General features: G+C 40.2%; 46 protein-coding genes and 1 riboswitch (1 of these 47 running past the window's edge). Of the genes, 10 read left to right on the forward strand and 36 right to left on the reverse strand.

The features are described 5' to 3' along the window. Positions 1-351 precede the first annotated feature (351 nt). The 6 genes from CVD27_RS09265 to CVD27_RS09290 form a co-directional block, all read right to left on the reverse strand. A complete protein-coding gene (locus CVD27_RS09265) occupies positions 352-1,728 on the reverse strand; it encodes a sensor histidine kinase (RefSeq protein ID WP_257984308.1) in 1,377 nt (458 codons plus the stop codon). Then, positions 1,718-2,392, reverse strand: a complete 675-nt coding sequence (locus CVD27_RS09270) for a response regulator transcription factor (RefSeq protein ID WP_101647621.1) — start codon at positions 2,390-2,392, stop codon at positions 1,718-1,720. The genes CVD27_RS09265 and CVD27_RS09270 overlap by 11 nt, the downstream gene beginning before the upstream one ends. Before the next feature lie 152 nt (positions 2,393-2,544). Beyond that, positions 2,545-3,123, reverse strand: coding sequence for a PepSY-associated TM helix domain-containing protein (locus tag CVD27_RS09275; protein WP_101647622.1), 579 nt, complete (start codon positions 3,121-3,123; stop codon positions 2,545-2,547). Between the two features lie 39 nt (positions 3,124-3,162). Beyond that, the gene (locus tag CVD27_RS09280) at positions 3,163-4,143 is read right to left on the reverse strand and encodes an efflux RND transporter periplasmic adaptor subunit (protein WP_101647623.1); all 981 of its coding nucleotides are present in this window, start codon (positions 4,141-4,143) and stop codon (positions 3,163-3,165) included. A 218-nt stretch (positions 4,144-4,361) separates the two neighbouring features. After that, positions 4,362-4,862, reverse strand: a complete 501-nt coding sequence (queF, locus tag CVD27_RS09285; RefSeq protein ID WP_101647624.1) for a preQ(1) synthase — start codon at positions 4,860-4,862, stop codon at positions 4,362-4,364. A 129-nt stretch (positions 4,863-4,991) separates the two neighbouring features. Beyond that, positions 4,992-5,038, reverse strand: a riboswitch (PreQ1 riboswitch). 91 nt (positions 5,039-5,129) lie between these two features. Continuing rightward, on the reverse strand, positions 5,130-5,498 hold the full coding sequence (locus CVD27_RS09290; protein ID WP_101647625.1) for a winged helix-turn-helix transcriptional regulator: 369 nt from the start codon (positions 5,496-5,498) through the stop codon (positions 5,130-5,132). A gap of 208 nt (positions 5,499-5,706) precedes the next feature. Here CVD27_RS09290 and CVD27_RS09295 point away from each other — a divergent pair, with 208 nt between their 5' ends. Together CVD27_RS09295 and CVD27_RS09300 are read left to right on the forward strand one after the other, a co-directional pair. Then, a complete protein-coding gene (locus tag CVD27_RS09295) occupies positions 5,707-6,921 on the forward strand; it encodes an MFS transporter (protein WP_101647626.1) in 1,215 nt (404 codons plus the stop codon). A gap of 98 nt (positions 6,922-7,019) precedes the next feature. Next, positions 7,020-7,862, forward strand: a complete 843-nt coding sequence (locus CVD27_RS09300) for an aldo/keto reductase (protein ID WP_101647627.1) — start codon at positions 7,020-7,022, stop codon at positions 7,860-7,862. 95 nt (positions 7,863-7,957) lie between these two features. On the opposite strand, the gene CVD27_RS09305 is transcribed toward CVD27_RS09300, so the two are convergent. Continuing rightward, positions 7,958-9,319, reverse strand: a complete 1,362-nt coding sequence (locus CVD27_RS09305; protein WP_101647628.1) for an FAD-binding oxidoreductase — start codon at positions 9,317-9,319, stop codon at positions 7,958-7,960. A 116-nt stretch (positions 9,320-9,435) separates the two neighbouring features. Next, positions 9,436-11,622, reverse strand: a complete 2,187-nt coding sequence (locus tag CVD27_RS09310; protein WP_101647629.1) for an alpha-galactosidase — start codon at positions 11,620-11,622, stop codon at positions 9,436-9,438. Between the two features lie 139 nt (positions 11,623-11,761). Between CVD27_RS09310 and CVD27_RS09315 the strand changes: the two genes are divergently transcribed. Beyond that, positions 11,762-12,370 (forward strand): DedA family protein, encoded by a 609-nt coding sequence (locus CVD27_RS09315; protein WP_180960210.1) that lies wholly within the window; start codon positions 11,762-11,764, stop codon positions 12,368-12,370. Positions 12,371-12,408: 38 nt separating this feature from the next. On the opposite strand, the gene CVD27_RS09320 is transcribed toward CVD27_RS09315, so the two are convergent. Continuing rightward, positions 12,409-13,146 carry a TPM domain-containing protein gene (locus CVD27_RS09320; RefSeq protein ID WP_101647631.1) on the reverse strand — a complete coding sequence of 246 codons (738 nt, stop codon included), beginning with the start codon at positions 13,144-13,146 and terminating at the stop codon, positions 12,409-12,411. Beyond that, positions 13,146-13,661: a LemA family protein gene (locus tag CVD27_RS09325; protein ID WP_374703060.1), complete on the reverse strand. Its 516-nt coding sequence runs from the start codon at positions 13,659-13,661 to the stop codon at positions 13,146-13,148. Before CVD27_RS09325 ends, CVD27_RS09320 begins: the two co-directional genes overlap by 1 nt. 450 nt (positions 13,662-14,111) lie before the next feature. Between CVD27_RS09325 and CVD27_RS09330 the strand changes: the two genes are divergently transcribed. After that, on the forward strand, positions 14,112-14,393 hold the full coding sequence (locus tag CVD27_RS09330) for a YggT family protein (RefSeq protein WP_101647633.1): 282 nt from the start codon (positions 14,112-14,114) through the stop codon (positions 14,391-14,393). Positions 14,394-14,527: 134 nt separating this feature from the next. On the opposite strand, the gene CVD27_RS09335 is transcribed toward CVD27_RS09330, so the two are convergent. Beyond that, positions 14,528-15,283, reverse strand: coding sequence for an NRDE family protein (locus tag CVD27_RS09335; protein ID WP_101647740.1), 756 nt, complete (start codon positions 15,281-15,283; stop codon positions 14,528-14,530). 232 nt (positions 15,284-15,515) lie between these two features. On the opposite strand from CVD27_RS09335, the gene CVD27_RS09340 reads away from it, so the two are divergent. Beyond that, positions 15,516-15,758, forward strand: coding sequence for a hypothetical protein (locus CVD27_RS09340; RefSeq protein WP_101647634.1), 243 nt, complete (start codon positions 15,516-15,518; stop codon positions 15,756-15,758). Positions 15,759-15,814: 56 nt separating this feature from the next. Here CVD27_RS09340 and CVD27_RS09345 read toward each other — a convergent pair whose 3' ends face one another. Beyond that, entirely contained in the window at positions 15,815-16,660 is an 846-nt protein-coding gene (locus CVD27_RS09345) for a VOC family protein (protein WP_257984309.1), read from the reverse strand. 268 nt (positions 16,661-16,928) lie between these two features. Here CVD27_RS09345 and CVD27_RS09350 point away from each other — a divergent pair, with 268 nt between their 5' ends. From CVD27_RS09350 to CVD27_RS09360, 3 genes are read left to right on the forward strand one after another with little or no spacing between them, the layout of a single operon-like run. Beyond that, positions 16,929-17,774: a UDP-glucose dehydrogenase family protein gene (locus CVD27_RS09350; RefSeq protein ID WP_308301793.1), complete on the forward strand. Its 846-nt coding sequence runs from the start codon at positions 16,929-16,931 to the stop codon at positions 17,772-17,774. Then, the gene (locus CVD27_RS09355) at positions 17,758-18,288 is read left to right on the forward strand and encodes a phosphatase PAP2 family protein (protein ID WP_142384083.1); all 531 of its coding nucleotides are present in this window, start codon (positions 17,758-17,760) and stop codon (positions 18,286-18,288) included. The genes CVD27_RS09350 and CVD27_RS09355 overlap by 17 nt, the downstream gene beginning before the upstream one ends. A gap of 24 nt (positions 18,289-18,312) precedes the next feature. Then, positions 18,313-19,455: a glycosyltransferase family 4 protein gene (locus CVD27_RS09360; RefSeq protein ID WP_101647636.1), complete on the forward strand. Its 1,143-nt coding sequence runs from the start codon at positions 18,313-18,315 to the stop codon at positions 19,453-19,455. Positions 19,456-19,518: 63 nt separating this feature from the next. Here the strand turns inward: CVD27_RS09360 and CVD27_RS09365 are convergent, their stop codons facing one another. The 16 genes from CVD27_RS09365 to CVD27_RS09440 form a co-directional block, all read right to left on the reverse strand. Beyond that, positions 19,519-20,901, reverse strand: coding sequence for an L-cystine transporter (locus CVD27_RS09365; protein ID WP_101647637.1), 1,383 nt, complete (start codon positions 20,899-20,901; stop codon positions 19,519-19,521). A 258-nt stretch (positions 20,902-21,159) separates the two neighbouring features. Next, entirely contained in the window at positions 21,160-22,785 is a 1,626-nt protein-coding gene (locus tag CVD27_RS09370) for an ATP-binding protein (RefSeq protein ID WP_101647638.1), read from the reverse strand. Positions 22,786-22,919: 134 nt separating this feature from the next. Then, positions 22,920-24,335, reverse strand: coding sequence for a sigma-54 interaction domain-containing protein (locus tag CVD27_RS09375; protein WP_101647639.1), 1,416 nt, complete (start codon positions 24,333-24,335; stop codon positions 22,920-22,922). A 128-nt stretch (positions 24,336-24,463) separates the two neighbouring features. Continuing rightward, positions 24,464-25,249 carry a 3-hydroxybutyrate dehydrogenase gene (locus tag CVD27_RS09380; protein ID WP_101647640.1) on the reverse strand — a complete coding sequence of 262 codons (786 nt, stop codon included), beginning with the start codon at positions 25,247-25,249 and terminating at the stop codon, positions 24,464-24,466. 36 nt (positions 25,250-25,285) lie between these two features. Then, the gene (locus CVD27_RS09385; protein ID WP_101647641.1) at positions 25,286-26,719 is read right to left on the reverse strand and encodes a GntP family permease; all 1,434 of its coding nucleotides are present in this window, start codon (positions 26,717-26,719) and stop codon (positions 25,286-25,288) included. A gap of 219 nt (positions 26,720-26,938) precedes the next feature. Next, entirely contained in the window at positions 26,939-28,123 is a 1,185-nt protein-coding gene (locus tag CVD27_RS09390; protein ID WP_101647642.1) for an acetyl-CoA C-acetyltransferase, read from the reverse strand. A gap of 172 nt (positions 28,124-28,295) precedes the next feature. After that, a complete protein-coding gene (locus CVD27_RS09395; RefSeq protein ID WP_101647643.1) occupies positions 28,296-28,946 on the reverse strand; it encodes a 3-oxoacid CoA-transferase subunit B in 651 nt (216 codons plus the stop codon). 2 nt (positions 28,947-28,948) lie between these two features. Next, complete coding sequence (gene atoD / locus CVD27_RS09400; protein WP_101647644.1) at positions 28,949-29,605, reverse strand: acetate CoA-transferase subunit alpha; 657 nt, start codon at positions 29,603-29,605, stop codon at positions 28,949-28,951. A gap of 174 nt (positions 29,606-29,779) precedes the next feature. After that, positions 29,780-30,961, reverse strand: a complete 1,182-nt coding sequence (locus CVD27_RS09405; RefSeq protein ID WP_101647645.1) for an ABC transporter substrate-binding protein — start codon at positions 30,959-30,961, stop codon at positions 29,780-29,782. Positions 30,962-31,333: 372 nt separating this feature from the next. Next, the gene (gene mglC, locus CVD27_RS09410) at positions 31,334-32,386 is read right to left on the reverse strand and encodes a galactose/methyl galactoside ABC transporter permease MglC (protein WP_101647646.1); all 1,053 of its coding nucleotides are present in this window, start codon (positions 32,384-32,386) and stop codon (positions 31,334-31,336) included. Positions 32,387-32,399: 13 nt separating this feature from the next. Then, positions 32,400-33,905 carry a galactose/methyl galactoside ABC transporter ATP-binding protein MglA gene (gene mglA / locus CVD27_RS09415; RefSeq protein ID WP_101647647.1) on the reverse strand — a complete coding sequence of 502 codons (1,506 nt, stop codon included), beginning with the start codon at positions 33,903-33,905 and terminating at the stop codon, positions 32,400-32,402. Between the two features lie 224 nt (positions 33,906-34,129). Continuing rightward, the gene (gene mglB, locus CVD27_RS09420) at positions 34,130-35,194 is read right to left on the reverse strand and encodes a galactose/glucose ABC transporter substrate-binding protein MglB (protein WP_180960211.1); all 1,065 of its coding nucleotides are present in this window, start codon (positions 35,192-35,194) and stop codon (positions 34,130-34,132) included. A gap of 247 nt (positions 35,195-35,441) precedes the next feature. Beyond that, positions 35,442-37,028, reverse strand: coding sequence for a response regulator (locus tag CVD27_RS09425; protein WP_101647649.1), 1,587 nt, complete (start codon positions 37,026-37,028; stop codon positions 35,442-35,444). After that, positions 37,003-38,487 (reverse strand): sensor histidine kinase, encoded by a 1,485-nt coding sequence (locus CVD27_RS09430; protein ID WP_257984310.1) that lies wholly within the window; start codon positions 38,485-38,487, stop codon positions 37,003-37,005. The genes CVD27_RS09425 and CVD27_RS09430 overlap by 26 nt, the downstream gene beginning before the upstream one ends. Beyond that, the gene (locus tag CVD27_RS09435; RefSeq protein WP_101647650.1) at positions 38,484-39,485 is read right to left on the reverse strand and encodes a sugar-binding protein; all 1,002 of its coding nucleotides are present in this window, start codon (positions 39,483-39,485) and stop codon (positions 38,484-38,486) included. The genes CVD27_RS09430 and CVD27_RS09435 overlap by 4 nt, the downstream gene beginning before the upstream one ends. Positions 39,486-39,664: 179 nt before the next feature. Continuing rightward, positions 39,665-42,061, reverse strand: a complete 2,397-nt coding sequence (locus CVD27_RS09440; protein WP_257984311.1) for a beta-glucosidase — start codon at positions 42,059-42,061, stop codon at positions 39,665-39,667. A gap of 372 nt (positions 42,062-42,433) precedes the next feature. Between CVD27_RS09440 and CVD27_RS09445 the strand changes: the two genes are divergently transcribed. Beyond that, positions 42,434-44,788, forward strand: coding sequence for a glycoside hydrolase family 3 C-terminal domain-containing protein (locus CVD27_RS09445; RefSeq protein ID WP_257984312.1), 2,355 nt, complete (start codon positions 42,434-42,436; stop codon positions 44,786-44,788). Positions 44,789-44,821: 33 nt separating this feature from the next. Continuing rightward, positions 44,822-46,150: a prolyl oligopeptidase family serine peptidase gene (locus CVD27_RS09450; protein ID WP_101647651.1), complete on the forward strand. Its 1,329-nt coding sequence runs from the start codon at positions 44,822-44,824 to the stop codon at positions 46,148-46,150. Between the two features lie 103 nt (positions 46,151-46,253). On the opposite strand, the gene CVD27_RS09455 is transcribed toward CVD27_RS09450, so the two are convergent. The 8 genes from CVD27_RS09455 to CVD27_RS09490 form a co-directional block, all read right to left on the reverse strand. Further along, on the reverse strand, positions 46,254-47,246 hold the full coding sequence (locus tag CVD27_RS09455; RefSeq protein ID WP_101647652.1) for a LacI family DNA-binding transcriptional regulator: 993 nt from the start codon (positions 47,244-47,246) through the stop codon (positions 46,254-46,256). A gap of 3 nt (positions 47,247-47,249) precedes the next feature. Next, entirely contained in the window at positions 47,250-48,308 is a 1,059-nt protein-coding gene (locus CVD27_RS09460; protein WP_101647745.1) for an aldose epimerase family protein, read from the reverse strand. Positions 48,309-48,339: 31 nt separating this feature from the next. After that, positions 48,340-49,821: a UDP-glucose--hexose-1-phosphate uridylyltransferase gene (gene galT / locus CVD27_RS09465; protein ID WP_180960212.1), complete on the reverse strand. Its 1,482-nt coding sequence runs from the start codon at positions 49,819-49,821 to the stop codon at positions 48,340-48,342. 12 nt (positions 49,822-49,833) lie between these two features. Continuing rightward, positions 49,834-50,823, reverse strand: coding sequence for a UDP-glucose 4-epimerase GalE (galE, locus tag CVD27_RS09470; RefSeq protein WP_101647653.1), 990 nt, complete (start codon positions 50,821-50,823; stop codon positions 49,834-49,836). A gap of 14 nt (positions 50,824-50,837) precedes the next feature. Then, a complete protein-coding gene (locus CVD27_RS09475; RefSeq protein WP_101647654.1) occupies positions 50,838-52,001 on the reverse strand; it encodes a galactokinase in 1,164 nt (387 codons plus the stop codon). A gap of 178 nt (positions 52,002-52,179) precedes the next feature. Further along, positions 52,180-54,621, reverse strand: a complete 2,442-nt coding sequence (locus tag CVD27_RS09480; RefSeq protein ID WP_101647655.1) for a glycosyl hydrolase 53 family protein — start codon at positions 54,619-54,621, stop codon at positions 52,180-52,182. Positions 54,622-54,976: 355 nt separating this feature from the next. Further along, positions 54,977-57,043, reverse strand: coding sequence for a beta-galactosidase (locus tag CVD27_RS09485; protein ID WP_101647656.1), 2,067 nt, complete (start codon positions 57,041-57,043; stop codon positions 54,977-54,979). 36 nt (positions 57,044-57,079) lie between these two features. Continuing rightward, positions 57,080-57,671, reverse strand: partial view of a sugar ABC transporter permease gene (locus CVD27_RS09490; protein ID WP_101647657.1) — the 3' portion only. Its footprint extends 260 nt past the window's final position; 592 of the gene's 852 nt are visible here — the last part of the coding sequence; its start codon lies beyond the right edge, outside the window; the stop codon is at positions 57,080-57,082.

Raw genomic sequence — 57,671 nt, forward strand, 5'->3', positions numbered from 1 at the left:
GAAAGTTGATTAGCTCAAAAAATTTACGTTGGCATAGTTTCTATAAGAAACTACTATTTATTGTTTGTTGACGTTTTTGTTTGTTTAGTTTTCAAAGAACAATTACCGACAGGAAACTATTATAACATTTCGTTAATCACGATGTCAAACATTATTTTGAAATATTTTTTCCGTCTGTTCAACGAGAATTAATATTATCAGATTCATTTAACCTTGTCAACACCTGATAATTATTTTTCTAATAAGAAGTTTGCCTAACTGGCATCCCCTCATCAGGATTACTATATTACTATCATATCCAAATGAAGTCAACCTCTATTAAACAATTTTTTTAAAAGAAAGCCTGATTTCTTAATCGTAATCAGGCAGTTTAACGATAAATGTACTTCCTTTTCCAAGTACACTAGTTACTTGGATCGTTCCTTTATGTGTTTCGACAATCCATTTCGCAATAGAAAGTCCTAATCCATGTCCGCCTATTTGGCGGGAGCGAGATTTATCAGTCCGATAAAAGCGCTCAAAAATTTTGTGATAATCCTCTTTCTTAATCCCAATACCTGTATCTTGAACCATTATTCTTACTTCACGCCCTTCTTTTAATAGGTTGAGTTTTACTTCCCCACCGTCAGGCGTATATTTTATAGCATTGTCTAAAAGTATATAAATAAGCTGCGATAATCTCTGAGGATCTCCTATGACTGTAAAAATATCAGTAGAATTTAACCCCAACTGAATCTGTTTGGATGCAGCAATCGGGTGTAATGACTCGATTGCTTTTTCAGCAAGGGGCCTTAAATCAAATTCCTCCTTTTTAAGCTCAATGGTATTCGAATCTGAACGAGCGAGAGTTAAAAGGTCGCTGACTAGGTTCGTCATCCGCTTGACCTCCTCTCTCATATTTGCAAGTAACTTACTAGCCATCTCATCCTTTTGAGTATCAATAGTCATATCCATCGCGTCAACAGACGATAGCAAGACACTTAGAGGTGTCCGCAATTCATGGGATGCATCCCCAACAAATTCCCGCTGCCTTTTAAAAGCTGATTTAATCGGAACCATCGCACGTTTAGACATACGTAAACTAATAAATACAGCAACTCCCACAAAAACAAATCCCAATACGATGAGAATAACCAAAACCCAGTGAAATAACCGATAAGCAAATGAGACGTCTTTACCTATATAAATTTGCCCTATGTATTGACCTTTATAATAAACCCCATGGCTGGCTATCATCATATGGATATCTTGATTTTGATCGGGCGCCCGGAATCCCCCTCTACCTTTTCTTAATTTCTCATCCATCCTGATAACTTCATTTTGAACATCTTGATCATTGGACATATGTTTGTATACAAAAGAAAGTAATTCCGGGCGTAAGCGGGGATTGGCTTCACTGCCCATCACTACTTCCCTGTTAGAATTGATGACATAGTAAAAGGATTGATCTACACCAGCAAAAATGACTTCTTGATTTTGAATGCCTCTAAGGTCACTTTGGTTATTCTTGCCTAACAAGGTCTCAATGTAACCAGCTTCTTGCGAGACTAAGTTCCGCAATTCCCTTTCCTGTGTATTTAAAATGACAAAATAAATGACTGTATAAACAATTATGATAAAAAGAAAGAGAAAAAGCATGAGAAGCCCGCTAAAATTTCGTGTCAGCCGATTTTGTGTATGATTAAAAACATCTGTGTCGAAACGATTAAAAAGAAAGTTACTTTTCAAATTTATACCCCACCCCTCTAATGCTTTGGAGCTTATCTTGTTTATTTATTATAGATAGTTTTTTACGGATTAATTTCACAGTTGCATCGATCGTCTTCAACGTCACATCCGTTTCAAGCCCCCAGACGCGTTCATAAATCAACTCCCGCGGCAGGACTTGTCCCTTATTTTGAACTAGCAGATCTAATAGTTGAAATTCACGGGGACTAAACTGGATTTCAGCATCCTCGAACCTGACCATATGGCTCGCCCGATTAAAGACCAATCCGGCTATCTCCGCTTCTTCTTCTACAATAGGAGCAAAATTCCGACGAGAAAGTGCCCGCAGTCTAGCCATTAGCTCATCAAATTCAAATGGTTTAACAAGGTAATCATCTGCGCCAGAATCAAGACCTTGGATTCGGTCTTGAACAGTGTCTTTAGCCGTTAACATCAGGATAGCCCCTGCATACCCTTGTTTGCGTAGCCGTTTGCAGACATCAACACCATCTCCATTTGGCATCATCCAATCCATAATAATGACATCGTAATGGGCGGTTGTTGCATAATAAAGGGCATCTTCCCCTTCCTTCACCCATTCAACATTGCAATTACCTTTCTTTTTTAACATATAAACTATTAAATCACCAAGACGATGATCATCTTCTGCTAATAACACATTCATCTATAGTAGCTCCTTCACCCATTTATATCTTTATATTCTATTAAGCAAGCCTTAAGTTTCCCTTAAAGATAAAAGAAGCACCCAGGCTGAAAGTTGGTGTGCTTCTCTCAAAAAAGCACCGTCCAGTTTTTTGGAGGTGCTTTCGCATGGAATTATGCAATTTCTCTTTCCATTTTTAACTTCTTCCTTTTTCTTTCTGCAGCAAGTACAAGTACCTTTGAAGAAAGATAGATACCTGATCCTGTTAAGAAAATCATTGCGATTGCCGTTAGATCAATTAACCATTTAATATTAGTCGTTCCAATTCTTCCTTCGTGCAGTCCTTTAATGATTCCCATTAAAGAGCCTGATTGGGCGCCTTTTTCACCAAAATTCATACCATTTTGGCCACCTGGACCTTGCAACTGTCCATTCGAATTACTTTGGGTATTACTGCCGGTTTGTCCATTAGTATTGCCGCTTGATTGGGTTGACGAACCCGTCTGAGCTTTAGTTTGACCATTTGCTAGTTGGTTCGATCCTTGTGTTTGATTTGTTGTTTGATTTGAACTTGTGTTCGTTCCTTGTTGTTGTCCCGGCATCATTCCTTGCTGAAAATTACCCCGTTGTTCTGTTTGCGACTGACCAATCAGCCAGGGCTCATTCATTAGCAGCCCTGTAATAGATTCCATAAGAATGAATATTGAACATATTAATCCAATCCATAAGTGTGCTTTCCTTGTTTGTTTCATAAAAATTCTCCTTTTTTTATAGATTTTTGTCATTTATGATTAGTTACCAGATTTCCCGCTTTGAGCTCCTTGTCCTCCGCTTGGAGGCATTCCTCCACCTTGCATGCCGCTCATACCACCCATTCCTTGCATCATTCTGCCTTGCCGATACGTTGATGTACTACTTGAAGATAACTGTGGAAGCTGGACAATTTCTCCTTCGGTTACCCCTTCAGTGATTTCTATATATTCATCTGTAGAAATACCTGTTTTGACAGATTTCTGCTGACCTGCTGCTTCTGTAGAGCTATCAGAGCTTGTACCTGATGAAGCAACAATTACATATTTTTCATTATTGTTTGTATAGATGGCATCTGCAGGAACATATAATGCATCCGTCTTACTTGCTGTTAAGATAGCAGCTTCCGTGCTCATACCAACTTTTAGATTGGTTGGCTTATCAATATGAATAGTTACAGCAAAGGTGGATGAACCATTTGTCGATGTCCCTTCTTCTGCAACATCCGTTACTTTCCCTGTATACGTCACATCTGGGTAGGCACTAACGGTTAAATTGACCGTTTGATTCACTTTCACTTTAGGAATATCTAATTCATCTACCTGAACGACTGTTTGTAAATCCTCGTAATTGGTAAGGTGGGCCACAACCATACCTTTTGTAATTCTATCGCCTGAGGCAACTGATACGGTTGTGATGGTTCCATCCGCTGGTGCCGTAATTGGGTCGCTGTCATCAGTAAAGGTTACTAATTCATCCCCCTTGCTAACTTTGTCACCTGCAGCTACTAAAACCTCATCAATTTCGTTATTATCATCGGTTGCTTTTATATCCTCGGTCGTTACGGGTTCAACTGTCCCCGAACCGCTAATGGTTACTTCTAGCTTCCCTTTTTGTACAGTAGCCGTTCGAACCTGTGTAGTGTCGCTTGTACTAGCAGCACTACTTTTCGAATGAAACCATTGGTAGCCGACATACCCTACAACTAGCAAACTAATCAGTATCCAAATCCACTTTTTCATTTATCTAGACTCCTTTGATCATGGAGCAGTCCGGACACGCCCCAAAGTATTTTTTTATTCATGAGCCTATTATCGTGGGCCTCCCTTAACTTATCCTTAATAAAAATAAAAAAAGAACCTGACACCAAAAAGTAACTTCTTTGGCGTCAGGTCCGTTCTCGTAAGTATTAAGTTGTATTTTAAAAATAATTGTAAAGATAAGGAGATTATCTTATTAATTAACGATTATCAATTTTTTCTGGGTAGAGGTCGTGGTTCATAAGGCGGTAGGCTGCCATTTCTTCATATTTGGTCCCTGGTTTTCCATAGTTGCACCATGGGTCAATGGAAATTCCTCCGCGCGGGGTAAATTTACCCCAAACTTCAATATAGCGTGGGTCAAGTAGTTTAATGAGGTCATTCATGATAATATTCACACAATCTTCGTGGAAATCACCATGATTTCTGAAACTAAATAGGTATAACTTCAAAGATTTGCTCTCAACAATTTTTTTATCCGGAACATAAGAAATGTACATAGTAGCAAAATCCGGCTGCCGTGTCAGCGGACACAAGCTAGTAAATTCTGGGCAATTGAATTTGACGAAATAATCACGCTCTGGATGCAGATTGTCAACTGCCTCCAAAACTTCAGGTGCATATTCAAATGAATAGGTAGTTCCTTGATTACCTAATAGTGTTAAATCCTTTAATCCTTCTTCGTGGCTGCGGCCAGACATAAAAAAACCCCCTGTAAAAAATGTGTCCCCACACGTTTAAGAGAGTTCAGCTGAACAATCAATGTTCTATGCAAACTAAAGGGATAAAAACAAAAAGCCATGTCCTATATGGACATGGCAGAAAGTCATGTATCCATAGTTTTTTATAGAGGGTATCAGCTATGAACCTCTCCCGTTCAAGTACGGGTATTCTCTTCTCTATATAATAGAGAAAGGGCAGCTAAACGTCAAACAGAAAATATAGGTAAAACGATTCCCTCCGAAAACCTATTTCAATTTATCATTTAACACATTATCATCTAGAACTGAAAGATCACCGTATACTCTAGTGATATGATTAGCCCCCCAAGCACAAAGAGAATCTAAAATACCTTGCAGGCTCTTGCCATATTTACTGAGCTCATACTCTACCTTTGGCGGAATCTGATTATATACGATTCGGTTAATAATGCCGTCATCCTCTAATTCCCGTAATTGTTGAGTCAACATCTTTTGTGTAATATCCGGCATCAACCGTTTTAGTTCACTGGTTCGTTTCTTGCCATGTGTTAAATGGCATAGAATCACACATTTCCACTTTCCCCCAATTACTTCTAAAGTAGCTTCAACCGATATATTATATTTCTTTTCCTTCATTATCTAATCCTCCGTTTTATAGGAACCAAAAAGTACCTACCGCACTTTTTAGTGCCTATATTACTTTAAAGTACGTACTTTTCCTTTATCTCTATATATTCCATAATAACATTTGCCGGTTGAAATATCTCATTTTGATTCTTTTTATAGTTTTGCTTGATGCAATTCATTCATACAATAGAACCATTTTTAGGAGGAGAGAAAACAAATGACTATAGATCAAAAAAGAAGTACCTTCGCTCTTTTGGCACTAGCCGTTAGTGCCTTCGCTATTGGAACAACTGAATTTATTAGTGTAGGGCTCCTGCCGCTCATCGCACAAGATTTACAAATATCCGTTACCACAGCCGGCTTAACCGTATCTTTATATGCTTTAGGAGTAACATTTGGGGCGCCGATTCTAACATCCCTTACCTCTAGGATGTCACGTAAATCCCTGCTGCTTTGGATTATGATTATTTTTATCATCGGGAATGGGTTGGCTGCCAGCGCAACAAGCATTGGCGTATTACTAACTGCCCGTGTCATCTCTGCCTTTTCACACGGTGTCTTTATGTCTATTGGTTCAACAATTGCTGCTGAGTTAGTACATGAAAACCGAAGAGCTAGTGCGATCTCCATTATGTTTTCAGGGCTAACGGTCGCAACCGTTACAGGTGTCCCTTTTGGTACCTTCATCGGGCAGCAATTTGGCTGGAGGATGGCTTTTGTCATCATTATCGCAGTCGGTGTGATTGCTTTTTTTGCTAACAGCATCCTTGTTCCGTCTGATTTACGCAAGGGAGTTCAGACTACGTTTCGCGACCAATTCAAATTGGTAACGAACGGACGGTTATTACTTCTATTTATTATTACTGCACTAGGTTATGGAGGAACATTCGTGGTGTTTACGTACCTGTCCCCCATCTTGCAGGATATAACAGGATTTAAGGAAGGCACGGTTGCCGTGATCTTGCTTGTTTATGGTGTCGCAATTGCCATCGGGAACATGGTTGGAGGAAAGCTATCCAATAAAAATCCTATCAAGGCACTATTTTATATGTTTATCTTACAAGCATTTGTGCTATTTCTCTTGCAGTTCACTGCACCGTATAAGACTGCTGGATTAATAACCATTTTCTTCATGGGATTATTGGCTTTTATGAATGTTCCTGGATTGCAAGTATACGTCGTCATGTTAGCAGAACGGTTTGTTCCTACTGCAGTGGATGTCGCATCCGCTATCAATATTGCCGCATTTAATGCTGGAATTGCATTAGGATCATACTTAGGCGGAGTCATTACCGATTCGATCGGACTTATCCATACTTCTTGGATAGGAGCCATAATGGTTTTTGGAGCTGTTATTCTTACCGGATGGAGCCGGAGACTTGAAAGGAATGATCGTAAGGAAGACGGTAATACGATCGTAAAAGTTATTTAAATAACCATATCTTTTTAAATTTAATTATTTATAGGATCGGGTTGGAACAACAACCCCTTCCTCTCTATAAAAAATTAATAATTTGGAGGATCATTAAAATGATTAACAACTTACAATCCACAACTACACTTAGCAATGGAGTAAAAATGCCTAGGTTTGGGCTTGGGGTATTCAAAGTAGAAGAAGGACCTGAACTTGTCAATGCCGTTAAATTTGCCATTAAGTATGGCTACCGCAGTATTGATACAGCCTCTATTTATGGAAACGAAGAAGGTGTCGGACAAGCAATCCGCGAAGGAATAGGTGAAGCAGGTATTTCAAGAGAAGACCTTTTTGTGACATCCAAGGTCTGGAATAGTGACTTAGGCTATGAATCTACGATTGAAGCCTATGAAACAAGCTTAAAGAAGCTTGGTTTAGACTATTTGGATTTATATCTTATTCATTGGCCTGTGGAAGGAAAATATAAAGAAGCTTGGCGGGCGTTGGAAACACTTTATAAAGAAGGCAGAGTAAAGGCCATTGGCGTAAGTAACTTCCACGTCCATCATCTTGAGGATTTAATGAAAGATGCTGAAATCAAGCCCATGATCAATCAGGTAGAATACCATCCGCGTTTAACGCAAAAAGAAGTTCATACTTTTTGTCAGGAACACGGGATCCAGTTGGAAGCTTGGTCACCATTAATGCAAGGTCAGCTATTAGATCAGCCGGTTATCCAAGAAATCGGACAAAAGTATATGAAGTCTGCAGCACAAGTAATTTTGCGCTGGGACCTTCAAAACGGCGTTATCACCATTCCAAAATCAACGAAGGAACATCGCATCATCGAAAATGCTTCCATCTTTGACTTCGAACTAACTAATGACGAAATGGAACAATTAAACAATCTGAACCAAAACCTGCGCGTAGGCCCAGACCCAGACAACTTCGACTTCTAAACAACACAAAAGGGTTAGTAATGGTGCCTGTCACCATTACTAACCCTTTCAACTTGTTAATACAATTAACGGTGCCTGTCACCCTAAGTCAGGTTTTAGAATATTTTCCCTGGGTTTAGGATGTTTTTGGGGTCGAGGTTGTTTTTGATTATTTTCATGATTGGGATTAGGTCTCCGTGTTCTTCTTCAAGGAAGGCTTTTTTGCCAAGTCCGATTCCGTGTTCCCCCGTGCAGGTTCCTCCCTTGGATAAAGCATAAGAAACAATCTGATGATGGACATTTTCGACTACTTCCAACTCTTCTTCACTTTTCGGGTCCATTGGCAAGCATGCATGATAGTTTCCATCGCCAACATGACCTAATACAGCTCCTTCTAGGCCATATTTCTCTATTACTTCCCTTGTCTGCTTCAAGGCATTTGCCAGTTCTGATAACGGGACGCAGACATCGGTAAACATTAATACTTTTCCTGGATTAGCGGCCTGAATGGCAAATGCGGCATGGTGCCTTGCCTCCCATAGTTGCGCCCTTCGTAACGAGTCATTTTCAAATTCAAAAGAAACACATTGCTCATCCTTTAAAATCTCCTGCATCACTTCTACACTATATGTAACTTCTGGTTCATTTCCGCTAAACTCTAAGAAAAGAGTAGGCTCCTCCCTGTAATTCGTACTCTTAAACTTATTAACTGCTTGAATCGTTTTCTCATCAACTAACTCTATTTTTCCGATTGCTAGACCTGCTTTTAAGAGAATAGATGCTGCATTCCCTGCAGCCTCAATAGAAGGAAAAGTTGCTTTGACTGCAGATGTAGCTTCTGCAATCCCTCTCAGCTTCAAAGTAATCTCCGTAAATATCCCTAGTGTCCCTTCTGAACCTATAAATAACCCCAATAAATTGTAGCCCGCCGAAGATTTAAAGGAATTCCCTCCCGCTCGAACAATGGATCCGTCTGCTAAAACCACTTCTAAGCCCAGCACCTGATCACGCATCACTCCATATTTCACACTGTTAGTACCGCTGGCATTTGTGGCTGCCATACCACCGATTGAGGCATCCGCACCTGGATCTGTCGGGAAAAACAAGCCATGTTTTTTCAAAGCTTGATTAAGCTGAGTTCTGGTTACCCCTGGCTGTACGGTCACTTGAAAGTCATCAGGCCGTACCGACAAGATTTGATTCATGAGACTAAAGTTAAGACTGATACCTCCATGAACCGGAATAATATGTCCTTCTAAGCTTGTCCCCGCCCCGTAGGGAACGAGGGGAATAGAATGCTCACTGGCAAATTGTACAATCCTCCCTACCTCTTCTTTCGTTTTAGGAAACACTACTGCATCTGGGTTGAATGGAGTATGGTATGCCTCCCCCTTGCTATGCTGTTCTAAAATGGTTTCATTAATCGTAACCCGCTCACTATCCCCAATAATAGCAAACAACTCATCATAAAGATTCATCCTGCATCCCTCCATAACAATGACAATGAAGCTAGTAATCTATCTTAATAACCATTTTAATCTTCAGGAAAGCTAATTTATAGATAATATTTAAAATTTTCACTCATTTCCAAGAATCAACAGCTCTTAAAATAAAAGATTCTCGAGAAATAGTCTTTCTTGATGAGTGGCAGGGTTAAACCAATCTTCAACAACTCATCTCCATAAAAGACTCTGTCATCATCATGTTGTTTGTATTTCATCTCCGGATTCAGTCCCCGTAACTTCATTCGTAAAAAAGGCGGATTCGGTGTGGCTAAAATTTTATAGTAAAAAACAACTGCTTGACCTTGGTTGTCATCCACATACATCCACGCCGTATCCATCCCTTCAAAGGGAGCTATCAGCCGGTACAAATTTCCGAATTGAACAATGTCCTTGATTTGTTGGTAAAACTGAATTTCCTGACGGACGAGCTCTTTTTCTTCCCTGCTTAGTTTATCAATATTTAATTCAAATCCGAGATTCGCCGCCATGGCAACATGGCACCGCATCTTTATCGGCGTCACCCTTCCTGCCTGATGATTTGGTACATCTGATACGTGGGCCCCCATCGTGACGGCGGGGAAAACTAGACTTGTTCCATATTGTATTTTCAGCCTTTCAACTGCATCCGTATCATCACTTGTCCAGGTTTGCGGCATATAATACAGCATTCCCAGATCAAAGCGGCCGCCCCCTCCTGAACAGCTTTCAAACAAAATTTCTGGGAACCGGGATGTTAAGACTTCTAAAATCCGATACAACCCTAGCATATAGCGATGGGCAGTCTCCAGCTGTCTTTCTGGAGGCAAGGCAGCAGACCCTGCCTCTGTCATATTCCGATTCATATCCCATTTCACATAGGAAATCGAGGCACTTTGAAAAAGAGAGGTGAGCGTATCAATCAGCCATTCACACACCTCTTCTCTGCTTAAATCTAAGACAAGCTGATTCCTCGAAAGTGTCCGACTCCTCCCAGGCACATGAAGACACCAGTCAGGATGTCTGCGGTACAACTCACTGTCAGGAGAAATCATTTCTGGCTCAACCCACAAGCCAAAATTCATTCCCTTACCATTCAAATAGCCGGCTAATCCTTGTAAACCATGTGGCAGTTTTTTTCTATTGACAAACCAATCTCCAAGCGAACTTTTATCATTGTCACGGTGTCCAAACCACCCATCATCCAATACAAACATCTCAATTCCAAGACCCTTTGCTGCGTTAGCAATTTCCTTTAATTTATTTTCGGTAAACTGAAAATACGTTGCCTCCCAATTATTGATAAGAATAGGCCGTGTTTGATCACGATAGACACCCCGGCAAACTCTATTTCTGATCATTTTATGAAAAGTTCTCGACATTCCGCCCATACCCTCCGGTGAAAAAACCATCAGCGCTTCCGGTGTTTGAAAAATCTCCCTCGGCTTTAATCGCCATGAAAAATTAAATGGATTAATCCCTACACTGACTCGGCTTGTCTCAAATGGATCGACCTCAATGGAGGCCTGAAAATTTCCGCTGTAAATTAAACTAATTCCATAAACATCACCCCTTTCCTCCGTTGCCCCTTTTGATAATAAGGCAAAAAAGGGATTTTGCTGGTGGCTGCTTGCTCCCCTTGAGGAAGAAATGGCTTGAACGCCGTGAGTCAGTGGCCTTCGTTCAATATGCCTCTCCCGTGCCCATGTTCCTTGAAGATGAAGCCAGTCCCAAGTTGAATTATGGAAATCCACCGACATACTCATACATTTAAGTATATCGACCTCTTTGCTGCCTAAGTTTTCAAACGTGACTGATCTCGTGATCACATCAAAATCACGATAAATCGTGTAATATAAGTTCAATCCAATGCCCAGAATAGAATCTACCAATGTAATTACAAGCGTGTCTGCCTCTTCGTCCTCCTCCACATAAGCCATCGGCAGTCCCTGTAAAAAGGGTTTTCCTCTAATAATTTCATAAGAATCATAGACAAATTCCGTAACTGTTGACCCATCAGGACTCTGAAGCTGATAAGCTGGCGTTCGAAAATCTCCGTTGCCATAGGCGGGATATTCCTGTGGAAGAGTATCAAGAGAAAATTGGGGGTCAGCCGGTTCGTTCGCAGGTGAAAAAGCTCTGCCTTTGAATGGTAGTATATTGGAAGGCTGCAGTACATGAACCCTCCTTCCCCAATATAAATGGGCCACATATTTACCATGGACAAGTTGAATCATATAAGTGATTTTTCCATTATATAAATGAAACAGCTGATGCTTTTCATTAAATTCAATCGGCATTTTTACCCACTCCTAAAAGACATTTACTTTACTATATTCGGCTAGAAGTGGAAAATGGTGTCAAGCCATACATAAAAATTGAAATTTTGTAGATGATAGATAATAGTAAATTTTAGAAATGATTATAGGATGTGCAGTGATGGAGCATTTAAATCATCTTCTTGAACACTTTGGATATTTGGGAATTATTTTTGCTTTGATTGGCGGAATTATTGGTCTGCCAATTCCGGATGAAGTTCTTCTCACCTATGTAGGGTATAATGTTTTTGCAGGTAAGTTAGCGTACTTGCCGTCACTCTTATGCGCCTACTTTGGGGCAAGCAGCGGGATTACATTGAGCTTTATATTAGGAATTGCACTTGGCGCACCGTTTTTACATAAGTTTGGTCCCAAGCTGCATATCAGCGAGGCTAAAATAGACCGTACGAGAAAATTATTCAATAAATTTGGGCCGTTCCTTTTGGTCATTGGTTTTTTTATTCCTGGAGTCCGGCATATTACTGCCTATCTCGCAGGTATAAATAATTATTCCTATAAAAAGTTCGCCTTGTTCGCCTATCTTGGAGCACTGCTTTGGTGCTTTACCTTTATCACCCTAGGACGTATCCTCGGAAGCAACTGGGGTTATGTTGCAACTTATTTTTCAAGGTATAGTGTTTATGCAATTATCTTTTTCTTAGTAGGGATTTTTATTTTCTATACCTATAAGAAAAAAAGAAAGGTCCTAAAAAATGCTTCTTATGATTGAAAAAAGAGATGCTCTTAACTACAGAGCATCTCTTTTTGTTACCAGCCTCGGCTTGCACCGCCGCCGCCAGAAGAACCGCCGCCGCCGCGGGTTCCTCCTCCGCCTCTTCCGCCGCCTCGTGATAGAATGGATAGAAGAAAATAGGTCAAGGTGCCTCCAAAAAATTTAAAGTCTAAAACTACCACCACAAGGATAATGATGATGAGAAGCCAGGATGGAATTCCTATCCCCTCATCCTTGGGTGCTGTTTTTTGGCTGTCATCGCCGCCGTTATATTCGGCAAGGACCTCATTGGCAAGTGCCGTATAAGTTTCCGTAACGGCCTGGTTCGGCTGGTTATTTTTCAAATAAGGAATAGCATATTGATCTAAGATTCGGCCGGCTTTAGCATCTGGAATTCTTCCCTCGAGACCGTAACCTACCTCAATCCTGATTTTGTGTTCCTTCATAGCTAAAACTAGGAGAACGCCATTGTCCTCTTTCTTACTGCCAATTCCATATTGGCGGAATGCCTCATTTGCATATTCTTCTATGGGTTGGTCGCCAATAGTTTGAACGGTCAACACAGCCACCTGGGCGGTTGTTCGATCTTCAAGGTTCTTGCCTAAATTGATGAGTTCTGCTTTTTCTGTTTCATTTAGGACATGGGCAAAATCTTGGACATAAATATCCCCTACTGGAGCAGGTGTTTGGACATCCTCAGCAAGTGCACTGGCTGCACACAGAAATAACATGGTAAATACCAACAGAAAGCTGAAGATCCTTTTCGTATTCATTACCCGTTGCCTCCAAAGTCAACTTTTGGAGCTTCTTGGGCCTTAGGGTCTGCTTTAAAATATTCCTTCGCATCAAATCCGCCGATTCCTGCAATAATGGAACCTGGGAATCTTTTCACTTTTTTATTAAATTCTGCTACTTTTTCATTATAATCCTTTCGTGCAACCGCAATTCTGTTTTCTGTTCCAGCCAGTTCATCCATTAGCTGGGTAAATTGCTGATCTGCCTTCAGGTTAGGATAATTTTCAACGACGACAAGCAAGCGGCTTAGCGCGCCAGATAATTGATCGTTAGCGGTTGCTTCTTCTTCGGGGGTTTTTGCTCCAGCAAGCCGTGCACGTGCATTTGAGATGGAGGCAATAACTTCTTTTTCGTGAGCCGCATAGCCTTTTACGGTACTCACCAAGTTTGGAATTAAATCCAGCCTTCGTTGAAGTTGATTTTCGATTTGAGCATGAGATTGATTTACGTCTTCTTCTAGATTGACAAAGCTGTTATAGCTGGACATGAACATAAGGCCCAATATGACAATGACACCGACCACAATCCCTATTCCTAGCCAACCTTTTTTCAATCTAATCACGTCCTTTCTCATCTATAGTATATATCACATGGTGAATAAGTTCCCTTTTTAAGACATAATAAAACTTAGAGGAAAATCCATTAATTAAACGTTTTGGTTATTTGGGGTGAGAGGTTAATTAAACGTTTGATTGGTTTTTTATTTTGACCAGAAATGGCTGATTTATTAAGACTTAACTATGTTTGATTCTTTTTATTGCTGAATTAATTAATCGTTTGATTAATTTTTTGCATTATTGTTGTCTGATTGGTCACCCTGGCGAATAGGCTTAATATTGCCAACCACGAATTTTTGAAACCTTTTGAGATAATTATCGTATATATTTGTATCCCTACAAAGTTTGTACTACAAATAAAAACTTATATAGATAGGAGATTTAAATTGGGCTTATACATTTTACAATTTGGACAATATGCTTTTGAGGCTTATTACTGGCTGATCTTAATATCAATTTTTGGTTCTTGGTTCCCTCAATTCCACTCTTCAAGGATCGGAATATGGATTTCAAAGCTCGTGGAACCTTATTTAGGCTTCTTCAGGCGGTTCATTCCTCCGCTTGGTCCTATTGATGTTTCACCAATTGTCGCTTTATTTGTTTTTAGATATGTGTCCGGATTTGCTTTAGAAGGACTCCGTCAGTCATTGAATGTTATTGGGGTATAAGTGATTCTTACCTCTAATGAAAAAAGAACCCAACAAAGGAGCACTATTTAAACAAAGGCTCCCTTATTGGGTTCTTCCCTCTTCACTAGAAACTAACTGTGCCTTACTAATTAAACGTTTGATTAGTTCATCTCTTACAGTTCTATAGTATATTGCTGATCATTTGCACCATTTTTTGTAAAAACTCTTTCTACATATTGAAGTTTCGTCTCTGACATTAACATCACGGTCGAGCTCCTCGTTCCGTAATGCTGGCTTTCTATAAACAATGGCGATAACATTCGTTCCCATTCTAATGAAACTCCCGTACTGGGAAGATCCTGATCTGGGGCAGGGTCCGCATTTTGCAGCAGCGAGAAAAGCTCATCGATCATACCGGCTGAGTTTTCATTTATTATATGTAACAATCCTTCCTTTCCTTTTCTCACCTTCGGCCAGCTGCTATTTAATAAATGGTTACTGACCCCATAGATCCCAGGTTCCAACTTTTCCAGTCTTTGACCGACATTTGAATAATAATATAACTCGCGACTATCTCCAGCCAATAGATTATACCCTGGATATAAGTGATTATTGGCGGCAAGGTTGATCATATATTCTTCTATACCCCCTCTATATTTCAGGGCATCTGCGACCAATTCTCCTCTTGAATGTTTTCCTTCTGTTATCTCTTTTGGATTTCTGTAGTTAGTCAACGCCGCGAACCGGCCTAAGGTTGTAACCCCCATCCAAGTTCCCATTTTTTCTAAATCCCGTCCTGCCAAGATTTCAGGGTGTTCCTTCCAAAAGTGAGCAGGAGCAGTTGGGCGTTGATAAAATTCATCACGATTAGCAGCAACAATAAGCTTATACTCCTTATGAACACCATAAGCAAACAGAATCAAACACATACCCCTCACACCCTTTTTAAAAAAATACACTAATACTAAATAGACTTCCCATTTCATAATTCTCCACATTCTCAACAAAAACCTTTTACAAGTCCTATAGTGCCTGTCACCATTATTACGCTCATTGAGGTAATATTGGTGACAGGCACCGCTTGAATGGTGAAAGGACCGAATGATTTTTGGGGTTTGGAGGAAAATAAGCTTGTTTGAAGGATGAAAAGGAGGTTGTTTTATGTCTGAGTTAGAGCCAATTGAATATGAGACGGGTACTGCAATTCGCGATTATGACATTATCCAAATTAATCAAACGGAGTATGGTTACGAGGTTTTACTTGATGTGAATTTAGACAGTGGCTACTCTTTAGCGAGAACAAAATTAGAAATTACTCACGAGGATTTACAAGGCTATGAAACCAATGCAGTAGAAGAAGGCATAAAATATGCATTAGGTTTTTTCCCAGAAGAAAAACTTTAAATCCAAATAAAAATATCCCCAACCTTCATACATAAAGAATGGGGATATTTTTCACTTTAAATCACTAAACGAATTTGGTTTCCAGCAGGGTCGCTAGTAACGAAGTAATTTCCTTCCTCTTTCAAAGGGGCACCAAATTGCTTCAACTGATTCATAACCTTTTCTCTTGCATTTTCATTAGGGAAAACAAGCGAATACCAATTTAAACCAACGCTATTTTTTGGTGGAGTAGGGGCTCCTGCTCCCTGCCAAGTATTGATAGCCACATGATGGTGATATCCGCCAGTTGAAAGAAATACCGCCTGTGGATAATAACTCACAACATCAAAACCGAGTCCCTTTGTGTAAAAGTCCTTTGCTTTTTCTAAGTTGCCTACATGAAGATGGATATGACCCATGATCGTTCCGGAAGGGAGACCCTTCCATTCCGCATTACTTACTGCTAGAATTCCTTCTGCATCCACCTGTTCGGTCGCCATTTCAACTAAACCATTATTCCATTTCCATTCACTAGAAGGACGATCACGATACACCTCAATCCCATTTCCATCTGGATCATTCAGGTACAGTGCCTCACTTACATAATGATCTCCCGCTCCAAGTGGATAACCTGTTTCAACAATGTGCCGTAAAAAGACTCCTAAGTCAGCACGTGAAGGAAGTAAAATCGCAAAATGATACAATCCTGACATACGGTCTTGCTTAGGGATTACATCCACTGGTTCTTCAAGGGTTAATAGCGTTTTTTTTCCATCGGCCGTTAACTTAGCCTTGCGTTCACTTTTCTCCAACACCTGGAGTCCAATGATATTTTGATAGAACGTTACTGAATAATCGAGATTTTTAACCTTAATATTAACTTCACCAACATATATATTTGGCTCCTGATGAAACTTATCCACTTTCATCCCCACCCTTTTTGTTAATCTTACATTATTATTCATTATCATTTCCGTTTCTAATCTGTTTCCATTCTATTTCATATAGACAAAATCTGAAATCGACACCTTTAGTGTACCTCTTATTTATCTTGAATTCAAGTATTTTAATTTTGAACTATTTATCAAAAACTAAAATTACACATAGTCTTTACACTCTCTTAACACCCCCTTTAGAAAAAATCCATTATCCACAAATACAATATAGTAAACAAACAATTGGAGGGATTGGATGAAGGTAACAGTTGCTGGGGCAGGGTATGTAGGGTTGGTTACTAGTGCTTGTTTAGCAGAATTAGGGCATCAGGTGACATGCATTGATGTTCAAAAGGAAAAAATTGATATGCTTCAATCTGGTCATTCTCCTATCTATGAACCAGGGTTAGAAGTCCTTTTGGAAAAAAATCTGCGTAAAAAGCAGCTTCATTTTACCACGAATCCTCAAGACGCCTATTCAGAAACTGATATCATATTTATTGCAGTTGGAACTCCCGAAAAAGAAGACGGCTCAGCAGATCTGAAATACATACATGTGACTGCCCATACTATTGCTAATTATATTGAGCAGGATGTCATTGTCTGTACGAAAAGCACTGTTCCTGTTGGTACAAACGAGATCATTCAACACATTATTGATAGCAGGAAACCTCCTAATCTCAAAGCAGTAGTAGTCGCCAATCCCGAATTTCTAAGTGAGGGCTCAGCCATTATAGACTTTTTCCATGGTGATCGCATTGTAATTGGCACCAACGATCCAAAGGCGGCTGCTGAAATGGAGCACTTATACCTTCCATTGCAAATCCCGATTTTTAAAACAGACATCAGAAGTGCAGAAATGATTAAATATGCTTCAGATGCCTTTTTAGCTACAAAAATTAGTTTTATTAATGAAATGACCTTCATTTGCGAAAACGTCGGAGCCAACATAGAGGAAGTTGCGTATGGGATCGGTCAGGACAAACGGATCGGCCCTCATTTTCCCAAGGCAGGGATTGGCTTTAGCAGCTCTTGTTTTCCTAAAGATACAACAAGGAAAGTTATATGGAGAGGGGAAAAGAATTATGATGAGAATTATTGATGCATTTTACGGACTGGAATGCCGTGTATTTCAAAAAGTAAACCGGCATTATGATAAAAAGTTTTTAAATCTTTTTTTCCGAATCATTACACAGTTTGGAGGAGCTGACATTACCATCGCTGTTTCCTTTCTCCTTATAGTTATCTTATCAGGTGAGCCGAAGTTAACCGCCATCTCAAGCGGGCTTGCATTATCCGCAAGCCATATCCCTGTCCATATCATAAAGCAGCTTTTTCCTAGAAAAAGACCTTATTTAATATTAGAAAGTACAAAGTTTCCAGCTAATCCATTACAAGATCATTCATTCCCATCAGGTCATACTACAGCGATCTTTTCCATTGTTACCCCCTATATCTTATACATTCCACAACTGGCAATTATCCTCATTCCTTTAGGGATTGGTGTAGGGATATCTAGAATTTATCTAGGGCTTCATTATCCCTCGGATATCCTTGCAGGGGGAATTCTTGGTTCACTTACGGGGGTCATTTGTTTTTGCCTATTATGTCTGTAGGCAGCTCATTTTAGGAGGGATGATATGAGGATTGCCATTTTCACAGATACTTTTTATCCTGACATCAATGGTGTAGCCCAAACATTAAAACGCCTAACTACCTTTTTAGAGGCTCAAAACATTACATTTAAAGTATTTGCACCAGACTCTTCTACAGAGGATTTGGTTTCTGGCCCTATTCACCGCTCTAAGAGCCTTTCCTTTTTTTTGTACCCAGAATGCCGTTTAGCTCTTCCCAACCTATTTCAGATGAAATCAGAAATTCAAGAATTTAAGCCTGATTTAATTCATGTGGCTACCCCGTTTAACATTGGCCTTTGCGGTGTTTATTTTTCAAAAAAACTTAATATCCCGCTAGTTGGCTCCTATCATACTAATTTTGATCATTATCTGCAGTACTATCATCTCCCCTTTCTATCAAAATTACATTGGAACTACATGCATTGGTTCCATCGAACATGTAAAAAGATTTTCGTCCCCTCCCCTGCAACATATCAACTATTAAAACAGCATGGTTTTACCAATCTTGAGCTTTGGCCAAGAGGAGTGGATTGCCAGCTTTATCATCCTTATTATGATAAGCAATCTGTAAAGGAGCGTTACTGTAAGCCCGATTCTTACCTCCTTACCTATGTAGGCCGCTTAGCTCCCGAGAAGGATTTATCTACACTCCTAGCTGCAGCAAAATCACTCCCATCAGACATCAATCAAAAAATTCATTGGTTAATTATTGGCGATGGCCCTTTGCGAGAAGAACTAGAAAGTCAAGCGCCACCGAATATGACATTTACCGGATACTTAGGCGGCGAGCGTTTGGCAGAGGTATATGCCGCTTCAGACTTATTTGTTTTCCCTTCTTCCTCCGAAACCTTTGGGAATGTAGTATTGGAATCGCTCGCTTGTGGAACACCCGTGATAGGTGCAAAAGCAGGTGGTGTACAGCATCTTATTAAGGCAGGGGTAACCGGACTTTTGTGTAATCCCGGAAAGGTAGAGGAGATTTCGAAAGCTATTCTTTACCTCCTATCAAATAATCGATTACGAGAACAAATGGGAAGATCAGGACGACAATATGCGCTTGCCCAAAACTGGGAGCATATTTTGCATAACCTCCTTTGCCAATATAAAGACGTCATCCATGAGCGTGAAATACAAAAATACGCTTAAATAAGTGATAAAGTGAATAATGGTGTCAGGCACCACACGAAGTGTGGTGCCTGACACCATTTTTTAGGCTTCTACTATATTAGGCTGGTTGTACGTCTCTTCGTCGAATTCACCTGTTGCTTTGCTTGTGAGGACACCTGCTGTCATTGCTCCACTGACGTTTAAGGCCGTACGTCCCATGTCAATGAGCGGCTCGACTGAGATGAGGAGCCCGACGATGGCTATAGGCAGATTCATAACTGATAAGACAATTAAGGCTGCGAACGTGGCTCCTCCTCCTACACCAGCAACGCCCAATGAGCTAATAGCTACCACAAGAATAAGAGTCACTATAAAAGATAGGCTTGTTGGATCAATCCCTGCACTAGGTGCAACCATCACCGCTAACATGGCTGGATAAATTCCTGCACACCCATTTTGGCCAATTGATAACCCAAATGAACCGGCAAAATTCGCAATTCCCTCCGAAACACCAAGGTCTTTGGTTTGTGTTTTGATTGTCATTGGCAAGGTTCCTGCACTTGTTCGTGAAGTGAAAGCAAAGGTTAAAGTTGGAAGTCCCTTCTTCACATATCTGAACGGATTCAGTTTTGCTAGAAATAAAAGAATTATATGCACCACGAACATGATGATAAGAGCCACATAAGAAGCTATGACAAACTTCCCAAGTTTCACAATCGCTTCATAATCACTTGTTGCTGCCACTTTTGTGATAATGGCAAGAATTCCATACGGAGTTAAGCGAAGGATGAGTGTGACAACCCTCATAGTAATGGAATATAAGGTATCTATAATCTTTGCGAAAAACTCGGCAGGCCCAGGGTCCTTTCGTTTCACCCCAAGGTAGGCAATCCCGATAAAAGCCGCAAAGATAACAACTGCAATGGTAGATGTTGCTCTTGCCCCTGTTAAATCTTGAAATGGATTACTTGGAATTAACTCAGTGATTTGCTGCGGCAGGGTCATCTTTTCAATTCCTGCAGCCCTTTCCGCTAATTGATCATTTCGTGCTTTTTCAGCATCACCCGCGGTAAGGTGCACGCCATCAAGACCGAAACCCAAAGCAGAGCCAATTCCAATCGCTGCTGAAACAGCTGTTGTCCCTAGTAAGATCCCAATGACCAGAAAACTGATTTTCCCTAAATTTTTGGTTAGTTTGAGTTTTGTGAACGCACCAATAATGGAAATGAAGACAAGCGGCATAACCACCATCTGAAGCAGTTTTATATAACCGATACCGACAATATTAAACCAATCAATGGATTTTGTAGTCACATCATGTGTAGTTCCATATATCAAATGAATAAGAAAACCGAAAATAATACCTAAAGCTAAGGCTGTAAAAACTCGTTTTGAAAAGGAAACATGCTTTTTCTGCATCACAAATAAACCATACATAAGCAAAAGTAAAACAGCGATATTAACAATAATTAGAAAAGTATTCATCGTATTCCTCCCCTGTTTCCTTATAGAAAAAATCCAACTTTCCTATCAGTCAACTCGGAATTACACCCACCTGAACCTTCTGCATTTATCATTTATCAAACGTTTGATAGTAAATAAATATGCCAAGTTCACCATTATATACACACCAAATACAGGCAAACATAATAAAAGTTTTTATCGTGATAACAAGAAAAAGGGTGACAGGCACCACCCGTGGACTGTGTCCACGAGTGGTGCCTGTCACCCTTAAAAATATTTTCAACTTGCGAGTGGGAGTTTGATTTCAACCTTGGTTCCTACTTCTAGTTTGCTTGTGTAAGCAATGCTGCCTTGGTGTTGTTTCAGGATTTTGTGGCAGATCATGACGCCAAGGCCTGTTCCTTTTTCTTTTAAGCTGTAGAACGGCTCTCCTAAACGCGGAAGCAATTCCTCAGGAATACCAGAGCCTTGATCCTGCACGGAAATCACACATTCGTTTGCTCCCTCTTTCTCCAGTCTAATTTGGATATTACCGCCATTTGGCATCGCTTCAATAGCATTCTTTAATACATTTAAGAAAACCTGTTTTAATTGATTCTTTTCCCCTTTACTAACAAATGGACCGCCATCAACCAAAAGATCAAACTGAATATTGTTCATATTGGCTTGAGGATGAAGAAGCTCGACTGTTTTTTCTAGTAACTCCCCTAGATTCACATCATTTAGCTGTACGGCCTGCGGTTTTCCTAGAGACAGAAGTTCGCTCGTAATCGTTTCAATCCGCTCCAGTTCACTTAAAAGTATATCGTTATATTGAATAGAACTATTTTCTGCTTTATATAACTGCACAAAGCCTTTGATGGTCGTCAATGGATTTCGAATCTCATGTGCCACTCCTGCAGCCAACTCTCCGACGATCGACAGTTTTTCCGACTGCAAAAGAATTTCTTCTGACTTTTTCCGCTCCGATATATCCCTGCTAACAATGACAATGTTTTCTACGTTGTCTTCTTTCCCTGTTACAGGCATACACTTCGACTCAAATTCAATCCAATGTCCAGCCTTATGCCTAATTCGAATTTCCATCGAGTGTGACTCTTTATCTTCAAACATCCGATGAATCGCCTCTCGAAACATCAGGTCATCATCTGGATGAATCAATTGAAAACATCTATGCTTCATTAGTTCAGAGCATGGATAGCCTAATACATATTCATGGGAAGGAGAAAGGTAACTAATCGCATGTTCTTTATTCATTAATAGAATGAGATCAGAAGTGTTCTCTGCAATTAACCGGTATTTTGCTTCACTTGCTTCCACTAGCTTGTACGTATCCGATAACTTGCGATTTAACCGGTGGAGTTTTTCATAGGATTCAATGAGTAAAACACCAATCATTACACCCAGCAATACGAAAAGCAGGTATTGCAAATGAAATAATGGTTTATCTCGAAAAACATGAAATAGGATAGGGACCAAGATGACATAAATCAGAGTATACGCTGCGTAAAAAATAATACTTCTTTTTACATGGGTAAGTCGTTTGGTGAAGAAGTGAATAATTGTAAAAGTAATCATGATCAGCATCCAGCCAATAATCGCCGTAGTCCATTGACCACTTTCAAACAATCTCATCCCTAAGGAAAGTGACCCTGTTATCAATCCCGGCAGAGGACCAAAATAGACAAACGATAAAATGAGCGGGGCATAGCGAATATCATATGAATAGCCCTGCTGTTGAAAAGATAACTTTATCAGGACTATAGACACAATTCCCCCATAGATCCCCACCCAATATCGCAAATTCTTAATTGGCTTATGATGAATAAATGAACCGATTATTAGTGGTGCACTGACCATTACAGAAAAAATCGAGAGATTAATAATGTAGTCTAAAAGAACCAACGGACTCCCACCCAAACTTTGTCAAATTACGATATATTTCATATCTTAAACCAGAGTTAATTCTATTGCTATATGGAAAATATTATTTTTTTGTAGAAATTTTAACACAGGAAGAACTTTTAAAATAAGAACATTTATTTAATATCGTAGAGCTTACACTTCTCGTAAAACCTCGTTTTTCCTATTTCCAGCAGCCTTGCAGCTTCTTGCTTATTCCCACTAGTCACCGTCAGAGCCTTCAAAATCGCTTCCTTTTCCACTTGAGCCACTGCTTCTTTTAACGGAGTTATTTGAGAAGACATTTCCTCAACAGATTCTGCTTCACCCATTGCACTGGCAATCCCGTTAGAATTTTGCCCTTCTCGTAAATATAACGGCAGATGAAACACTTCAATGGTTTGCCCATCAAGGACATTAATGGCCCGCTCCAACACATTCTCCAGCTCACGAATATTCCCAGGCCACGAATGCTCCATCAGTCTTTGCTCCACCTCTTCGGACATTCCAATTCCCGTTCGAAAGAACTTTCGCTCCAGCTTTTTTAATAGACTCATAGAAATTAACTTAATGTCCCCTTTCCGTTTATTCAATGGGGGAATTTCAATTTTAATAACATTTAAACGGTAATATAAATCACGACGGAACTTTCCTTCCTCCACCATCTTTTCTAAATCACGGTGTGTAGCAGCAATGATACGGACATCGACAGGAATGGATTTTTGGCCCCCGACCCGCTGGACTTCTTTTTCCTGCAAAACTCGAAGCAGTTTACTTTGCATCGATAGCGGCATATCACCAATCTCATCTAGAAAAAGAGTACCGTTATGGGCTATTTCAAATTGTCCCTTTTTCCCTCCCTTTTTTGCACCAGTAAACGCGCCATCATCATACCCAAAAAGTTCTGATTCCAGGAGATGTTCAGGAATAGAAGCACAGTTGATGGCTACAAACGGCAAGGAGGAACGAAGGCTATGGTTATGTATGGCATGGGCAAACAATTCCTTACCTGTTCCTGATTCTCCTATTAAAAGAACAGATGAATTGCTGGCAGAAATTCGTTCAGCCAATTTTTTCGCAGCAAGAAAAGGCTGGCTGCTGCCAATTAAATCATGAAAATAGTATTTACTCTTTAACTCTTTTTCTACTTTTGTTTTATAATATTTTAACTCTTCCACTAAATGCTGAATCTTTGTTTTATACATCCGCCATTCCTCAGGACTGCGAAACATAACGGTTCCAAGTGCACCTACAAGTTCACCATCCACGATGAGCGGATATCGGTTGGCAATCATTTCACTGCCATTGATCGGATGCAGGGCCGCCAGCTCTTTTTGTCCAGTTTTAGCGACAATATGCATCCGAGTGTTTTCAATCACATCCTGAACAGGGCGATTGATGGCAACCTCAACCGTTGTCCCCAAAAACTCACAATAGGCTTCATTAATATATATAATTTTTCCTTCACGGTCAGTCACGACGATTCTTTCTGCTAATAGATTAATAATTTGTTCATGCCAGCCAGCTGGAATCGCTTCCATTCTACTGTTCATAGATTCACATCCTTACAATGTTGAATATATTTATTATAACAAAGGATTTTTGATGTTTTAACTAGCTAAGAATATTTACCATAAAAAAGAAAATCCTATCCGGATACCGAATAGGATTTTCTTTTTTATTATTGAGCTGTGTATCCGCCATCCAAAATAACCGCCTGCCCTGTGATCCCTCTTCCTTTATCACTTGCTAAAAAGACGGCATAATCCGCTATTTCCGTTACGGATAGTAGTCTTTTTTGTGGAACTAGCGGTAAGAGCACCTCATCAATGACACTATCTAAGCTGACATTTCTAGTGGCTGCAAGGTCAGCCAACTGGTTTCTAACCAGCGGTGTATCAACATATCCTGGACAAAGGGCGTTAACTGTTATTCCGCTGGTTGCACCTTCCAATGCCGCAACCTTTGTTAATCCGATAACCCCATGTTTTGCACTATTATAAGCAGCTTTTCCGGCAAAGCCAATCACTCCGTTGATCGACGCCATATTAATAATTCTTCCAAAGCCCTGTTCCTTCATCAATGGAAACACATTTTTAATACCGATGAACGGTGCGGTTAACATAATTTTTACTAACAGCTCAAATTTCTCCGTTGGAAACTCTTCAATTGGTGAAACATACTGCATTCCGGCATTGTTAATTAAAATATCAAGGCTGCCAAATGTATTATATGCCAGTTGAATACTATTTTTAAAAGCTTCCTCATTGGTGACATCACATGGAGCAGCTAAGGCTTCAAATCCTTGCTCTCTTAATTCTGCCGCCACCTGCTCACTTTTTTCTGCATTTAAATCGGAAATGACAACCTTTGCTCCTTCTAGGGCAAAAGTTTTGGCAATTTCTAAACCAATCCCGCTGGCTGAACCGGTAATAAAGGCTGTTTTTCCTAGTAATAACTTGCTCATTTATATGAACCTCCTAAATGTCTAGTAATCTCTCTTTTAAATAATTCCAAAAATAGTATAAAGAGCGATTACAAAGAATACCGCCACTGTTTTTATGATCGTTACAGCAAAAATATCCTTATATGATTGTTTGTGTGTTAAACCTGTTACAGCAAGAAGTGTAATCACCGCTCCGTTGTGTGGGAGGGTATCCATGCCGCCTGATGCCATGGCGACAACTCGGTGCATGACTTCCGGCGGAATATTGGCAGCGGCAATCGCTTGGTTATATTTATCGGCCATTGCCCCTAGCGCAATCCCCATTCCTCCGGAGGCTGAACCAGTCATACCCGCAAGTGTACTCGTTGTAACTGCCCCATTAACTAATGGATTTGTAAATGTATGAGAAATGCCGTCACTAATCTTTGCAAATCCAGGAAGTGCAGCAATGATTCCTCCGAATCCATACTCAGCTCCTGTATTCATCGTTGCTAGCAAAGATCCGCCAATCGCGGTGTTAAGGCCTTCTTTAAAGTTTTTCGTAACCCGTTTCCAATCATAGAGAAGAGATGAGATAATACCGACAACTAACGCCATAATAATAGCCCAAATAGCCGCCATAGCAGTTACGTCAACCGTGTAGGCCTTCAAGCCAATAGCTGAAAAATCAAATCCATTTGGATACCATTTTGGAATATACGTTATAAATAATTTATTCGTCACGCCGACAAGAATGAGTGGAACAAAGGCAAAAATTTGTCTTAGGGTGGATTGTTGTGATGTTAAGTCTGGCGCAGCAGCTTTATTTTCTTCTAATTTTTCAGCTGCAGCCGCGTTTTCAGCGCCAAATCCGTAATAGCCCTCACCAGCTTTTTCTGCTTTCCTTCTTCTAGATTCAAGATACAAGAGTCCTAGAACAAGAACAAAAATTGCTCCGATGATTCCTAGTGTAGGTGCCGCATAAATATCTGTTTTAAAAAAGTTAATTGGAATAACGTTTTGAATTTGAGGTGTACCTGGCAGGGCATCCATTGTAAAAGTAAAGGCACCAAGAGCAATCGTTCCTGGAATAAGTCTTTTCGGAATATTCGCTTGTCTAAACATCTGAGCTGCAAATGGATAAATCGCAAATACAGCTACGAATAAACTTACGCCGCTATACGTTAAAATCGCTCCTAATAAAACAATGGTCAGCATGGCACGTTTTGCCCCGAGTAAACGAACGATGGATTTGGCGATAGATTCGGCAATCCCAGACATTTCTACCACCTTGCCAAAAATCGCTCCTAATAGGAAAACGGCAAAGTAGGATTTAATGAAACCAACCATCTTTTCCATGAATACCCCTGAAAAAAACGGTAAAACATGGCTAGGATCCACTAGTAATACAGCAAGGAGTGCACATAATGGAGCAAATAAAATAACGGAAAATCCACGATAGGCTACAAAAATCAACAGCCCTAGCGCCAGTAAAATAACAAATAATTCCATTCAAATCCCCCTAAATTGTATTTGTAAGCTTTCATCGTTTACCTCTCCGCAAGGTAAGCGTTTCCATCAAAAAACTTACATATTTATTATTGCAAGAATTGTGCCAATTCTTTTTCTAAAAAATTAATTTAAATCAAGCCGGAATGATTCCGCTATTCCGGAAAACTGATTGTAAGCGTTTCCGCAAAAACGGAATTTTCCGTTTTTGCGGAATATTATTTAATCCTCTATTTCTATCACGGTTGCAATTCCTTGACCGCCGCCAATACAAAGAGCAGCAAGTCCATAGCGGGAATTTCTCCGTTTCATTTCGTGAAGCAAGGTGACTAACACGCGGGCACCACTAGCACCGATTGGATGGCCTAACGCGACCGCACCGCCATTCACATTCAATTTGTCTTTAGGAATTTCTAGGTCACGCAAAGCAGCCAATGATTGTGCTGCAAATGCTTCGTTTGCTTCAACCAAATCAATCTGCTCCATTGAAATTCCTGCCTTCGCTAATGCCTTTTTAGATGCCGGCACAGGACCAATTCCCATAATTTTTGGATCAACACCTGATGTCCCATTACCACGAATTACGGCCATAGGTGTAATGCCCAATTCTACGGCTTTTTCTTTGCTCATTAGCACTAAGGCTGCCGCACCGTCATTAATTCCGGAGGCATTGCCCGCAGTCACCGTTCCATTCTTTTTGAAGGCAGGCTTTAATGTTGCTAGTTTCTGAGCCGTAACTCCTGAACGGGGAAATTCATCTTTATCAAAAATAACGGGCTCTCCCCTGCGCTGTGGAATGACTACAGGAACGATTTCATCCTGAAATCTCCCTTCTTTGATGGCTGTTTCTGCCTTTTGCTGACTCCATGCCGCGAACTCATCTTGCTCTTCGCGGCTCAGTTCATACTGTTCTGCGATGTTTTCGGCAGTTACGCCCATATGATAGGAATTGATAGCACATTGCAAACCATCTTGAATCAGACTGTCGAGAATCTTTCCATCCCCCATGCGGAAGCCTGTGCGGCCCTCCATTAGCAAATAAGGTGCTAGACTCATATTTTCCATACCGCCAGCGACCACAATTTCTGCTTCCCCGGTTTGAATGGCCTGCGCTGCCAGGTGGACAGCTTTTAATCCAGAGCCGCATAGTTTGTTAATTGCCATAGAAGATACCTCAATCGGCAGACCTGCATTGAGCGCAGCTTGACGTGCAGGACCCTGTCCAAGACCTGCCTGTAAAACATTCCCCATTATGACTTCATCTACTTGCTCCCCAGTAATTCCGGCACGGTTTACTGCTTCCTTAATAACAATGGCACCTAACTCAGTTGCCGGTGTTTTACTTAAGGTCCCCATAAAACTGCCAATGGCTGTACGTACAGCACTTACTATAACTACATCACGCATGAATGATTCCTCCTATAACTGTTTTTTTCTTTCGAACCTCTTTAAATTTGGTAGATTATGAGATTATCAGCGGATTTTTAACGTTTATCAGCGTTTTTCCGCTTTTTATCGGCACTTTTCATAGCTTTATCAGCGGTTTTTAAATTTATCAGCACTTTTACCTATTAAGCTGTTATCTTATTGCCGTGCCGACTATAAAAGAAGCTTCTGTTCTATCCCTAACTGTTTCTAAGTCGACTCCCTCTTGAAGTTCTTCTAATACTAATCCTTCCTTTGTCACACGAAAAACGGCTAATTCAGTTACAATCAAGTCGACTACCTCTTTACCGGTCAGCGGCAAGCGGCATTGCTCGAGAATTTTAGACGAACCATTCTTTGCCGTATGCTCCATTGCGACAATTACTTTTTTCGCACCTGTTACGAGGTCCATCGCGCCGCCCATTCCAGGAACCATTTTTCCTGGAACCATCCAATTGGCAAGATTACCTTTCTCGTCTACCTCAAGCCCGCCGAGAACCGTAACATCGACGTGCCCTCCACGGATTAACTCGAAAGAAAATAGACTGTCAAAGAAGGCACCTCCACAGATAATCCCAGCAGGCTGTCCGCCGGCGTTAACCAAATCCGGGTCAATCTCCCCATCTAATGGCCCCAGGCCTACATAGCCATTTTCAGATTGCAAAATGACATTAACATCCTCAGGTAAGTAGTTTGGCACCATGGTTGGCAGACCAATCCCAAGATTAACGACATCTCCATCCTTTAATTCCTTAGCTACGCGGGCAGCAATGATTTGCTTTGGATTGACAAGTGTACTATTCATTATTAGCAGCCTCCTTGAACGTAAATTTTATCGATAAGGATTCCAGGTGTCATTACTTCATCCGGATCAATCTCTCCCACTTCTACGAGCTGCTCGACTTGAACAATAACGGTATCAGCAGCCAAGGCCATCAAGGGATTAAAGTTTCTCGCAGAGCGGTGATAGATTAAATTTCCTGCTTTATCTGCTTTATAGGCTTTCAACAAAGCAACCTCCGCACGGAGTGGTTTTTCAAGCAGATATTCACGACCATCGACTATAATCTTTTCTTTTCCTTCTTCAACCACGGTTCCTACGCCAGTAGGAGTTAACACCCCTCCAAGGCCCGATCCGCCTGCACGTACACGTTCTGCCAAAGTCCCTTGTGGTATCAGTTCGACCTCCATTTCGCCAGCAATCATTTGCCGGCCTGTTTCAGGATTTGTTCCAATATGTGACGCAATCACTTTTTTCACTCGTTTATTAACAATTAGAGGACCTACACCCGCTTCTGCGAAAGCGGTATCATTTACAATCAGGGTTATATCCTTTACGTCGGCTTCAATCATCGCTGTAACAAGCTCCTGGGGTGTACCCACACCCATAAATCCTCCTGCCATTATCGTCATTCCATCTTTAAAAAGGGATGAGACCTCTTCCTTTGAAATTATTTTATTCACTTCAAAAGCACCTCCAGAAAAATTAACGTGAAGTAAATATTACTACGCCAAATTAATATGCAAGATTCATGCCAATAAAACGTAAGTGCCCGCTTAATCCAACCCGTTAACGGCTGACAAATAAAAAAGACCTTCCCACCATAGAGGTGAAAAAGTCTCTTTGAAAAGCAATTTTTATTCTGGATCTACCTTTGTATTAAACACTTGCTTACCATCTTTATATTCTAAAACAGTAGCTGATTTAATAGGATTGTGGTTTTTGTCAATTGTCACAACACCTGTAACAAGGGATAGGTCTTTCGTCTTTTCTAAAGCATCCTTAATCTTAGTAGCATCTGTGCTGCCTGCACGCTTAATCGCATCTGCTAAAAGATAAACCGTATCATAACCAAGGGCGTTGAAAGCATTCGGTGAATTGCCATCGCTCTTTGCTTTAAAAGCAGATACAAACGATTGAACCTTTTTGTCTTGGTCATCAGAAGAATAGTGGTTTGTAATATATGTGTTATTTAATGCATCTTTACCAGCTAAATCAACTAACTTTGGTGAATCCCAGCCATCAGCACCCATTAATGGAGCGGTGATTCCTAATTCACGGGCTTGCTTAACAATTAATCCAACTTCTTCATAGTATCCAGGGATAAAGATGAACTCAGGATTCTTGGACTTGATACGTGTTAAAGTTGCACGGAAATCTGTATCCTTCGCAACATACGCTTCTTCGGAAACAACCTTACCGCCTGATTTTTCAAAAGTCTCCTTAAATGAAGCGGCCAAACCTTTGGCATAGTCGCTTGCACTGTCAGCAAAGATTGCCACGTTTTTAACCTTTAATTCTTTAGCTGCAAAGTTCGCTGCCACTGTACCTTGGAATGGGTCAATAAAAGATGTACGGAATACATATGGATTTAATTTCCCTTTATCAGTAACAGTTACGTTAGGAGCTGTACCTGATGGAGTCAGCAAAATAGTTTTATTGCTGTTAGCAATTTCAGCTTGAGCAACTGTGTCACCACTCGTTGCAGCACCAATAATAGCTGTTACTTTATCTTGGCTTGTTAACTTGATCGCACCATTCGTAGCTTCCGCTGCTTCTGATTTATTATCTACTTCAACAAGCTCGATCTTCTTACCGTCGACTCCGCCCTTTTTATTAATTTCATCTACTGCAAGCTTAACACCTGAACCGATAGACTCTCCATAGGACGCAACTCCGCCAGAAAGTTCTAAGTTCACGCCGACTTTAATTGTATCTCCACCGCCGTTCGAGCTATCCTTTGCTCCCGAACATCCAGCTAATACGCCAGCCAATAACGTTGAAGCCATAAACATTTTAGCAAAATTCTTCTTCCTCATGTTGATCTCCCTTTTCTATTTATCTGATTTTTCTGACATAAACAACCGTAAATTAGTAGTTTCGTTGAAAGGTATATTTGTCGGTTATTTAATTGATATTTAGTATTGTAATACAATTAATTTCATTCGTCTAGTATATTATTTGTTAATTTAAATATTTCTGAAATATATTCTTTTTTCTAACTCATCTTAGTAGTCGAAATTCAACCTGTTTAGCATTTATCTACATTCTTTACTTTTTTCTCCTATATTAAAGATATTCTATAATATCGAACTCTTAATATAACGAATAACAACAATAGCGGCGTTTTCACCCAAAAGATAACAAAAAAGACAGCTCTCCTATTTAGGAGGCTGCCTTTAGTTTTAGGTTTACTTTTTCTTAGCATGTTTACGCATATCGAAGGCTACTGCAACGATAATAATTAAGCCTTTTACTATGAATTGGATATACGGGCTTACACCTAGGAAAGCTAAACCGTAGTTGATAACTTGGAAAATTAAAACCCCAGTAACTACGCCTGGTACAGTTCCGATACCGCCTGATAGAGATACCCCACCGACTACGCAAGCTGCGATCGCATCGAGTTCGTACATGTTACCAGTGTTGTTTGTGGCACTGCCAACACGTCCTGCCTCTAGCGTACCAGTTAACCCATAAAGAAGACCCGCAATTGTGTAAATAATAATTAGATTTCTTGCAACGTTTACACCAGAAACCTTTGCCGCTTCCGGATTTCCACCGATGGCGTACATATTTTTGCCGAGCTGGGTTTTATTCCAAACAACCCAAATAATTACAGATACAATAATAGCGTATAGAATGAGATACGGAAATTCATAGTGGCCTAATTTAATCCCGCGTTGAGCAAAGGTGGTAAACTTTTCACTTAATCCTCCGATTGGCTGTGCCCCGTATGGAGGACGGTCAAAGTAGATCGAAGTAAGACCATAAACACCAATCATCATCCCTAATGTAGCAATGAACGGTGGAACATGAAGTTTAGATACAATTACACCATTTAATGCAGCAACAATACCAGTTGCCGCCATAGCTAATAAAATCGGAACAAAAAGCGGTAATTCAGGCAAGTGAGGATACATTTTATAGGCGTAATCCCCAGCCTGCAGCATAGATGCCGAAATGACGGCAGCAAGACCAACCATACGCCCTGCAGATAAGTCTGTTCCCGCTGTAATCAATATACCTGCAACTCCAAGAGCAATAATAATACGTGAGGATGCCTGACTTAGGATATTAATTAAGTTTGTCATTGATAAGAAGTCTGGGGATGCTACCACAATCCCAACAACTAACAATATTAATACTAAGTAAATGACATTATCAACAATCCATTTCGAAACATTTGATTTCGAGTTCCCTTTATCTTTAGAGCCCGTTTTTTTTATAGCTTGTGTACTCATTTTCAGTCGCCTCCTAATACAATGCGGCTAATCGCATAATTTCTTCTTGAGAAGTTGTCTTCGTATCAACAATCCCAGCAGCTTTTCCATTACTCATGACGAGAATCCGGTCTGTTGTACCTAATAGCTCCGGCATTTCAGAAGAGATCATGATAATCCCCTTACCCTCAGCTGCTAATTGGTTGATTAATTGGTAAATCTCGAATTTCGCGCCAACATCAATCCCTCGAGTCGGTTCATCAAGCAGTAAAATATCTGGCTTTGTTAAGAGCCAGCGGCCGATAATAACCTTTTGCTGGTTCCCGCCGGATAAACTGCCTATCGATGTTTTTTGGGATGGGGTTTTTACCTTCATTGAGTCAATAACCCACTGAGTATCTCCCGCTACTTTCTTATCGGATAGGAATCCGCTCTTCGTTTTATAATGTTTCATGTTTGAAATGATCGAATTAAAGCTGATACTTAGATCAGCAAAAATACCAGTGGACCGCCTCTCCTCCGTCACAAGCGCAAATCCATTTTTAATCGCATGCTGTGGAGAACCATTATTAACCACCTTGCCATTCAGCTCAATTGTTCCAGATTTTATTCCCCTAATACCAAAAATCGCTTCGACAACCTCAGTCCGCTTTGAACCTACTAAACCGGCGATCCCGAGTATTTCACCCTTTTTCAACTCAAAGCTTACGTTTGAAAAAGATGGCTGTGTTTCTGCCGTTAGATCGGTCACCTTCAAGATAACTTCTCCTGGCTTGTTTTCCTTTTCTGGGAAACGCTGTGATAAATCACGGCCTACCATTAACTTAATAATTTCATCTGTTGTCAGGTCCTTTGCACTTCTGGTTGCAATGTACTGGCCGTCACGCATGATGGTTACTTCATCTGAGATTTTCAGGATTTCTTCCATCTTGTGAGAGATGTAGATGATTGCCACATTTTCACTTTGAAGTCTCTTAATAATTCTAAACAAATGATTTACTTCAGTTTCCGTTAAAGAGGATGTTGGCTCATCCATTACAATTATTTTTGAATGATAAGAGACTGCCTTGGCAATTTCGACCATTTGCATTTCCGAAACCGATAATGAACTAACCTTGCTTCGCGGGTCAATATTAATATCTAAGCTTTTAAAAATAGCCGCCGTATCTTCGTACATTTTCTTTTCATCTACGAAGATACCTTTTTTCGGATAACGGCCGAGCCAAATATTATCCATTACATTTTGCTGGCGTACCTGGTTTAGTTCCTGATGCACCATAGAAACACCATTCTCTAAAGCTTGTTTTGAGTTAGCAAATGAAACTTCGCTTCCATTAAAAAGAATTTTGCCTTCTTCCATGGAATAAATACCGAATAAGCATTTCATTAATGTTGATTTCCCTGCGCCGTTTTCACCCATTAGGGCATGTACCGAACCCGGCTTCACTCTCAAGGTAACATTATCTAAAGCGAGGACCCCAGGGAATCTTTTGGTGATATTTTGCATTTCTAATAGATAGGTAGTACTAGATCCTGTCATAAGTGAACCTCCTTACTTAACCATTTAAAAATATGAGCGGACCCTAGTCCGCCTCATAACTATTGATAACAAGTTTCTTATTTTTATTTTGTACGGTGTCTTAGCTTTACAAATGTGTAAGCTTAATTCTCCGAACGAAGGAAAAGCATGATCTTTTCCTTCGTTCGAAGAGCGCCAATGGATGATGGGCTTCCCCTGGACAGGCGCTTTTCTCACTCTAATTCTTACTTATAAGCATCTTTACCAACTTGGATGTTGTCTTTTGTGATTTCAACGTAAGGTACACGAACAGCTTTCTTGTCATCAAGCTTCCATTCCGTTCCGTCTAATACGTCTTTGCCATTTGCTGCATTTGCTGCAAGGTCAACCGTTGCCTTACCTTGGTTCTTCGCATCATTCAGGATCGTACCAACCATTTTGCCTTTTTCAATCATTTCTAGTGCTTCAGGAATTGCGTCAACACCTACAACTGGGACAAACTTATCACCAGAGAAGTAGCCTGCTTTTTCAAGTGATGCAATCGCACCTAATGCCATACCATCATTATTAGCGATGACAAACTCAATCTTGTCGCTATACTTAGAAACCCAAGCATCCATCTTTTCAGTTGCTTTTGTTGCATCCCACATAGCTGTATCCATGGCTAATTGTTCTACTTGGATACCTTTAGACTTGATAGTGTCAACTGCGTATTTTGTACGAGCTTCTGCATCTGGATGTCCTGGCTCACCTTTTAATAATACGTATTGAAGCTTGCCATCGTGGTTTTTGTCCCACTTATCCTTATTAGCTTCCCAAGCCTTAGCGATTAATTCACCTTGAAGAACGCCTGATTCTGAAGAAGTTGTTCCAACATAGTAAGCTTTATCGTAGCCATTTAATACACTCTCATCTGGCTCTTTGTTAAAGAAAATAACAGGAATATCTTTAGCTTTTGCTTTATCTACAATTGTTTGTGCTGCTTTTGGATCTACTAGGTTAATAGCAAGTGATTTTGCCCCTTTAGCAATTAACGTATCCACTTGCTCAATTTGTTTTGCTTGGTCATTTTGTGAGTCGTTCAGCATTAAGTTAACCTTTCCTTTTGCTGAAGTTTCCATTGCCCGGCGTACGTAAGACATGAAGTTATCATCGAACTTATAAATCGTTGCTCCAACAGCTGGCAGCTTGCTGTCTTTGCCGCTTGCTGAATCTCCTGAGCCGCTTGTTGAGCTGCTGCAGCCTGTTGCTAATAAAATACTTGATGCAACCGTTAATGATAAAATCAAACCTTTTTTCTTCAAACTCATCAATCTCCCTTTTCTGTTTATTTAAGACTCTATTAAGCTGTTTTCTAAGAACTTAACTAAAGCCCTAATGTAAGCACTTGCAAATATAGTAGCATGATGATATCGGTTACAATAGAGGTGACCTATAGCACTTATTTGTGATTATCTAGATTATTTTGCAATCTTTGAAACATCAATGTAACAAACCTATATTTATTAAAAAACAAAAAAGACCAATCTCAAAATGAAATTGGCCCTTAACATAATCCTATTTTACTGTAGTCTTGCGAAACTCACTTGGCGATAGTCCTGTCAGCTTTTTAAACACCCTGCTGAAATAGTTCGGGTCTTTGTAACCGACCGAGTAACAGATTTCTTTCAAGCTTTTTCCAGGATCGAGCATTGCCTCTTTAGCCTTCTTGATTCGTATTTCCGTCAAGTAATCAATAAAGGTCATTCCAAAGCGGTCTTTAAATAACTTGCTAAAATAAAAGGGGCTTAGTTCCACGTAATCAGCTGCTGATTCCAATGTGATGGCATCCGCATAATGGGTTTCAATATAATCCTTTGCTTTTTGCAGCATGCCCTTCGCATGATTATTCCGCCACACCTGCACATGCTGCACAACTGCAAGCAAATGAGTCTTCCCTGCTTCAAGAAGGTGCCGAATATCGCCGGACTCATCGATGTTAGGGATTCGCTCATAGTTAATTCCTAAATCATGCAGCATGCGGGAAATAAGGATAAACAGCTCATCAAACGATTTTTTCACCAAAGATGCGGTAATATTATTGGCACTTAGCTTCGAGACAAACGAATCAAAGATAAACATTACCTGATTGACATCACCTTGCCTTACACTATCAAGCAGCTTTTTCTCCACCTCAATAATCTCAGAATCAGTCGGCACTTCAAACGCAGGTCCCCGCTTATTACAAAATAAATATTTACGGTTTGGCGTTTTTAATAGCTCCTCAAGCGCCACTATGGCTTCATGATAGGAACGATTCAGCTCATGAGCATGGTTATAAGGGTGCCCAATCCCAATTCTCATGTCTGCCCCAAAGTTTTCTTGTTTAAATGAACCAAACAGGTTTTCAATGATTGATTCCGCATTTGTTCTAAAATGATTTTTTTCCTCTAATTTTTTACAAAGGAATAAGACTGGAATTTGCCCATCCTTCATTGCTCCCACCATTATTTCATGCTTGACGGCAATGGATTTGAGCATATTCTTAATCCATCTATACCATTTTTCTTTTTGCGCTGAAGGTAATTCTTCCTTTGAAGATGATCTTAAAGTAAATAACATCGTATATCCGGATGTAATTTCGACCCCGAGCAGCTGGCTCCATTCTTCGAAAGTCATATCCTGCACCTGGTTCATTAGTAAGGAGGTTACCCATTCCTTTTGAGCAATCGAGACTGCACGGTCCAGGCTTTCCCTTAGGCTTTGCTGTTCCTCCATCTGCCTTCGTTCCACTTGAATTTCCTCTGAAACCCGCTGCAAACTTTCCAAAAGATCTTTTTTACTGCTCGGCTTGAGAATATATTCCTTGACCCCTTGCTGCATGACTTCCTTAGCGTATTCGAAGGTATTAAAGGCTGAAACCATAATAAAACGTATGCCCTGGTCAAACTTTCTAATCTCTTTGACAGCTTGAACACCGTCAATTCCCGGCATTTTTATATCCATAAAAATGATATCAGGCCGCTGTTCCTGAGCCATTTCAATTGCAATTCTCCCATTAGGTGCTTCCCCAATAACCTTTACATCTTCTTGAGAGCCTTTGATTATTTTTGCTACGGCTTTTCGCTCAAGGATCTCATCATCTGCTATAAGAACTTTCAACAAGTTCGCATCCCCCTCTTACCATGACTGGTATTTTCAGTCGAAAAATCGTTCCTTTGTTTAATTCTGATTCAATTTCCACCACATTCTTTTGCTGGTAAAAAAGCTGCAGCCTTTTAATTACGTTTTTCACTGCAATACCATTGGATTGAGCCTTTGTTTTCTCTAGTTCAACATTTTCTTCTGTTTCCAGCCCATTTACATAATGAAGCAGTTTTTGCTTGGTCCGCTCGTCCATTCCCGCTCCATTATCAATTACTTCCACATTGACATAATCATTCAGCCGATAAATGTGAAGCTCGATCACACCATTTTCTTCATATTCTTCCACTCCATGTGTGAAGGCGTTTTCAATCAACGGCTGTAAGATAAGACTAGGAATTTCAATATCCAGATATTCTTCCTGAATATCCGTGATAAATTCAATGCGATCCCCAAATCTTGTTTTTTGGATAAAGAAATACTCTTTTACAATACTGACTTCATCTCTTAAGGTTGAGACTTTATCAAAATCACTTAGATTGTAGCGTAATAAAGCCGCAACTGCTTCAATTAGCCTTGATGTCTCTTCTGCTTCTTCTAAATAAGCCATCTTCGAAACCGTATTCAAAGTGTTGAATAAAAAGTGGGGGTTCATTTGGTTTTGTAAACTTCTTAACTCTAACTCTTTTAAAAGCTTATCGAGTTCACCCTGTTGTTTAATTTCGGTCACGAGAATTTTAAGGTTGCTGCGCATTTGATTAAAGGTTTCTGTAAGCAGTTTGAGTTCATCTTTAGTGGTGATTTTAATATCGTCACCGGATAGATTTCCTTTCGAAATTTCTTTGGCGGCCTTCGATAGTAAACTGATAGGTTTGGTAATCCCGCCTGATATCCAAAGGGCCAGCAAAGTGCTTAGAAAAAAAGCAGCTGCAAATAATGAAAAAGACAAGAGTTTATAATAATGATTTTGCTGCTCCATTTGGTCATAGAACTTTTGATATTCTGTTAATTTATTATTTAATAAGGCCAGTGTACTTTCCTGGATAAACGAGTTAATTTTCAAAACTTCATTAAAATGGTTGGAATATTGGTTAATCTGATCCTGCTGGAATGCCCCAATCGTGGCATCTCCCTCATCTAAAAAGCTATCAATCATATTTTTGTAATTTGTTAGTGTGACATCATTAGTGTTCATTACTTTAATCAATCTTTTTTGATCCTTAATCAACTTCAACTTTTCACTGCGATAGTCCTGAAGATACGATTTTTCTTTATCTAAAATGTATCCATGCAGCTTTTCTGTCAGGAAATTGCTTCTCTGCGAGATGTCATTAAGCAAAAGAAATCGTTCAAAGCTTTCATCGTATTCTGAAACAAGCTTTTCACTTCGGTCATAAAAAAACATTCCGACTGAGGTTAGTAATACAACTAGAACGATAAAGTAAAGTAATAATTTTGATCTGATCCGAAATAGCATCATTTATCGACCGCCTTTCGGTCCTGATTACTCACAGGCAAATCCGATTTTCTGATGATTTTTGTATCAGTATGAACAATGGTCGGAACTTTATTTCCTTTGAGCAGATCAATCATCATTTTAACGGCACCATAACCCATTTGATATGGTTCCTGCACAACCGTCGCATGGATCGTGCCTTCCCGGATAAAACCAAGTGTTTCCGGAAGTGTATCAAAGCCTATGATATATATTTGTTTTTGTTTATGATATTTTGTGACAACATGAGCAATTTCAATTCCATCTAGGGCACTTGTCCCAAAAAAAGCAGTAACCTCCGGATGCTCTTGAAGAATGTGATTTGCTTTCTCAGCCGCCTTTACTCTGCTAATCTCGGATTCTTCTACTGCGATGATGTTGATCCTTTTCTCTCGCTTCACCGCGTCTTCAAATCCCTTGACCCGCTGCTGCATATGGTTTGCATAAAAACTACCCGTGATAATAGCAACGTTTACTTTTCCAAATGTATCCGCTATCAAAGCTTTGCCTGCTAAATAACCCGCATAATAATTATCGGTTCCAATATAGGCCAGCCTTCTGCTATTAGCGGCATCGGTATCAACGGTGACAACAGGAATCCCACTGGAAACAACCCGATTGATAAGTGGTGTGAATTGCTCATCACTCAATCCTTGAGTCATAATTCCGTCTACTTTAGATGCCGCTGACATTTCAATCGTTTTCACATGATCATCAATGTTTGCCTGCTTCGGACCTGCATATTCCAGCAGCACACCATACTTTTTCGCAGCATCCTTTGCACCTTTTTCTACGAGTTTCCAATATTCGTTGTCCATCTCTTCTGGAACAAGTACAAAATGATAGTTATACTTTTCTACTGTTTTTTGCTCTTTGGGTAAATCATGAGTAATCACCTTGTATCCATAGTATATGGAAAATGAGCAGCTGATTAAAAATAACAAACTACCAACTGAATACGAAATAGTGGAAAACTTGCTCATATAACAACTCCGATCCCTCAGCATAGTTAAAACCTATTATACGTAACTTTCCAAAAATCAACAATCACATTTAACTGGGAGTATGCTTTTAGCTTATACTGTTAAATCATGCTGCATGGAACTAAGAAAAAACCAGCCATCACTCTATAATGATAACTGGTTAGATATACTTTTGTATTTTATTTTGTAAGTCTCTCAAATTCAACTTTTGGTGCCAATGCCTCGTTCACTTTTTCAACGATCATATCTTGATCAACTGTAAATGTTGCCGTTTCTTTAATATCTTCTGAAGACGCTCCAACCTTTACTGTATATGTGCCTTTTTCAAGGACCCATGCATTTTTCTCCTCATCGAAGGAGGTGAGGTCTTTGGCATTAAGATCAAATTGAAGAAGCTCTCTCTGATGAGGCTTAAGTTCCTTTGTTTTTCCAAAGGCTTTAAGTTCAATAGCAGGTTTCTCAAGCTTGCCATCTGGGGAGGAAATATAGACTTGGACAACCTCTCTTCCTGCAAGATCGCCAGTATTTTCAACCATAGCAGATACTTTAAGCTTGTCTTTAAATTTTTTGCCTTCGCTAATATTTAAATGATTAATATCGAAGCTTGTATAGGACAATCCATACCCGAATTCATAAGCAGGCTTTACATTAAACGTGGTATTGTATCGGTAACCGACATATATGTCTTCGTTATAGACTACCTGCGTTGGGTTATCAACAGGTGTACCTGGGAAGCTATTGGCTGATGCCACATCACTGTATTTTTCCGGGAAGGTAGTCGCTAATTTTCCGGACGGATTGACTTTACCGGAAATAACATCAGCAACCGCATAACCTGCTTCTTGACCTGGCTGCCATGCTAACAAAATGGAGTCGACCTTATCCCGCCAGCTCGCTACTTCGATCGGTCCGCCAATATTCAAAATAACAGCTACTTTTTTGCCCTGCTTGTGGTATTCTGCTGATACCTTCGAAATCATAGCTTCTTCTGCATCACTTAATAAATAATCCCCTTTTACCACTTTACGGTCTGCACCTTCACCTGAATTTCGGCCAATGACAATGACACCGATATCTGAATCTTTAGATGCAGAAGCAATTTCGTTATCTGTTAGAGGCTTTTCAGGAATAGCAGGAATGAACTTACCAAAATCTTCACCCCACGAGCTTGGCTTAATCTTATATTGGTCTTGCGAGCGCAGATCATCGATATATGTTTTATATTTATCGAATTCAGTTTGGTTTAACTCGTATCCCGCACTCTTTAGACCATCTGAAATCGAAGTAGTGTATGCGGCATTAACATCTCCGCTTCCTGTTCCTCCCTTAACCGTTTCAATTTGGGTATTGCCAAATAACGTAATCTTCTGATCCTTGCTGATTGGTAAAGGCATTTTATCGTTCTTTAAAAGAACCATCCCTTCAGCAGCCGCTTTACGGGCGGTTATCGCGTGAGCAGCTAAATCAGGCTTGTCTGAGTTTTGGTACTTCTTGAACTCAGGTGTTTGGATAAGAACCTGGAGAATGTTCTTAATATTGCGGTCTAGCACTTTTTCGTCTAATTTTCCACTTTCAACACTGGTTTTAATTAAACTAGACTGGGTTGTGTTTCCAGGCATAATCATGTCATTTTGCGCTTTCATTTGTTCAACAGGATCATTCCCTCCAAACCAGTCAGTCATCACAAATCCGTTGTAGCCCCAATCTTTACGCAATACAGTTGTTAAAAGGTCTGCGCTTTGGGATGCATATATTCCATTTATTTTGTTATAGGAACTCATAACTGCCCATGGATGGGATTCCTCGACAGCGATTTCAAAACCTTTCAGATAAATTTCTCTTAATGCGCGTTCTGAAACGACAGTATCAATGCTCATTCTATTCGTTTCCTGATTATTCGCTGCAAAGTGCTTAATCGTTGCACCAACACCGTTGGATTGAACCCCATTTACCATCGCTGCAGCCATTTTTCCTGCAATTAACGGATCCTCTGAATAGTATTCAAAGTTACGGCCGTTTAAAGGATTGCGGTGGATATTCAGTGCAGGTGCTAATAACATATCGACACCATATTCTTTTACTTCATTCCCTTGGGCCTTTCCAACAGCTTCTACAGTTGCTGTATCCCAAGTAGATGCAAGTGAGGTTGCAATAGGAAATGCTGTCGCATAATAGGTTTGGGTTTGTCCTGGTCTTGTCGGTCTGATTCTAAGGCCTGCCGGGCCATCTGCAAAACGCAGTTCAGGGATTCCTAATCTAGGAATTCCATAAGTACCACCTACAGCACCAACTACTTCAAAGGGAGGATTTCCTCCAAATCCGGGCATCCCTACCCCAACTACAAATTTAGCTTTTTCCTCAAGGGTCATTGCTTGAATAACCCTGTCAATGGACGCTGCGTCTGTTAAGTAAGGCGAGGATGTCTGTACGGTAGAAGTTTGGTTTTCTTGAACAGCTGATGAATTTGGGCTCTGAGCAGATGCCATGTCAAATGTGAGGCCTGAGAGAAGTAAGGTAGATGAAAGAGTAAAGGCTAGTACATTTGCTTTCTTCTTCTTCTTTAATTTTTTTAACATGTAAATCCCCTTGTTTTTTGAATATTCACACATAAAAGCGCTTCCACTGAAGTTTAACCCAATTAACGAATCAAAAATTGATGAATTTTCTGGATTATTTTGCTAAAATCTTCACTATTTTGTTTTTAGCAAATGGGTCAGAAGGTTGTAGTCCTAAAACTTCTCCCTATACCTGAAGCCATGTCGGAAAATGTCTAAGAAACATGACCAATTACTCTTGTTTTTTCATTTAATTTCTGAATTTTCTGACTAAAGCAAATTAATCTAGTAAATCGCAATTTAATGCTATTACTTGTAACTTACCGAATTACACATGGACATGTTACCCTCTCTAATGTAAGGGGTTTCAAAGATAAGAAAGGGGTTATTTATGTGAAGAGTTATTACAAGGTTCTAAGTACATCCATGTTTAGTCTAATGCTGCTATCAACAAATTATTCAGGGGTAATGGCTGAGGAACTGCCTGCCTCTTCAGTCCCTACAGCTACGGTAACAGCAGACAATAGCAGCGGACAAACTGTTGCTTCAGTGGAACAAACACCTATATTAGTAGACCAAGCTTCCATTCCGGCAGTAATTCAAGCCATGACGCTGGATGAAAAGATTAATTTAATTGGAGGAGCTGGAGCGGCAGTTTCAGGGGCTGCTGGCGGTACATTCGCAATTCCGCGACTTGGTATTCCAAAACTTACTTTTGCAGATGGTCCGGCCGGACTCCGTTTTGGATCCACAGCTAATAAATCTACAACCGGCTTCCCAATTCCAACTGCTCTTTCTTCAAGCTTCAATAAAGATCTCATGTATAATGTGGCCTCAGCGATGGGAAAAGAAACACTTGATTATGGTGTAGATGTTATTTTAGGTCCTGCTTTGAATATACATCGGGATCCTCGCGGCGGACGAAACTTTGAATATTACTCAGAAGACCCGCTGCTGAGCGGTGAGATGGCCGCTCAGTTTACAAAAGGTGTTCAAGACCAAGGCGTCGGCGTCAGCATGAAGCATTTTGCCGCCAATAATCAGGAAACCAACAGACAGTCAGTAAATGAAATCATATCAGAACGTGCCTTAAGAGAAATTTATTTAGCTGGCTTCGAGCGGGTCGTTAAAGAAGCTCAGCCATGGACAGTGATGAGCTCCTATAATTCAATTAATGGACCTTTCTCTGCTCACAATTCCTGGCTGTTAAATGATGTATTAAGAAGTGATTGGGGCTTTAATGGCATGGTGATGACTGACTGGGGCGGCTCCAAGAACAATGGGATTGCCATGTTAAAGGGCGGTAATGATCTGTCCATGCCAAGTTTAAATGCTGTCGGTAAAGCAGCTGTTAAAGCAGCAATTTTAGACGGCTCACTAAAAGAGGAAACACTTGATGAGGCAATTGAGAACATCCTTAACCTAGTGGTCAAGTCCCCTACCTTTAAAAAATTAAGTACGGTTGACAATTCGAAACTAAATGTTAGTACCGATCTTGCTGCTTCTGATGCACAGCTTTCACGTGAAGCCGCACCTGAAGGAATGGTTTTATTAAAAAATAATAATAAAGCGCTTCCTTTCGATAAAGGAGTGAAAAAAGTCGGGATTGTTGGTAACTCTTATACCATGCCAAGCTGTGGTTTTGGTACTCCTGCTTCTGCGTGTACTACAGATAATGCCGCTTCAAAAATGTTCTTGATGGGAACCGGAAGTGCCTATGTTACCCCAACACAAACCGTTCAGCTTCCAGAAGGTCTGAAAAATGGAGGATATTTACCTGTAAACACGAACGCCACAGGTTCTGAAATGAATGAAAATCTGACTGCTGACGATGCAGCATACATGGCACAGAATTCAGATATTGGTGTGATTGTGATTGCTAGAGGATCTGGCGAAGGGGCAGATGGAAATGCAACAACCTTTGAAGCGTCAGCAAAAGAATCAGATCTAATTGAAAAAGTTTCTGATGCCTATCACGCTGTTAACAAAAAGGTTGTCGTGGTCTTGAATGTTGGAGCTCCATTTAACACTGTTAGCTGGAGAGATAAAGTCGACTCTATATTACTATCTTGGCAGCCTGGAATGGAAGCTGGAAATGCGCTTACAGATGTTCTTTCTGGAAAAGCCTATCCATCTGGTAAACTTCCGGAAACTTTCCCAATTCGCTTAGAAGATGCGCCAAGCTATGCAAACTTCCCAAGCTCTGACGGTAATCCAAACTTAGTAAAATACGAAGAAGATATTTACGTTGGTTACCGCTATTATTCTACCTTTAAAGTTAAACCAGCTTACGAGTTTGGTTACGGACTCTCCTATACAATGTTTGATTATAGCGACTTTAAATTAAATAAGGATACCTTATCGAATAAAATCAAAGTCTCTTTTAAAGTAACTAACACCGGTACCAATGTTGGTAAAGAGGCACCGCAATTATATGTAAGTGCACCTGACGGCAAGTTAGAAAAACCGGCGATTGAGCTGAAAGCCTTCGGGAAAACTCGTGAGCTGAAGCCAGGTCAAAAAGAGACATTCAACTTCTTTATTGATCCAAAGGATATTGCTTCATTTGATGAATCTACTTCCTCTTGGATTGTAGAAAAAGGAACCTATCAATTCAAGATTGGAGCTTCTTCTTCTGATATCAGAGGGACACTGGATTTTAAAGTCGACAAAGATATCGTTGCGGAAGTAGACAATAACAATGGACCAGATGTGGAATTAGACCGGTTATCAAAGTTCAATCAGTAGAAACCCAAAAATACTTTATGGAGGTAATGTAACATGCTTAAAAAAATGAAAAAAAGGGCCATGTTGGCCACAATGGCTGTAGCCATGACTTTATCACTCAATACGAATGTTTTCGCTAAGCAAATCAATACACAGCCAACATCCTACCAAACCTTGACAGAGATTGAAGATTGGGGAGCAGCAACAACTAAAGTAATTGTCAATGTAGGCAAGCCAATCCCAAAGGACTCAATCACAACAGATACCTTTAAAGTCCATGTGGTAAGAAGCGATAAACGGTTAAAAACACCACTTCTAGAAGAAGGCGACCGCATCATTACTAAAGCATACGTATCAGATAAAGACGGCAATCCTGTTGTCCAAACAGGTAAATATGTAGTCTTAGAAATGAAAGTTGGTCCTGATGTATCCCTAGGTTCACCTCTTAACTATGATTGGGCAACTACTGGGTTTAATGATTGGATTGATATGAAATATACCATCACACAGCAAAAAGATATTGAAACAAGTGCAGGAGCGATTTCAGGATTAGTTGTCGACCAATTCGCAGGGGAAACAAGAGAACTGGTCGATGATTTTACAACCGGAAAAGCTTCCTATGAAAATGTTACATTATCCTACGCAGACTTCAGCCCAGCAACAGACAATCATAAAAACCCATTAATTATCTGGCTGCATGGCGCTGGAGAAGGGGGAATAGACCCAACCATTCCAATCTCTGCAAATAAAGCTGCCAACTTTGCATCCAAAGATATTCAATCTTATTTTGACGGTGCCTACGTTCTAGCACCACAGACTCCTACTTTTTGGATGGATGGCTTAAGTGGATTTGGTGATGGAACCTCAAAATATGAAAATGCCTTAATGTCCTTAATTAAGGATTATGTTGCTAATCACAAAGATATTGATACGAGTAGAATCTATATTGGCGGAGATTCGAACGGCGGGTACATGACCATGCTAATGGCACGTGACTATACAAACTTTTTTGCCGCTGCATTCCCAACGTGCGAAGCATTAAAGGACACGTTAATAACGGATGCACAAATTCAGAAATTAAAAGATCTTCCAATGTGGTTCATTGCTGCTAAAACTGATCCCGTCGTCATTCCAAATCTATACGTCGTTCCAACATATAATCGCTTAGTCCAAGCTGGAGCGGAAAATGTCCATTTATCATTATTTGAAAAAGTAGTAGATACTTCCGGACAGTACTACAATGCTGATAGCACCCCATTTGAATACAATGGACACTGGTCCTGGATTTATGTCTACAATAACAAGCCAACAGATATGATCAATGGCAAAACCACCACCATCATGGAATGGTTAGCAAATCAAAGCAACGCAAACATTAAGTAAATAGTGAAGATAGTGTAAATAGCGTAAATGGTGACAGGCACCATAAAAAGACAAATAGGCGGAGCTGTCCATCTGGGATGGACAGCTCCGCCTGCTACATTCATTAAAAGCTGCTGTTTCGAATGATAAGTTTAGTGGCAATAAAGATTTTTTTGGCTGTTTTTCTGCCTTCAATACGTTCCAAAAGGGTATCAACTGCTGTTTCTCCCATCAACTCTGTGTATACTTTCACAGTACTTAAGGTTGGAAAAACATATTTTGAGATACTAATATCATTGACTCCAATTATATTCACCCGCTCCGGAACTGAAACACCTTCTTCAAGCAGCGCACGTAAAGCCCCAACCGCAATGGAGTCATTGCCTGCAAAAAAAGCAGTCGGTAATTTATCACCATGATCGTGAATGGCTTGTTTCATTAAGGCATGACCATCTTCGGCTGAAAACTTTCCATTATATAGAAATCTTTCATCAAAAATCCCTTTTTCAGTTAAATAACGTTTAAAGGTTTCTTCTCTAGCATCTTCAATTGCCGCGGTCTTATCTTTAAATTCCTCTTTACCTCCGATGTAGCCAATCTGCTTATGACCCTTATCTATGAAATGATCGAGCACTTTTTTCGTTGCCTTTTCGAAATCGATGACAATGGAATCAAATTGCTCTTCATCCGGAGAGGTATCTACAAACACAAGATTCTTAGTAATCGACCGCAAGTCTTTTACTTGCTTGCGGCTAAACTTACCAATCGCAATTAGTCCTTGAACCTCATCATCTTCTTTTAATTCCTCATAGTTAGCCTGAAAATACTTAACAAGCTGGAGACCATGATGACGGCAGCGGTTTTCAACACCCAGCCGGATTGACATATAATATAAATCTTCAAGTTCTTCCTTTTCGGTATACCACTGAAGAACGGCAATCCTCCCGGTACCCTGCCTTCGAGCCGGCTTCTTCTTGTAAGAAAGTTCCTCTGCCGCCTCAAAAATCTTCTTCTTTGTTTCATCACTAACAGAAAGCGTCATGTCATAATTTAAGACACGAGAAACGGTCGCAATCGAAACACCCGCTAAATGAGCAATATCTTTAATTGTTGCCATAAATTAATCACCTAAAGTCTTGGTTAAGAAACGATACGTGGTCGCAGTACGATATACATCCTTTGGATTTAGGGTGACTGATGGAAAATTCGGATGATGGATCGCATCCGGCAGCCCTTGTGTCTCTAAGCAGACACCCAAATAATTTCTTGCCTTTACACCTGAAATCTCAAAATCTCCGTCTAACATATTGGAAGTATAGAGAACAACGCATGGCTGGTCGGTAGTAATCTCAAGGACACGTCCGCTCTCTTCCTCACTTAGTACGATCCGATTTTCCCCTTCTTCTGAAAAAACAAGCGGGTGGTCGTAACCTTTTCCAACCAAGACATTTTGCGGATAGGATGACTCCATTCCATCCTTTAGCTTCCTTCCCGCAGTAAAATCAAACGGGGTATTCACTGACGCAGGCATTTCCCCTGTTGGCATAAGATCAGAAGCCAATTCTAAAAAGCGGTCACTATCCAATTGGAGTATATGTTCAGAACAATCGCGTTTGATATTCCCACTTAAATTAAAGTAAGAATGATTCGTTAAATTCACCAATGTTTTTTTATCTGTTCTTGCTTCATAAGTTACCTTCAACTCATTATCATTAGTTAAAAGATAAGTTACCGTAGTTTCTAAATTTCCAGGGTAGCCTTCCTCACCATCCGGGCTATGATAAAAAAACGTTAGGCCTGCTGCGTTCTCCGCCTCAACTTTTTTTGTTTCCCAAATAACAGAATCAAAGCCTTTTACCCCCCCATGAAGATGGTTGGGTGCTTCATTTTGAACCAAAACATATTTATTTCCATCTAGTTCAAAACTTGCACCTTTAATTCTTCCTGCTACTCGTCCACAAACAGCCCCAAAATAGGGGGACAATTTCTGATAATCTTCAAAATTGTCAAAACCGAGGACCACATTTTCCATTGTCCCTTCACGGTCAGGTACAAGAATTTTGGTGATTACACAACCGAAATTCAAACAGGATACGGTCATACCAGAATCATTGGTTAGTGTATACTCTGTCACATCTGCTCCATCATAACAGCCAAAGTGCTTCTCTTCAACTTTCATTCCTACACTTCCTTTTTCCAATAAGGTCAATTTATAAATGGTCAATAAAGCGGCGGAACCCTGCTTCTCCCTCTTCATTCCTCTTAAACACACCAGCATCCTCTAATACGCGTAAAAACTTTTTGCCTACTTCTTCTCTTACCAATGATTCTACATTAGATTCGTTTACAACGGTTTTATAGCGGGCTTTTAACTCATTGGCCCAGACGGCATGATAGCCAGCAACTGTTTCGGTTTTATCAAGCAGGAAGTTTTCCACCTCTTCCAGCTCTCCCTTTAGGCGGGCAGGCAATACCGCCAATCCCATTACCTCAATCAGACCAATATTCTCCTTCTTGATATGATGAACATCGGCATGAGGATGGAAAATCCCCAGTGGATGTTCGTCACTCGTCCGGTTATTACGAAGAACCAAATCTAGTTCGAACCATTCGCCATTTTTACGGGCGATCGGAGTAACTGTGTTATGCGGTGTTCCACCCGTCTGGGCTAAAATGCCAACAGTTTGATCACTATAGTCTTTCCATTTTTCTAAAATATGGGCTCCTGCTTCTACCAATGAAGCAGGTTCCTCAGAACGGAGTCGAATCACTGACATTGGCCATTTCACAATCGAGCACTTTACATTTGGAAAACCGTCCATAGAAAATGTCCAGTCATCCTCTGCCTTTGCCATTGCAAATTGATAATTCCCGCCTTGATAATGCTCATGTGATAAAATAGAGCCTCCAACAATCGGGATATCAGCATTCGAGCCTAAGAAATAATGAGGGAATTGTTCAACAAATCCGAGAAGTCGTTTAAACGTCAATGGACTGATTTTCATATCGGTATGTGTTTCTGATAACACAATGCAATGCTCGTTATAATAAACATACGGAGAATATTGTAAATACCAATTCTCATCGGTTAAATTCACTCGAATCATCCGATGATTCGAGCGCGCCGGGTGGCCGATTCTACCAGCATACCCTTCATTTTCAACACAAAGCAAACATTTAGGATAGCTTGACTTCTTCGCCATCTTTTCGAGTTCAATACTTTTTGGATCCTTTTCCGGCTTTGATAGATTGATGGTAATATCTAACTCTCCGTATTCTGTCGCCGCCTTGTACTCAATATTTTGGCGGATCCGTTTCATTTGGATGTAGTTGCTGTTTTTACTTAATTCATAAAAATACTCAGTAGCTTGTTCAGGACTTTGTTGATATTTTTCATAAAATTGCTTGTTCACGCTTGAAGGTCGTGCGATAAAGCAATCCATGACTTGACTTAAAAATATATCCTTTACATCAAAAATATCTTGAATGATTTCTTGCTCGACCGCATAATCCACGATTTGCTCTAGGATATCAGGAATTTCTGGGATGGATTCTTCTAACTCCACTTCCATAAAATCCTCTATCTGCAACAGGGCAAGCACCTGATTTCTTGCATATACTTCGTCTTCCCGCTCAATTAATCGAGTGTCAAGCGCCTGTTTAACTAATTGTTGTACCAATTGAAAAATCATAATGATCGCCACCTAATTTTGATAACCATTCGGATGATGCTTATGCCAGTTCCAAGCATCCTTGATAATTTGTTCAATCGACGTTCTCGAAGGAATCCATCCAAGGACTTGTTTTGCTTTTTCCGATGAAGCTATTAATGTACTTGGGTCACCCGAACGGCGTTCTCCCATTTGGACCGGAATTTCTAGCCCTGTTACAGCTTTAGCGGTTTCAATCATCTCTTTTACTGAGAATCCTAGACTTGAACCAAGATTGAAATAATTACTTTCCCCGCCATTTTGCAAGTATTTCAGTGCTAAAATATGGGCATCAATTAAGTCCTCGACATGAATATAATCACGCACGCAGGTACCATCTTCCGTCTCATAATCTTCTCCGAATACAGTAATAGCCGGTCTTTTCCCCAGCGCTGCCTCTAAAATGACCGGAATTAAGTGGGTCTCTGGGTTATGGTCTTCTCCAATTTCCCCGCCGCTTCTCGCTCCGGCAACATTAAAGTAGCGCAGGGCTGCATAATGAATTCCGAAACCTTTTTCACACCAAGCCATCATTTTTTCCATTGCTAGTTTGGTTTCACCATATGTGTTTGCCGGTCTCGTATCTGCTTCCTCGGTAATCGGCATGACTTTTTGTTCACCATAAACAGCAGCGGTTGAAGAAAAGACAATGTTCTTTACCCCGAATTCCTTCATGGTTTCGAGGACAACCTGGGTGCCAAACACATTGTTATCATAATATTTTAATGGTTCTACCATTGATTCCCCGACAAGGGAATTGGCCGCAAAATGGATGATGCCTTCAATCGTTTCCTTTTCAAAAACAGACCGCATGAATTCACGATTGCGAATATCTCCCTCATAAAAATGGGCGTTAGGATGAAGGGCATCCCGGTGGCCTGTTTGCAAATTGTCAATCACCACCACATCATATCCCTGGTCAATTAACTGATAAACGGCATGTGAGCCAATATAACCTGCTCCTCCTAAAACAAGAATACTCAAGATAGCACCCCTCCTTATAATTCTTTTGCTCCGTCACCAATACTCGCTACATAAAAGTCAGCTTCATATCCAATTTTTCCAGCGTATGCTGCTCCTACATTGCGAATAAAACCTTCAACCTGATCTTTTTCAACAATCGCAATGGCACAGCCTCCAAAGCCTGCTCCTGTCATTCGTGCTCCAAGAACACCCGGTTGATTCCAAGCTGCTTCTACCAAACTATCAAGCTCTATTCCTGTTACTTCATAATCATCTCTTAGAGAGATATGTGATTGGTTTATTAATTGTCCAAATGACTCCAAATTCCCAGCCTTTAGCTCTTCAAGCGCTTTTAAAGTTCTAACATTTTCATAAACCGCATGTTTTGCCCGTTTGCGCACTACTTCATTTGGAATGAGATACTGATTTTCATCAAACTCGCCTTCTGAAAGCTGACCTAACGCTTCAATTGGAAGCTTTTGCTGCAATTGTGATAACGCTTCTTCACATTCCCCTCGGCGTTCATTGTATTTTGAGTCTGCTAACTCACGACGCTTGTTTGTATTCATAATGATAATTTTGTGATTTTCAAGCTGAATCGGAGCGTATTCATATTTTAATGTTTGGCAATTCAGTAAAATCCCCGCATCTTGCTTGCCCATTCCAATGGCAAATTGATCCATGATTCCACTGTTCACACCAATAAATTGATTTTCGACTTGCTTACCAATTTTAATCAGACTAAGACGCGGAATTTCCAAACCAAACAGTCCTGCAACAAGAACCCCTGTTAAAAGCTCAATCGAAGCGGATGATGATAAACCTGCACCGTTCGGTATATTCCCTTCGATCACACACTCAAATCCGGACGGGATTTGGTATCCTGCTTCCATAATGTAGCGAATCATCCCTTTCGGATAATTAGCCCAATTATGGTCTTTGTTGTAATCTAATTGATCTAGGGTAAACTCTATCACGCCTTTATCAGGGAAGTTAGCTGAATACAAACGAACGGTTCTGTCCTCACGCTTCTTCACAACCGCATAGGTTCCGTACGTAATTGCACATGGAAAAACATGGCCGCCGTTATAATCTGTATGCTCACCAATTAAATTAATCCGGCCTGGAGCAAAGAAAGACTTTTCTGGTGATGTGTTAAAAATTTCATTAAATAATGAATGAAGTGCTGTAACGTTCATTTTATTGTTCCTCCCTAAATGTAATCCCTTTCATCCTGTTGTAAACTACGTATGAATCTCTACTTTTATTTTACCGGCTAAAGTAAAAAAGTTCAATGTTTTTACTAAAATATTACTAAAAACTAAATCTACAAAGAGACGCATGAACGATTATTTCATGCGCCTCCACTATAATTTATTAGTTACTTACCTGAGATAAAATAAAGTCATCTAAACTTCCCCAGGCACCGCCATCAGCCTTAATACTTGCCCCAATTGTAACCGTTCCATCCTCTGTAACAAGGATGTTATTAATCTGAGGATTGCTCCAATTCACCCAGCCATTCACAGAAGTGGCTGCTTTATATTCTTGACCGCCAGATTGGGCATAAAGATACATTTCTGGGTTTCGTGCATCTCCACCCTGTAAAAACATGGAGAGATTATAATATCCAGGTTTTAAACCAGTAATGGTTTGCTCAACTTTAAAGTCGACTGCGCTGCCTGAATAAAAGTGGAGAGAATAGTCCCCTGATTTCGCATCTGAAGCTTTTAATTGATAGTCTGTATGTGGGGTTGTTCCTATTCCATACGTGATTTTCCACATGCTTCGATCACTATTTTCAAAGCTTGAATTCAATACATAGTTTTGCGGCTTTATTTCAAGCTTAGCCTTTACTATCATTCCGCCTTCGACAGTACCATTAATCACATAGGTGCCAACACCCGTGCTGATGGCTTGTTGGAGAGCTTCGTTATCCCACGTTACAACCGCCGTTCCTTTACTTCCATCATTATAAGTAACCGTTACAGTATCAGGTAAGGTAATACTTTCACCTGCAACAGCACTAATCGATAGATCTTTTATTTCGTCAATTTTTAATGGGGCAACTGCTCCTGTATCAACATACTTAAATACATTTAAGGAAGGAAGAGGATGTCCAGTAAAATCGAACATTGCTTGATTATCTACCGCGCTGCCGCCATACCATTTGCCAGCGTCTTCTGGATCATACTCGCTAGCGAAACTAGCTGCCCAGCCGGATCCATATTTTTCCCACTTCATTTGGTTTTGCTTTAGTTTTTCAGGCGGACCCACTGGAATCCATGCTGGCTCCCAGTAAAAGACACCTATCCCAGCATTGCCGACATTAGCCACTGCTTGAATGACATCTCTTACGGAATTAGCCTGCCCTTGGACAGTTATTGGGTAATTAAGCGTTTGGCCTGCATCCTTTGGTGCTGTATTTCCATGCCCATCTCCATCTGCCGCTGTATAGGTGTAGGAGGTTTCCGCCACCATTACCTTTTTGCCATACGTATCAGCTACATTCTTTAGAACAGATGTTAAGTTGCTTAATGTTCCATGCCAGAATGGATAATAGGAGCTGGCAAATACATCATAATCGACTTTATTATCAGCAAGGGTTTTCGCATAGGAAGCATATCTTCCAGCTGTTTCAGGGTTAGTAAAATGAACAGCTACCAGGATTTTCGGATCAACTGCCCTAATAGCTTTACTTCCTTCATTAAATAAGGCACTAATCTTTGACCAATCCTTTTCTCCTGCTACTCCGCCATTTGTTTCATTCCCTACTTGAACCATACCAATATTAATGCCCGCTGCCTTCATGGCTATTAGGCTATCTTTGGTATAGTTATATAAAGCTTGCTTCTTCTCCTCAAAGTTCAGATTTTCCCAAGCCTTTGGCGCCTGCTGTTTGGCTGGGTCTGCCCAAAAATCAGAATAGTGGAAGTCTACCAGCAGCTTCATTCCATTAGCTGCTGCTCTTTTCCCAATTTCAATAGCTTTAGCTAAATCGTTATTACCGCCGCCGTAGCCATTGCCTTTTGAATCATAAGGATTATTCCATATACGGACACGTATATAATTAACTCCTGCTTCATGCAAGGTTTTAAAAATGTCCTGTTTTTTTCCAGCCTCATTATAGAATTTAACTCCGCTGTTTTCTAAAGAAATAATACTAGATACGTCAACACCTTTAATGAAATCCTTATCCAGTCCATCTACTCTCTTCACAAAAATGTCAGCATTAACTGGTTTAGGAACATATTTTAGGCTAAAGCTATCTAAATATCCCCAAGCACTAGGCGCTCCTGTTATCTCAGCTCCTACTTGTAAATTAGAAACAGGTTCCTCTAAATTAAATTTCAAAGTAACAGTCCCCCAAGCATTATAGCCTGTTGTTGCCACGGCATTGATTGTCTCTGCCCCAGCAAAAAGTTTAATACTGCCCGCTTCGGCACCTTCTCCCCCCATTGATTTAACCGATAATTCATAGCTTCCGGCTGGAAGGGTTGAAATCGTCTGTTTGACTTTCACTGACTGATCAGCATTTGCTGTATTTTTAATCCAGTATTTTAAAGCATGGTCCCCTTCATCTCTCGCCATCCAAGTATCGTTTGCATAAGCAAATTGTTGAATATCAACATTCTCCCAATTTGTTGTTTCCACGGACCAGGAATGATCATTCCAAAAATCGCTTTCAAAACCTCCATTTGTTATAAATTGAGTCTGTGAATCTTCTGCCGCAAAACTTATGTGACTATTAAACAGAAATGTACTAAATACCATAACAACGGTTAATAGCACCGCAAGCGGCTTGCTTGTTCTTTGCATATTCTCCCCACCTTCTCAAGTTTTTTATGAATGGCTATTTTCGCACAGATTGTTGTTTTTCGTATATGTGTAGCACCCGTTTACTATATCCTTCGTGGCATCTTTTCGTAAGAACATTTGCGAAAATTGCCTTAAAACTTAGTATATGGGGCTTTTTAAGATAAAAAAGCAACAAAGTTTACGAAAAGAGCCTTATGAATAAAGCAATAAGCTTAATCCCTCAGGAAGCGTTTCCATTAAACTGTAAAACTATTATTTTATAGAAAAGACATCCACTCTAAAAAAAGAAATGGATGTTTGTATAGATTGGACAATTCAGAGGGGAGAATCTCTCCCTCTCCTCATCATCTATTATTTATTTTTTAGCTTTTTCAAGAATGCGGACCTCGTATTTCTCTAACGTCAATTCGCCTGTGAGCGCTTCACCGGTTACTAGATCTGTAACCTGATCTTCCATTACGATCGGCTGCTTTTTCTCCGTGAAATTCATGACAAAGATATAGTCATGTTCAGGGGCTTGTCTTACTTGTACCGATACACCCTTTTCATGTTTAATTGAAACAACTGGTTTAAGCGCTAACTCGTCGATCAGCTCTTTGTAAAAATCACGATGAAACTCATCTTCCAACCGTCCGCCAATATAGTAGGTTTTACCTTTTTCATATTCATGACTTGTTACGGCTGGGGTTTCGGCATAAAAGTCTATCTTATATTGACCTTCTGCGTTGGCAGTATCCAGTTCAATAACAGTTGCATAATCTTTCAATTCGTAGACCTTGCTGCGATAACTTACATAATTTCTATCACTAGGATATAATGTATCGGTCTCAACCGGCTTCATTCCAAACATCTCTTGAAGGTCTTTGTGCCAGCCACCTAAGTACGTTAAATCCTGTTCGTTCACAAGTCCGGTAATATAAGTCATTACTAATCGACCGCCACCTGCAACAAAAGTTTTTAATCGTGCAATTGTTTCTTCACTTACTAAATAAAGCATTGGGACAATTAATAATTTATAATTAGAGAAATCTTGTTCTTTCGTAATCACATCAACAGGAATATCTTGTTCCCAGAAAGTCCGATAATGATCTACTAATGTTTGCGGATAACGCTTTGTCTCCAAACCAAATCCTTGTGCGTCATTTAAAGCCCAATTGCTTTCCCAGTCATACAGTATAGCCACATCTGACGGACGATTCGTTCCGACCACATCTGAAAGCTTTTCTAATGTTTGACCAACTTGCGCAACGTCTTTAAATACTCGGTTTTCAGAACTATTATCATGATCCACGACAGCACCATGGAATTTTTCCGAAGATCCCCGGGACTTTCGCCATTGGAAATACAGGACACTGTCAGATCCATGAGCAACCATTTGCATCGATGCAAGGAGGTGCATACCTGGTCGTTTTGCTTTATTGACATTATGCCAATTGACAGCACTTGGAGTAGATTCCATTAATAAAAACGGCTGTTGTTTAAGACTGCGATATAAATCATCGATAAAACCAACCCTCATGGCTAAATCAGCCGTACTCTCCCAATTATTGTGCCAGGCTGGATACGCATCCCAGCTAATAACATCCAGATGTTTAGCAAATTTGCTATAGTCCAGTGCCTGGAACGGGATTAATTCATGAGTATCTGCCATAAAATTAGTTGTAATTGGAATATTCGGTGTTAATTCCTTAATTGGGACAATTTCATTTTCAAAGAATGAGATGGTCTGATCAGTGACAAACCGCCGCCAATCAAGGTTTAATCCATGAACCATATTTTCCCCAATTGGAGATGGAGATTCAATTTGTGACCATTCATTGTAGGTATGGCTCCAAAACGGTCCCCACCAAGCATCATTCAAGGATTTCAAATCATTATTGTATTTTTCTTTCAACCAGCTTCTAAAAGCATGTTGACAATTTTCGCAGTGACATTCGCCGCCGTACTCATTTGAAATATGCCACATTAACAAAGCAGGATGATTTCCGTATCTTTCAGCTAACAAACGGTTCATCTTCTGTGTTTTTTCACGATATACTTCCGAAGTAAAGCAGTGATTATGTCTTCCGCCATGCAATTGTTTGACCCGCGCTGCATTCACACGTAATACTTCCGGATATTTTTGAGACATCCAAGCAGGGCGTGCCCCGCTCGGTGTTGCTAAAATAACCCGTCCTCCCATACCATGAATGTTGTTGAAAATTTCATCTAACCATTCAAACTTGTAAACTCCCTCTTCAGGCTCCAATGCAGCCCAGGCAAAAATTCCGATCGAGAACGTATTGGTATGGGCTAGTTTCATCAATTTGATATCATCCGCTAATATATCAGGCCGATCTAACCATTGATCTGGATTATAGTCTCCCCCATGGAGCATGAAGTTCGCTTTAGTTGTATATGTCTTTCTATATTTTGTCATAATAATCTCCTTCTACCATTAATTCATACAGACGTCCGATTAACCCTTTGTTCCTCCAGCTGTTAAGCCTGATACAAAGTGCTTTTGCAATAACAGGAAGGCGATTGCGATAGGTATACTGATGAGAATGGCCCCCGCAGCAAAGGTTGTATAGCTTGCCCCCATTACTTCATTGACTAAGTTGTATAGTCCAATAGGCAATGTGTACGATTCAGGTGTTCTCAAAATAGTTGATGACATAACGAAATCTCCAAGCGGACCAGTAAATCCATTCATCGCAACAACTGCCATCATTGGTCTTGATAGTGGCATAATAATTTGTAAGAAGATTCTTGTATTGCTTGCCCCATCAATCTTGGCACTCTCATCTAAGTCCATTGGAATGGAATCCATATAACCTTTCATCAGATAGGTATTCATTGGAATCGTACCGCCAATATACAGCAGGATTAAGAGCCAGTGACTATTCATCATTCCAAGAAGCTGTGCCAATACGAACAGGGCAATTAGCGCTGAAAACTGCGGAATCATTTGTAGTAATAAAAACAAAGTTAAGGCATTTTTTCTGCCCTTAAAGCGGAAACGCGAAAAGGCATAGGCTGTAAAGGAAACACTTATAACCGAACCAATC

This window comes from Neobacillus cucumis (assembly GCF_002860255.1).
Taxonomy (GTDB): domain Bacteria; phylum Bacillota; class Bacilli; order Bacillales; family Cytobacillaceae; genus Neobacillus; species Neobacillus cucumis_A.

Coding starts and splice junctions, on each gene's coding strand:
- CVD27_RS09320 (WP_101647631.1), bottom strand. CDS start 13,146: ATGAATACGAAAAGGATCTTCAGCTTTCTGTTGGTATTTACCATGTTA.
- CVD27_RS09280 (WP_101647623.1), bottom strand. CDS start 4,143: ATGAAAAAGTGGATTTGGATACTGATTAGTTTGCTAGTTGTAGGGTAT.
- CVD27_RS09360 (WP_101647636.1), top strand. CDS start 18,313: ATGAGGATTGCCATTTTCACAGATACTTTTTATCCTGACATCAATGGT.
- CVD27_RS09430 (WP_257984310.1), bottom strand. CDS start 38,487: ATGATGCTATTTCGGATCAGATCAAAATTATTACTTTACTTTATCGTT.
- CVD27_RS09325 (WP_374703060.1), bottom strand. CDS start 13,661: ATGTTCATGTCCAGCTATAACAGCTTTGTCAATCTAGAAGAAGACGTA.
- CVD27_RS09440 (WP_257984311.1), bottom strand. CDS start 42,061: ATGTTAAAAAAATTAAAGAAGAAGAAGAAAGCAAATGTACTAGCCTTT.
- CVD27_RS09450 (WP_101647651.1), top strand. CDS start 44,822: ATGCTTAAAAAAATGAAAAAAAGGGCCATGTTGGCCACAATGGCTGTA.
- queF (WP_101647624.1), bottom strand. CDS start 4,862: ATGTCTGGCCGCAGCCACGAAGAAGGATTAAAGGATTTAACACTATTA.
- CVD27_RS09295 (WP_101647626.1), top strand. CDS start 5,707: ATGACTATAGATCAAAAAAGAAGTACCTTCGCTCTTTTGGCACTAGCC.
- CVD27_RS09405 (WP_101647645.1), bottom strand. CDS start 30,961: ATGAGGAAGAAGAATTTTGCTAAAATGTTTATGGCTTCAACGTTATTG.
- mglA (WP_101647647.1), bottom strand. CDS start 33,905: ATGACAGGATCTAGTACTACCTATCTATTAGAAATGCAAAATATCACC.
- CVD27_RS09300 (WP_101647627.1), top strand. CDS start 7,020: ATGATTAACAACTTACAATCCACAACTACACTTAGCAATGGAGTAAAA.
- CVD27_RS09380 (WP_101647640.1), bottom strand. CDS start 25,249: ATGAGCAAGTTATTACTAGGAAAAACAGCCTTTATTACCGGTTCAGCC.
- CVD27_RS09435 (WP_101647650.1), bottom strand. CDS start 39,485: ATGAGCAAGTTTTCCACTATTTCGTATTCAGTTGGTAGTTTGTTATTT.
- CVD27_RS09305 (WP_101647628.1), bottom strand. CDS start 9,319: ATGAATCTTTATGATGAGTTGTTTGCTATTATTGGGGATAGTGAGCGG.
- CVD27_RS09375 (WP_101647639.1), bottom strand. CDS start 24,335: ATGAACAGTAGAATGGAAGCGATTCCAGCTGGCTGGCATGAACAAATT.
- CVD27_RS09475 (WP_101647654.1), bottom strand. CDS start 52,001: ATGAACGTTACAGCACTTCATTCATTATTTAATGAAATTTTTAACACA.
- CVD27_RS09335 (WP_101647740.1), bottom strand. CDS start 15,283: ATGTGTTTGATTCTGTTTGCTTATGGTGTTCATAAGGAGTATAAGCTT.
- mglB (WP_180960211.1), bottom strand. CDS start 35,194: ATGAGTTTGAAGAAAAAAGGTTTGATTTTATCATTAACGGTTGCATCA.
- CVD27_RS09270 (WP_101647621.1), bottom strand. CDS start 2,392: ATGAATGTGTTATTAGCAGAAGATGATCATCGTCTTGGTGATTTAATA.
- mglC (WP_101647646.1), bottom strand. CDS start 32,386: ATGAGTACACAAGCTATAAAAAAAACGGGCTCTAAAGATAAAGGGAAC.
- CVD27_RS09460 (WP_101647745.1), bottom strand. CDS start 48,308: ATGAAAGTTGAAGAGAAGCACTTTGGCTGTTATGATGGAGCAGATGTG.
- CVD27_RS09390 (WP_101647642.1), bottom strand. CDS start 28,123: ATGCGTGATGTAGTTATAGTAAGTGCTGTACGTACAGCCATTGGCAGT.
- CVD27_RS09340 (WP_101647634.1), top strand. CDS start 15,516: ATGTCTGAGTTAGAGCCAATTGAATATGAGACGGGTACTGCAATTCGC.
- CVD27_RS09350 (WP_308301793.1), top strand. CDS start 16,929: ATGAAGGTAACAGTTGCTGGGGCAGGGTATGTAGGGTTGGTTACTAGT.
- CVD27_RS09290 (WP_101647625.1), bottom strand. CDS start 5,498: ATGAAGGAAAAGAAATATAATATATCGGTTGAAGCTACTTTAGAAGTA.
- CVD27_RS09455 (WP_101647652.1), bottom strand. CDS start 47,246: ATGGCAACAATTAAAGATATTGCTCATTTAGCGGGTGTTTCGATTGCG.
- CVD27_RS09395 (WP_101647643.1), bottom strand. CDS start 28,946: ATGAATAGTACACTTGTCAATCCAAAGCAAATCATTGCTGCCCGCGTA.
- CVD27_RS09310 (WP_101647629.1), bottom strand. CDS start 11,622: ATGCCGATTGAATTTAATGAAAAGCATCAGCTGTTTCATTTATATAAT.
- CVD27_RS09480 (WP_101647655.1), bottom strand. CDS start 54,621: ATGCAAAGAACAAGCAAGCCGCTTGCGGTGCTATTAACCGTTGTTATG.
- galT (WP_180960212.1), bottom strand. CDS start 49,821: ATGATTTTTCAATTGGTACAACAATTAGTTAAACAGGCGCTTGACACT.
- CVD27_RS09385 (WP_101647641.1), bottom strand. CDS start 26,719: ATGGAATTATTTGTTATTTTACTGGCGCTAGGGCTGTTGATTTTTGTA.
- CVD27_RS09355 (WP_142384083.1), top strand. CDS start 17,758: ATGATGAGAATTATTGATGCATTTTACGGACTGGAATGCCGTGTATTT.
- CVD27_RS09365 (WP_101647637.1), bottom strand. CDS start 20,901: ATGAATACTTTTCTAATTATTGTTAATATCGCTGTTTTACTTTTGCTT.
- CVD27_RS09275 (WP_101647622.1), bottom strand. CDS start 3,123: ATGAAACAAACAAGGAAAGCACACTTATGGATTGGATTAATATGTTCA.
- CVD27_RS09315 (WP_180960210.1), top strand. CDS start 11,762: ATGGAGCATTTAAATCATCTTCTTGAACACTTTGGATATTTGGGAATT.